The following is a 55,848-nucleotide window of genomic DNA, read 5'->3' as shown; positions in this document are numbered from 1 at the left end:
AAAAGGCGGCCCGGATGCCTGATTATCAGGTATCCGGGGAGGATTAAGGGGGTATTTGGGTAAAATTAGGCGCAATTAGGGGCGAAAACAGCCGAAAAACCTGTGTTTAGGTTTTGGCTGTTGGGGGTGAAGGGGAAGAGGGGAATTTTGCAAAGGTCTCAAATGGGCATTTGACCTGACTTCTGAGAACTCGTGCGCCGACGGATGGCAGTCGAACAGCAACGGGCGCGGAACGTGTTCGCACCACGGCGGCATTTCCCATGCCAACGACAAAATGGGAACCGTCAAAGGTGCGACAGCGAACGTCGGCCTGCGATATTCGTTCTAAGAACGACAAAGACCGCCTGAAAACGTTTTCAGGCGGTCTTTTACATGTGTGCAGTCAATCGTCGGCAGCGGTGACAAGTATATCCGTTTGAGGGTTAGAGCCGACGGCAGACACTCCATATCGGGCTTCGTAGGCTTCCACGGTCAAAAAATGAACCGGCACATCCGTAAAGTAGCCCAAGAGGCAGCGGCTTATGTCAGCATCCAGCTTCAACCTCAAACCGTCCAGCAGTCGTGCCGTGTCGTATTTTTCCAAAGGATTATCCAACGGATGCCACACAATAAAAATATGGAACCGGCAGACTTGCAAATCAGGCAGTCCCTCCAGCATCTGCCTCGAGTTCACCTCCCTCAGGATGAAATCCGTATCGCGGATTTTATCCCTCAACTCGTTCTTTATCTCCTCTTCCGCCCCCAGCCTGTCCTCCACCCTGTTGCGTTCCGAACGGGAAAGGACAGTCAAATTGAGGGTTTCAAGGGTAGTTCCACAACGTCTGTGTTGCGCGGCCAAATCGGAAAACTCAACCAATAACAGCGTATCTTTATACGGTTGGAGGTAGTCGCAGCTTTTCGGCGTGCCTCCGTTGCGGTCAAGTATCCTCAATGCAGACTTTATCCCGTGCTGCCCGTCCAACTTATAACCCTCAGAGGTGAGAACGACCGGGCATTCAGGGATTTCATGCTGCATCAACTCTTTAAATTCGACGATATTCCGCATTACGGCAACCTGTCCTGAAGCACCTTGAGGTACGGTTCGCCCAGCACTTTTTTGGCTTCCCTGATACCCTGCAAAACGGTTTTGTCGTGCAGGGTTTCACCTTCGGTCGACAGCCTGTTGATACTGACCATCTCCCCTACCCCGCCGTCCGAACCCTCTACAACGGCCTCCAAACGGTGCAACATGTCCAAACTGTGCGTCGCAATCACGACATTGACCCCTGCCCGACCCAAATCCAGCAATACGTCCAACATCGCGTGCTGCCAAGTGGTGTGCAGGTTCATTTCCGGTTCGTCGATAAACAGGAAGCTGCCCTTGTTCAACACATTGCGCCGCAACAGCAGGGCTATCATCCCCATATTGGAAATACCTGACGAAGCCATGTTCAACGGAACAGGAGTACGGCCTTCCTCTTGGTAAACAATTTCGCCGTTCGGCGTAATTGCCAGATTCCCCTTAATCAGCGACTCAACCTTTTCCGCGATTCGTTCGAGGTCTTCCGGCACACCGGGCAGGTTGGCTTCCAAAAGCTCGTCCAAATCGTAGAAATACTTGGGTACGGGATTAACCGCACCCCTCCGCAGCATATTCATCCGCGATATGCGGGAATCGCGCAGGACATTCCTCATCTTGTAATAGACGGGGGACTCCAAGTACACCACGTTCTTCAAACTATGCAACTCGTTCAGCAGGCTGTGGCTGACCTTGAATCTGATGCCACCATCCGTACCCACCTGAATTTCGGCCGTATCGTCATCCATCCCGAACCTCGCAGGCGCGTTGGGGTTCTGCAGCAGGCGTGGCAGGTCGGCCACTTGGAAGTTTTCCGAGAACGCCTTCTTCAATCCGTTTTCTAAAGAGTATGTATAGACGGAGAGCCAGTCGTCCAAACTGTCTGCAAATTCGCCCAACCTCGTCTGTAATTTCAAAAATAAAGGTCCGATGGCCTTCATCTTCGTCCCCTTCCCCGCCTGCAGTTGGCTTCCGAGACGGGCGACATCATCCTCCAGATTTTCCACATCGGGAACGAACGACTTCAACAGGTCGCCGGACTTCAGGAGTGCCAAGAAGTCCAGCCTGCCCGCTATTTCATGCTTCAACCCCTCCAACTTAGACACGAAATCCTCCAACAGCATCTCGTCCTGTGCGGAACGTCGGGGGATGCCGTCCCAAATCAGTGAGACCAACCTCTCCAGACTGTTGAGGCTGTTTATCAGATAGGCGGACACAACGTCTTGATTCAGCGTGTGCAGGATGCTGTACAGCCCTCTGGTAATAAAACTCTTGCCGCTGGAATTGCATCCGGTAATGACCGTAAAGGGGCGGATAACGAGCGAGGCGTGGGAGATTTTACCAAAATTCCTAATGTTTACATTTAAATCCATTATAATCAGTACTTTGTAAAAGTAGGAGTAGTATTTTACAGGATTTATCAATAAAAATAAACCCGTCGTAACAGGATTACGACTCTGCAACTGAAGATGCCTAGATTTATATTGTCTCAGTTTAATAAGCATAGGATGTTCAGTTCAAAACGCCGCCAGCAGTAGGGCAATCCCTACTGCAAAATTGCTTGAGCAGGTTAGAAATGACCCGGTGATACCCGTCCAATGGGGTAAAAATCAAGCAGGAATGGTAGCAGACGGTTCGCTTGGCGTAGAGGTAAGCGACGAATGTGAAGCAACCTGGCTAACCGCAAGAGATGAAGCAGTCATCTACGCTGAAACCCTGCTGGATTTAGGCTTGCATAAGCAAATCGCCAACCGACTTCTTGAACCGTTTATGTGGGCGGAAGTCGTCGTTACGGCAACGGAGTGGGACAACTTTTTTAAATTACGTTTGGCACATGACAGCCAGCCTGAGACCTTTGCAAAATTCCCCCCCCCCCAAAAAATCCCCTAAATGTCTTGGGTGGAAATTTAGGGGATTTTTGGGGGGGATTTTGCAAAGGTCTCAGCCTGCACCATTCAAGGCTACCTGAAAATTCATTTCTAAAATAAAAGCTCATTGGTTCAATGCCGCCAATCTCGCCCGAACTTTTGCAGCCGCATCTACCGTGCTGTTACCAACGATAACGTTTTGCTTGTCGTCGAAATACTGCACGGCAGGGAGGTCGCGCAGGAAGCCGTCAATATCCTGTACTGTCAGGAAACGGCCGTGCATATCCCAGCCGACATTGAGGGCGCGTCCTTTGACGGCAGCCATGCGGTCGTGCAGATGGCCGTAGAGGTGGTATAGGCCGTGGTGGATGCCGTCCCATTCATATAAGGGATAGTGGCACAAAATCGCGGTATTGCTGATTTCGGGCAGTTTGAGCCGCAGGTAATGGCTTGTGGATGAGAGTAACGGATTGCCGTCGGCTTTGCGCGTGTCGAGGAAATGTGCTTCGTTTTGCCTAATCAGGTAGTCGTGGTTGCCGTAGATCAAATGGTGTTGCCCGTTAAGCCGTTGCAGCACGGCTTCGATGTGTGCGGGCTTTTTGGCAAAGCAGACATCGCCGAGGTTGTACACAGTGTCTTGCGGGGTAACGACGCGGTTCCAGCAGTCGATCAGGTATTCGTTCAGCTCGTCGGCGTTATCGCTTTGTAGGCGGAATTGCGGGCAGTATCGGGCGATGTTGGGATTGGAGAAGTGCCAGTCGGCGGTGAAATAGGTTTGAGGCATGGGATACTCGGTTTCTGGTCATCTGACAATGAAAAATAAGGTGCAGGCTGCTTTAGAGGCCGTCTGAAACGGGGTTGGGGCGATAAAAAGCAGCCTGCACTTTTTTGCCCACCTATCTGCCGGTCAATACCAACCGTTGGCAGAAGGCTTCCCAATCGGCAAGGGGCACAACGCGTGTGCCGTCTGCCAACGGATGTACATCGGAAGCGCAGGCGGTGTGCCAATAGGTGTAAAACGGTAGTTTGGCAATGTCGGCTTCCGATATGGCAGGGGCATTATCCTGTTCTGGCGTATGCACAATCGGCAGGCCGAAATAGCTGTATTGGCCGTCTTCCGCTTGATTGCCTGTGTGGCCGGTTTGGCAGCGGTGTTTACCGGTACGGATAAACAGACGGCAGAATGCGTGCCAATCGTGCAGAAACACGGCGGCTTGCCCGTCTATCAGGCTTTGGGCGGAACCGATACTGCTGTCCCGCCAAAACAGGTAGAACGGCAATTCGGCGATGTGGCGCTCCATGACGACCGGACAATCGCCCCGTCCTGCCGGCCGCATCACCGGAACGCCGAAACAGGCGGTTTCAGGTAAAGCATGTGCAGGCTGCATGAAGGCGTTTTGCAGGATAACGGCCGCTTCGGCAGGTTCGATACCCAAACTGTCTATGGCAGGCTGTAAGGTTGCAGGCAGGTCGCAAAAGCAGCCTGCACCTTCCGGCAGGCAATACACCGAGTTGTGCGTATGGGCCAGCGGTGCCGCCCATCGGGTAACGGGCGAAGTGCGGATTCGGCTGCCTGCGGCAAAGCGTCCCGCCCCGTCTTGGGCGACCGTGCCGTACACCACAGCATACTCGGACTTACCGGGCGTGTGGTAGCGCGTGAAGGTCCAACCAGCCAGTACGCAAGTGGATATCGTACAGTCGTAGACATGTGTTGATTGGATGATATGAGCGGGGGTGTTTGGCATGGTTCATTCCTGAAATGGCGAGGGTTAGACAACCACAGTCATTGCGGGGTATGCAGATTGCCTGAAATTTCGCGTTACACTTCAATCGCGCTCCTGTTCCGATAATCAGTTTGGACAATTATTTTTTTGGAATACCTTTGGGATTAATGATCATGCAGCAGTCTTAAATTTTTGCATACATGGCCGCGTGCTTGTCTCCTGCAAGACGTGGGCGAAGCTGAGCGAATCCATATTGTTAACAAAATAAAGATTTAGTGGAGACTGCTGCAAGCTGCGGTGCGGGCTTGAGCGGAAAGTAGTTCAGTATAATAGTGTTTGACGCGCCATTAAACTGCTGTATCTCTCTGCCCGGAAGAAGTAGATGCTGATGAAAACTGTCTTCTACTCTACCCATCAAGAAGTTTAATAGGTGTGAAGAGATTGTCTGAAAATTGATTTTCAGACAATCTTTTGTAGAGACTACTATAGTAAAAATAATTTACCTTACATCCTATAAATTACCTACGTTGGCGGTTAACAGCAATAAGAGGCTTATTTAAAGTAACTTGGGTCATACCATGCATATATGCATTATATTGCCATACAATAAATTGTTGCTTGTATCGTTCATTGATTTCTTCCAATCGTTGTACCTGAGCCTTTAAATTATTTACTTGTTTTTGCAGATAATCCATTGTTACATTTGGTTCTGGATTAGCCTTTACCTTTTCTTTAATTTTTTGTTTTTGTTTGCTAAATGCCTCTTGTATATCTGGATAATTAGCTAGTGATTGTCTCTCAATGCTTTTAACATTCAATAATTCTGAAACTTTAGAACAAAGTAAATCCCATGTTAGTTTATCTTCCCAAGTCTTAATCATCATGATGATATCTTCTAAATTTTCTTCTGTAACAAGAATTTTTGGCATACTATAACTCCATTAGTCTATATAACTCATCGTCTAATTTAGCTGTTTCTGGTTTTTGAATATCTATATCCATTCCTTTTTCTTGTAAAGCTAATTTAACTGGAGAAGGGTCATACTCATCAGGCATTCGTAATAACGATCCATTTGGGATTTCACTATTTTCTAAGAATTTAATTTTAGTTTTTATATGTGTTAATCTCCACCATAGGTTACTTATCCAACGATCTGCTCCAAAAACACCTATTCTATGGTGTTCTTTCGCTTTACTTAATTGCTCTGTTAGTTGAATCTCGCGCTGTTTTAAAATTCCTAAAGAAGACTCTAAACCCTTAATACAAACAAGCTCTTTACATGTTTCACAATCACCGTGACGAGAACATGGAGACATCGCATAATCGTGTTCGCAAATACCTATTTCTGTTACGGTTGCTATTCCGATTCTATCTTTTCCTAAGTCTTCATAGGTAACAGGAAGATTTAAATAAATTTTATCTAATATTGAAATATCCTCCGGAATGAGTAAATCTCGAGCCGACTCGCTTTTTTCTTCTTCTGTTCTGTGATCATAAGCTTTGTTATCTGCAACTCTAGCTCTTCCTGCCCAGTTAGCTAAAGTTAACTCATCCATTCCACCTCGTTCAGCTTTTGTGCTTAACCAATGTCTTGCATTGTGTGATGGCAATCTTATAAATTTTCCTTTGGATGTGCCTATACAATGCTTTTCCCATAATGATGTTTTAGGGCGAGTTTCAGAATAGCAAAATCTATCATTAATTTGATTCACTGTTGGTAACACAAAAGAAAAACTTTTAGGGGAAAAATCATCATGAAATTCATTTTCTCTGAATAATAACAAAGCCTCAGAAACCTTCACGCTTTTATGTTTATCAACATAAGGCCAATTATTAAATTTTGATGTGTATTTCTTATACAAAAATTTCCCTAGTATCTCATAAGTTATAATTCCATCGTTTTCACTTATTAAATTTTTAAACCATTTAGTATTACAACTATTTTTGGAATCAATATCTAACACTTCAGCAATTTCACTTTTAGTCAAATGCTTTTGGTATAAAGAATGGGATGGTGCAAGCTCTTTATTGGATAACATCAATATATTAGGATTTTCTTCTGCAAATTTAGCAACCTCTCTAGCCAAAGAGCTTATATTCGTTAAACGTTTAACCGCTTCAACAACAATATCTTGCATACAGCTAGGAACCCATTTTAATCCCTCTTTACCATTTTTTGCTGGTATCCATCGGATCCCTAATTGCTTATTTCCTAAGCTATCTTCTTCCCATTCTAAGCAATTAACAGATAAAGACATCAACTCAGAACAACGAGATGGAGCGACCATAAGTAGAGCCATAACAGCTGTATAATATTCAGTTTCTTTGTCTAAATTGGGGGCATCATGAAAGAGTTTAGCAACCAGCATCATTTCTTCATCAGTTGGCATTTTACTTGAACGGTATTCTTTTCCTTTTTCATCCAGTAATATAGTCAAATCTCTAGGGCGTTTATAGGGATTTTCCCATAAAGGTAGTCGAGATGTAATTTGATTTTCTCTGCAAAAATCAAATAATTTTTGAATTTGATAACCTAATTTATTGACTGATTTCGTACCTTTTTTATATTTTTTTGATACGATATTTTCTACTTCATGAATAACTAAATAATCAAGCTGAAGTATGTCAGCCCTTCCTTTAATATTATAGAGAGCCATTTCAACTATACGTAAAGATTCAATATGTCTGGCTAAATTACGAATGGGATTTAGAGAATAAGTATAACGAATATAGGCTTTGGCAAATTCAATGAATGGTGCAGCTAATGGCTCATATTTATAAGCTGTAGACTTAATTCTTTCTGTGGAAAAACGAACCTGAACTGGATAAATGCTGAATGTTGTTTTCCATTGGTTGTTTTCCCAGCAATCATTTCCAAAGATAGTAAGCTGATTTTTACTGAAATTAATAAATTTCTCTAAATTAGATTTAGGATTATTATCTTTTGGAGAGAAAATTAGATTGTTCATAATCAGTGACTTACCATAGTTCTTTTCATATCATTGCAAGCTTGAACAACATATTCAACAGCTAAAATAATACGATCTTTGGATGATGTATAATCTATACTTTTAGTTTGTTTTAAACGTTCTTCCTTTTCTTCATACAACTTATTTAAGATTTGCTGATGAGGGTCATCAATGAGTGGCCTAAACTTAGGACATAAATAACAAGTTTCATAGCCAGTTATACAAAAATCATTTGTTCCACAAGCACCTATCGTATCTATTCCGTTATTGGTTATTAAAGATGTTGGATCGTACCCTCTCTCACTTTCATTTAAGTTAGAAATAATTTTACCTGTAAAGGCTTGAGCGAGTTTTCCCATTTCAGCACCCATAACGCGATCAATATATTGCACTGTATCTGCTGTATTTTCAGTATAGACTTTCACATTTTGTGTATCTGAGTGATCTAGTAGTTCTGCTATAATCGCTGCACCAACTCCTTTTCTCCCTAGGTTAGTCCCCCTTGTATGACGAAAACGTCTTGCTGTTACATGAATAATCTCACCTGTTCGTTCTGAAATTGCTTTTTGGTGAATACAGAATTTTCGTAATGCGTATAGCTCCAACGAAGAAGCAGAATAATGAAAAATATCTTTGTTTAATAATGAAAGATCAAAATTCCTATTTTTGATATTCTTCTTTAAACAATTCCAATCAATAAACATTGGTAATTTCATTTTATAACCAGAAATAAAGGTTTCATCAACCAAACTAAGCAATTTCTTATATTGGTATTCTATAAAGTTTAGGAGAATTAAATATAACTCCTCTGTGATAGCAAGTTTTTTAAACGTTTCTCTAAATAATCCTCCTCTTTTTTTTTGCACTAGGAATATGTAGAAAATAATTCCATGTTCCTTGAGAGATTTCCTTTCTTAGGTCTTCAAATTTTAAATGACGTATTTGAATCGGTCTTCTAGCTGTAGCTTGAAGTAAGTGAATATATGCATATGTTTCAAATGAAATAAGATCTTCTCTCCAAAGTCTAGCTAGTTCAGCCATTAAAGCTAAAATTTCATTTTCGGTAAATGCTCCTGTATAAGGGCATCTCATTAATACCGATTTACCTTTATCATTTCCACTCAAAGTAAAACTTTCTAGCAACGACACAACAGATTTGTCAACTCCATAATAGCCATACTCATGCCATGACAGTAAAAAACCCTTTAATGCTCCTAAATGCCACTCACGTTCTTTACCTAAAGTAGCTTTCCAATTTATTATCACAAATTTATCAATAATATTTGAGTTAGTAGTCATTACAAATTCTTGGAATCGACGATGCATATTAAAAGTATGGTAGCTAGAATATTTTTCAGCATAAATAGCAAGTGTTTTTTTAAATCCTTCTAGTGTTTTATGATCTATATCTAATACAGATTGAGAGAAATTAATTGTAATATCTTTACTTATATGCCAAGAGTTTTCATTTTCATCAAATGCATACCCATCTCTTGACTGTCTAAAACGTTTATTCTGATTCATAATTATCAACCTTTTTTTGAAAGTCAATCTGAAGATCTAATAATATTTTGTTAGCTTTTTCTCTTATATAACGTTGATTATAAATATTTCCTGATTTCTCGGATGTATGTCCCATAAGATGTTGTCTCATCTTTGCTTCTTTTTCGGGAGAAATAAAATCTTTATGAGAAGAATCATGATTTATATTTTGATTATTTTTATCCACCTTTCGTGAAAAATCTAAGTTCCATTCATGACGAAAAATATGTGGATGAATAATCGAAAATTTAGAATCTATCTTTTTCATCGTTGATACAATAACATTATCAAAAGAACTGGTACTAATTGGGTTTCCTTGCGTTTTTCCTTTTCGATGGGTTACAAATAAATATGGATGTTTATTAGCGTTAGGAATCTTAGAGCGATAGTTCATAATATAGTCATTGATAAGTTGAGCTATATTTTGTGAAATAGGAAGTCGCCTTTCTTTCGTTTTACTTACAGCTTGCTTCTTCCTTGTGTCAAATTTATCATCATGCGTTCGTCTAATTGTAATTGAGGATTTGGCTGTTCCTATATCAATAAATGGGATTTGAATTGATAATAGCTCTCCTCTTCTAATCCCTAATTCCTTTAATAAGATAAACATCAAATGGTTTCTTTTTCTAATTCCAATATCTTGAAATGGATTATTAGGATTAGAAAAGTTCGCAATAGACATAAACTCATCTAACAATCCATCAGGTAGCTCACTTTCTGGTTTGATAGATAATGTTTTATGATTTTTAGGTCTTGACTCTTTAATTAACGTAATTAGTTTCGTCAATTTTGCGATATATTTGTTAGATACATTAATTACTTTAGATAGAAATAATATGTATTCTGAAAGCGTTGTTAGTCTATTATATTGATGACTAAGAGATACGGAAGAATAAATATCAATAAATTGAGTCCTACCTTTCATTGACACACTTTTTTTGTATTGATTACATTCTTTTGCTTTTTTATATTTATTCTCATATGTCGAATAAGGGATTCTAATTGGCTTTCTGTTAAGAGTGTTTTGTTATGAATTAGATCGCTAATAACAAGATTATTCTGTTTTTCCCAATTCATTATCCACTGTATAGTTCCCAGCTTATTCCTAATTGTGTTTACTGCGGATTGATTACGTAGTTCTACAGTTACCCATAAGGTAGAATAAAAATCAGGGATATCTGTTTTCTCATTAACCAATAGAGGGAAACGCCCTCCATTTGAAAAAAGGATTGTTATTAGTTTATACATAACACTTAATTTACAAGTTAAATATATATAAATACTACAAAAAATAAGCTTTCCATGTCAAATAAATGTAAAAAAAGAGAACCCCTTTAAAATAAGGGGTTCTCTATATTTATAGAGATTTTATTTTACAGTTTTAAATTATATGTAACTCAGAACGGGATGTCGTCGTCAATGTCCTCGACCGAGGCGGCGGCCGGCACGGGTTGGCGGCGCGGCGCGGCTGGTGCTTCTTGAGGATGGGACGGCGCGTCGGGGGCAGGCTGCCGGCTTTGCTGCGCGGGGCGTTGGTAAGCCTCCTGACTCTGACCGTAACCTTCCTCGTAAGGCGCGCCGCCGCTGTTTTCATTGCGCCCGCCCAACATTTTCATTTCGTTGGCGACAATATCGTAAGCGGTGCGTTCGATGCCGTCTTTGCCTTGGTATTTGCGGCTTTGGATTCTGCCTTCCAGATAAACCAGCCCGCCTTTTTTGAGGTATTGCCCGGCAATTTCCGCCAGTTTGCGGTACATCGTGATGTTGTGCCACTCGGTGCGCTCCACACGTTGGCCGTTGCGGTCGTTCCAAGTTTCGCTGGTGGCGACGCTGAAATTACACACCGCCTCGCCGTTGGGCATATAGCGCACTTCGGGATCTCGTCCGAGTCGGCCGATAAGGATGACTTTGTTCAATGACATTTTTTAAACTCCTGTGATGATTTTTTCAGCGGCAGCCTGATCGAAACCCTTCTGCAACACTTTAAGATAGACGGTCTGCCCGTCGAAACTGAAACCGATGTCTTCCACGCCTTCGAGTTGCAACAGGGCGCGTTGCAATCCGTCCCGATTGCCCTGCCACACGCCGCCGACAGGGTAACTGAGGTTTTTGACGGGCTTGGGTGCGGGCGATAAAACGGCAATCACCAGCCACAGCAGCATCAATATGCTGCAAAAGGCAAACACGCCGGAAAAGCCGTATTTTTGAAACAGCAAGCCGCCTGCCGCGCCGCCGGCAAACAGTCCGAGCGACTGCATCGTGTTGTACACGCCCATCGCCGTACCCTTCAGGTCGGACGGCGCGATTTTGGAAACCATAGACGGCAGGCTGGCTTCCAACACATTAAAACCGATAAAGTAAACAACCAGATAAGCGGTAATCAGCCAAATCGAGTGCATACCGGACAGCAAACCGAGCTGCGCCGCCGCGATGCAGACGATGCCCAAAACAAAAACCTGCTTGAGCTTGTTGCGCGTCTCGCCGACGATAATCAGCGGAACCATCACCACCAAGCCCGTAATGGTCGAGGGCAGATATACTTTCCAATGCTGGATTTTTTCCAAACCGAGCCGGGTCATCGCGAAAGGCAGCGCGGTAAACAATGCCATTTGCGCGGCATGCAGGGCAAAAATACCGAAATCAAGGTTAAGCAGTTGACGGTTTTTCAAAACTTCGCCTATACGTGCAGGCTGGGCCTGTGTATCTTCGTGCAGCTTAGAAACCTCCGGGTCGGGAGTCATAAACGCCACCACGCCGATACTGGCAACGGTCAGAATGCCGGTCAGCATAAACAGTCCGCGAACGCCCACCGCGTCGGCAATCATCGGCGCAACCACCAGGCTGACCGAAAACGTCAGACCGATACTCAAACCGATCATCGCCATCGCGCGGGTACGCACGCCGTCGCGCGTCAAGTCGGCAAGCAGCGCGGTAACCGCCGCACTGACCGCTCCCGCCCCCTGTATGGCACGGGCGGCAACCAGCATAGGCAGCGTATCGGCGGCGGCGGCAAGAAAGCTGCCGGCGGCAAACACAATCAGCCCGACATAAATGGTTTTCTTGCGTCCGAACTTGTCGGAAGCGATGCCCAAAGGCAGTTGCAGCAATGCCTGCGTCAGCCCGTAAATGCCCATTGCCAGCCCGACCAGCGTTTTATTGTCTTCCGCACCGGGCAGCGAGGCGGCATATATTGCCAAAACGGGCAACACGAGGAACATACCGAGCATACGCAGCGCGTACACGCCGGAAAGCGTCGTACTGGCGCGCCATTCGTGCGGAAACATTTGGATGCGGTTGTCTCTTGCCATAAATAATTTTTCAGACGGCATCAACAGTTGCAATGCCGTCTGAACTTCCAGTGAACAGATTTTCGGATTATACAGGATTCGCCGTATTTCGGTTGCGGAGCGGGTTCAAAATCAACGCCACTGCCAGCGGTTGCGCCACGCGCCCAAAACGGCGTTCGGATATTTATTGCTGCCCAAGCTGCCGTTAAAGCGGGCAAGTGCACGGACGATGTTGCCTTTTTCAAGGTTCTGGTAATGGCGCAGAATCGTGCAGCCGTAACGCAGGTTGGTGCGGATATCGAACAGGTTGTGCGCCGGTTTGCCGATGTAGTTTTTCCAAAACGGCATAACCTGCATCAGGCCGCGTGCACCGACTCCGCTGATTGCATACTGGCGGAACGCGCTTTCCACCTCAATCAGCCCCAACACAATCTGCGTATCCAAACCGGCACGGCTGCTTTCATACTGGATATTGACCAGCAGCCTGCGCCGCTCCTCCTCATCGGGGACAAACCTTGCCAAACGTGCCGACATGGCGGACAACCAACGTTCGCCCTCTTTCGGATTGTCGAACACCAACCTCGGCGGATTGACGCTGCCGACAGAACTCCTCATCACGGAAGCCACATCGTCGGCAAGCGTTTCCTCACGTTGCGCGCCGGCGTGCGCCAGAGGACTGAACAGCAGCGCGCCGGCGGCACACAGCAGGCGGCGGCGTTGCAGATTGACGGGTAGGGTATCGGTCGGTTTTTTCATAGGGAACGGGTGCGCGTCCGGATGTTTCAGACGGCATTAAATATTCAAACAGACATGATTGCTTTCAACGCGAAAAACCGCGCACAAAATCCAAGCACGGCATATCGCCCTGCCCTTTTCAGGCAAATCTCGATTTTACCGCTCTCAAGAACACTTGTCCAAACAGGCACAGGCAACACCGTCCGGGCATTTCCCGTTTTCACCGGCTATCTGTCGTCCGGATGGTGCAGCAGCACCATCAGCGCATCACGCTTTTCGGGTGGCAGCAGGCGGAAATATTTCAACAGCAGGGCTTCTTGCGGCGAAGCCGCACCTTCCGTGCCGGAGAGCCTGCCGTGGCGCAGCCATTCCGCGCTGGTATCCAGCCATTTTGCCAGCGTCTCGATTTTGTCCGGAGTCGGAATCGACCTGCCGACCAGCCAATGGTGAAACGCCTGCGTACTGACAGGCTGATTGGGATGGCGCAGATTGAAGCGGTTGGCGAGACTGGCATTGGACAGCTCGTCCAAACCCGCGAGGCGTATTGCTGTTTTCAAACGTTCGCTGAAATCGGTTTTATCTTGTTCGGTATGCATAATGGCGGATTATGAATAGCCGACTGTTACCTTCTTTAAACAGAATAATTGATAGTATTAACAATTTAGTTGCCAGTAAAAGTGAATATGGGCATAATGGGAAGCGGTTTACACAACCATAAACTTATTTACTTTAATTTCTGAAATTTTGGAGATTTATGATGACTTTGAACAAAGTTTTCGCATTGAGCATGATTGCCTTGAGCCTGGCAGCTTGTAAAACCACTAGAACTTACAACAATTATTACTACAACGACGCAAGCACCCAGGCGGCAGCAGGCGGCAACTCTGCAACGCAACCATCCGGCAACAGCAGCAACACAGCGACACAGCCGTCCAACAACGGCGGCAACTCTGCAACGCAACCGTCCGCTGCCAACGACAATCCTCCTCCCTCCACTCTGACAAACGACACACCTAATTTTTCAGTCAGCGTCAGTGGATTGAGAAGTGAGGCTGAAGCAGATGTGCGTAAGTTGGCTAGGGAATATGGTGTGAATAGTGCAACTGTTTTGACTTACCAAGTCAGCACTCTGGGCCAAAATGCCAATGGCGGCTCTCTTGATTTGTCTAAAGTACCTTTGAAACAGCTGACCCACAATGCACATACAGAATCTGCACAGGTACGTGCAGATGGTGAAACTTATACACTAACCCGCAAGGGCGAGTCCCATATCTACCGTCAGAATTATTCTCTGATTGCTGGCGTTAAACCGACTTCCTACTCGATTCAAGGGCCCGGAGTGAATCGAACTGAGACTATCCGTGATGAAGATTATCTGACCATCAAAGGTACGCCGACTGAAACCTTGCCCGCAGCCGGTAAAGCGACTTATTCCGGTGCTGCATTTGACGGACAAAATCAAGGCGTATTGAGCTACTCCGTCAATTTCAACGAAAGAACGGGTGAAGGCAACATTACCGGCTTGGGTGAAAAAGTCGTCTTGAACAAGGGCAACATAACCCATATCGATCATAATAACGAAATTGATGGAAGCCGCCTTCAAGGCTACGGTATTAAAGGTTCTTCTAATAAAGGTGATTACGAACTCGGCTTCTTCGGTGCCAATGCCGAAGAAATCGTCGGTACGGTTAATAACGGCGAAATCGGCTTTGCCGGTTCCCGTTAATCCCGCCTGATACAAATGCCGTCTGAAACCGGAAACGGTCTTTCAGACGGCATTTCGACCATTTGACTGCGCGGTTTGCCCGTCCGGTCCCTTGCCCTGAAACTGTTTGACTTATGAAAAAATTTGCTTTGCTTCTTTTGTCCGTGCCGACGGCGGCCGTTGCCGAAACGCCCGTTTTGCCCATACCCGTGTCGAAGCAGGTGTTCGTGGACGGCAAGTTCGACGATAGGATAGTGCCTGCCGAAAGGCTTGAAAGGACTGACGAAACGGAAATTCCGGTTCTGCCGCTTTCTTCCCATGCTTCATCTTTTGACGAACAGATCGACAATGCCTTCCGCCTGTTGCAGCGTGCCGCGCCGAAGCGGGATGCCGCGCCTGTTGTTGCGCCTGTCAGCAAGGCGGAAGAGACCGAAATCAAGCCTGTGGCGACGCATAAGAAGTTTTCCAACGAGGCGGCTTTCGGTACGGGTGCGTCCGTGCCGTCTGAAACCCTTGCAGCCGGAGAAGCCGTTTCAGACGGCAATGCCTCTCTTGCGGGTTTGGAAGAGCAGATCAACCGCGCCGTCGTCGCCCGAGATTGGGACACGCTGCAAACGCTGCTGGAAAGCTATCGCGCCCTGCCGGATTTCAATCCGGTTCTGCACGATTACGCGCTGGGCGGTTTGCGCCGCAGCCAGTTGCGCCATGACGAGGCGGTGGCTTTGTATCGCGGCATTTTGGCGCAACAGCCCGATTTGGCGTATCCGCGTTTCGATTTGGGTGTAATGCTGTTTGAAAACAGGCAGTACCGTGAGGCGAAGGCGGAATTGGAGCGGGCGAAACCTGATTTGCAGCCGCCGATGCAGCAGCTTGCCGACCGCTATCTTGCCGCCATAGACAAGGCTCAAGGCTGGAAGCCCGATGTGTCGCTGCAATACGAGCAAACGGACAATGTAAACAACGCTTCGTCCGAAAAAACGATTGAATTTGCAGGAAAAAGCTGGACTAAAACCGCCGACAGCCTGCCGCAAAAGGCACACGGTTTGCGCTACGGCTTGGGCGTGTCGCGCGAAATCAATGCGGGCGGGCATCATTTCCTCTACGGCGGCATCAGCGGCGGCGGCGTGCATTATTGGGATAACAAAGATTTCAGCGAACAGAGCCTGCGCCTGTCGTTCGGCTATAAAAACCGTTCGGTAACGCGCTCATTCGGCATCGTGCCGTTTATCGAGCAAAACCTCTTAGGCGGCAGCCGATACAATTTCGTCGGCGGCTTCAATGCCGATTTCTCCCAACGCTTGAGCGAACGCTGGCGGTTGACGCTGAACGTGGGCAATATGTGGAAGCATTATCAGGAAGACCGCACCGCCGCCCGATACGACAGCCATATGCCTCTGGCGGGCGCGACGCTGATGTATTCCGCGCCGAAAGACTGGCTGCTTTACGGCGGTGCGGACTGGTCGCACGACATGACGAAAGAGGCGGAACAGGCTTCCGTCCGCAAGGGTTTGCGTGTCGGCGCGGTCAAAACGTTCGACGGCGGCTTGGGTCTGCGGGCAAACCTGCGCTATACCCACAGGACTTTTGATGCACCCGGGACCATTGTGTACCGCTTCCCGCGCAAAGACCACGAATATCAGGCAAACCTGTCGTTGTGGCACGACAAAATCTCTTGGAAGGGCTTTACGCCGCAACTCAATTTCCGCTATCTGAAAATCGACAGCAATATGAAAAGTTTTTACACACGCAAAAACACGCAGATTTTCATGAGCGTGGAAAAGGATTTCAAATAAGCGCAAAAATGCCGTCTGAACGTTTTTCAGACGGCATTTTTTGCTGTCGGAAACATACCGTCGGCAACATCTGTGAGCAGAATCAAAAACAGCCGCATCATTTATTGTCAACGCCTGCACCGTCAGAGTAACATTGCGTTTTTCCCCCGCCGGTATCCGCCATGACCACCACCCCCGCAAACGTCCTTGCCTCCGTCGATTTGGGTTCCAACAGTTTCCGCCTCCAGATTTGCGAAAACAACAACGGACAGTTGAAAGTCATCGATTCGTTCAAACAGATGGTGCGCTTCGCCGCCGGACTGGACGAACAGAAAAACCTGAGTGCCGCTTCCCAAGAACAGGCTTTGGACTGTCTGGCAAAATTCGGCGAACGTCTGCGCGGCTTCCGCCCCGAACAGGTACGCGCCGTGGCGACCAATACATTCCGCGTCGCCAAAAACATCGCGGGCTTCCTGCCCCGTGCCGAAGCGGCATTAGGTTTCCCCATCGAAATCATCGCCGGGCGCGAAGAGGCGCGGCTGATTTATACCGGCGTGATCCACACCCTCCCCCCCGGCGGCGGCAAAATGCTGGTTATCGACATCGGGGGCGGTTCAACAGAATTTGTCATCGGTTCGACGCTGAATCCCGACATTACCGAAAGCCTGCCCTTGGGCTGCGTAACCTACAGCCTGCGCTTCTTCCAAAACAAAATTACCGCCAAAGACTTCCAAGCCGCCATTTCCGCCGCCCGCAACGAAATCCAGCGCATCAGCAAAAATATGAGGCGCGAAGGTTGGGATTTCGCCGTCGGCACATCGGGTTCGGCAAAATCCATCCGTGATGTGCTTGCCGCCGAAATGCCCCAAGAGGCGGACATTACCTACAAAGGAATGCGCGCCCTCACCGAACGCATCATCGAAGCCGGTTCGGTCAAAAAAGCCAAATTTGAAAACCTGAAACCGGAACGCATCGAAGTTTTTGCCGGCGGACTTGCCGTGATGATGGCGGCGTTTGAGGAAATGAAACTCGACAGGATGACCGTAACCGAAGCCGCCCTGCGCGACGGCGTGTTTTACGATTTGATCGGGCGCGGTTTAAACGAAGATATGCGCGGACAAACGGTTGCCGAATTCCAACACCGCTACCACGTCAGCCTCAATCAGGCGAAACGCACCGCCGAGACCGCGCAAACCTTTATGGACAGCCTCTGCCACGCCAAAAATGTTACGGTTCAAGAACTTGCCTTGTGGCAACAGTATCTCGGACGCGCCGCCGCGCTGCACGAAATCGGTTTGGACATCGCCCACACCGGCTATCACAAGCATTCTGCCTACATCCTCGAAAACGCCGATATGCCGGGCTTTTCACGCAAGGAACAGACCATACTCGCCCAACTGGTCATCGGTCATCGCGGCGATATGAAAAAAATGGGCGGCATTATCGGCACCAACGAAATGTTGTGGTATGCCGTTTTGTCCCTGCGCCTTGCCGCACTGTTCTGCCGTTCGCGCCAAGATCTGTCTTTCCCGAAAAATATGCAGTTGCGCACGGATACGGAAAGCCACGGCTTCATCCTGCGTATTGACAAGGAATGGCTGGAACGCCACCCCCTGATTGCCGACGCATTGGAATATGAAAGCGTCCAATGGCAAAAAGTCAATATGCCGTTTAAAGTTGAAGCCGTCTGAACCTTGCGGGGCAAATGCCGTCTGAACCCTGTTCAGACGGCATTTGCCTGTCCGCGACACCCAAAAAAACCGACTGCCTTGTATCTATGACGGCAGACGGGTCGATTTGCAACTCCAAGCAAAAACCTGCTTAATAAAGCAAAAGAACTATATGACCAAACAAGAAAGGATAGATGATGGGTTACCATATTAGGATAATAAATACCAGCAAAAAAATTTCAGACGAAAATAAAATATTAAAAAACAAGGAGAACTTGTCAATATTTTTAAGAGAAAAATTTAATTATCATGAAGGTTGCAACGAGATGGGTGAAGTATATTTTTATGACCCAAACGATGAGGAAAGCATTCTTTTTTATGATGGGGAAGAATTGCTTGCAATTACCACAAGCAATGATCTACTATCATCAATGATAAAAATTGCAAGGTCGTTTAAGGATGGTTCCAGAGTTGTTGGTGATGAAAATGAGACTTACAAGGATATAAATAATGCATATCTACATGAGGATGATTATGAGCAGACGCAACAAAAAGAAGATAACTACATTAAAAAAATTAAGGACGCCATTATTCCAATAATAGTTCCTATTTTACTTGGGATAATTGCATTAATATTAAAAATATTAAAAATTAATTAATCTTAAAGCAAAGCCGACGACCGCACCCGCGCCCTGCAGGGTCTAGCCGCCGGCGCCCAAGCCTACCAACTGGTCGATGGCGTCGGCAAAGTGGCCGATTATGCGCGGCAAATTCGGCCGACCCGAATAAGAACAAGCAAGTCTTTTCATAACCCGCGTACATGGTGCAGACTCCCGTCAAAGCAGAGCAGGACTTAAGGCATAGATAAAGCGGCAACCGGACGGCTGCCGCTTTTTTGTAAAGATGAGCGGTACCGATTCACTCATTCTTACATCAGAATCACAATACATATGGAGCACCTAAATCCCCTATTTCTGCCAACAATTCCCCGACCGTCTCCATCAGGACAAAAAACTTGTTGCAGCCACTTTCCTGAAAGGGCTTGGAAAACTCAAATGCATTATGGGATTTTTGAATACCTCAATAATGGCGGCGGCGGAAATAAAACATCCCCTCACTGTCGATTTCCAGCACATAGCGTCCGTTCTGTACGGCGGCATAGCCGCTTTTGCCTACCTGATAGGGTTGCAGGGCGGCATGCGAGACCAGGTAATCCGTCAGTTTGCCGCCGTCTTCGGCGATATTGCCCACCAGTTTGGCAAACAAGGTATGGCACACGCCGTTTTCCACCCAGCCCGAAGGCGCGCCCTTTCCGTCGGTTTCCATACATTTGCCGACGACGGCTTCCAAGTCGTTGGGATGCTTTCCGGTCAGCCGGACGACGTTTTGTTCCGGCAAGCCTTTAATCGGATAGCTGATTTGTTTTTTGCCGTCGTCGGTTTTGCCTTCGCTGCTTTGTCCCAAAGCCAAACCGGCAATCGCCGTATTGTCGATGTATTTGACTTTGAAAACCGGTTTCGGCGCGCTTTGTACCGCATTTTGCGGCTGTTCCGCCGTATTTTCGGATTTGCCGCAGGCGGCAAGCAGCAGGCAGCCGCCCAATATGGCAAAAGGTATTTTCAGCATTCCACACTCCTGATGGTTTCAAAATGCCGTCTGAAACACGGACAATGGATGTTCAGACGGCATGGGTTTATTTCAAAGGACGGATACCGACCGCATCGCGTACCTTATTCAAAAGTTCGCTCGCTTCTTTGCGCGCTTTGGCCGCACCTGCCTGCAGGATGTCTTCGATTTGCGAAGGATTGGCGGTCAGCTCGTTGTAGCGTTCGCGCGGTTCTGCCAGCTCGGCGTTGATTTTCGCCGCCAAAAGTTTTTTCGCCTCGCCCCAAGCCAGGCCGTCGGCAAGCATTTTCGTAAATTCCGCCGTTTCAGACGGCGTGGAAAAGGCCTTGTAGATTTCAAACAAAGGGCTTTCGTCAGGCTGTTTCGACTCGCCCGGCTCTTTCATGTTGGTGATGATTTTGTTGACCGATTTTTGGGTTTTCTTGTCGTTTTCCCAAAGCGGGATGGTGTTGCCGTAAGATTTGGACATTTTACGCCCATCCAAACCGACCAAGAGTTCAACGTTTTCGTCGATTTTCACTTCGGGCAGGGTGAAGAGTTCTTGGAAACGGTGGTTGAAGCGGCCGGCGATGTCGCGCGCCATTTCGACGTGTTGGATTTGGTCGCGTCCGACGGGAACTTCGTTGGCGTTGAACATCAAAATGTCGGCAGTCATCAGAATCGGATAACTGAACAAACCCATTTCCACACCAAAATCGGGGTCTTCCTGCCCGTTTTCCGCATTTGCCTGCACGGCGGCTTTGTAGGCATGTGCGCGGTTCATCAAACCCTTGGCGGTGATGCAGGTCAGAATCCAGTTCAATTCCATCACTTCGGGAATGTCGCTTTGGCGGTAGAAGGTGGTGCGCTCGGGGTCGAGTCCGCAGGCAAGCCAAGTGGCGGCAACGGCTTGGGTGGATTGGTGAATCATCTCCGGCTCGTGGCATTTGATGATGCCGTGGTAATCGGCGAGGAAGAGGAAGGATTCGGTATCGGGGTTTTGCGCCGCGCGGACGGCGGGGCGGATCGCGCCGACGTAGTTGCCCAAATGCGGGATGCCGGTAGTGGTTACGCCGGTCAGAACTCGTTTTTTGCTCATAAAAATGTCCTTACGGCATCAATGCCGTCTGAAAGGGAAAAAGATGCGCCGATTATACCCGATTCACAATATTTGTTCAGACGGCATCGGACGCTCCCCTATTGGAAGGATTAAGTTATACACACGAATCAAAAAATTTATTTCAATTATATTTAATAAGATACGTAATTAAACCTGAAAAGTTAAAATCTGACGCTTGAGTTATCCACAATTATGCACATATAGGCTTCGACAGCGGACATTTTAAAAAGGAAACAAAAATGCGATACGACAAATTAACCGCCAAATTCCAACAAGCCCTTGCAGAAGCTCAGAGTTTGGCGTTGGCTGCGGACAGCAGCTATCTGGAAGCGGGCTTTGTGTTAAAAGCCCTGCTTGACGACCAAAACAGCGGTGCTGCCGCGTTGCTGGCGCATTCGGGCGTGAACGTGCCACAAGTGAAACAGCGTTTGCAGCAGCATTTGAACAGCCTGCCGAAAGTGTCCGGCCAGGGTGGCGACATTCTGCCCAGCCGCGAATTGCAGGCGGTGTTGAACCTGATGGACAAAGCGGCAACCAAACGCGGTGATGCCTATATCGCCAGCGAACTTTTCCTGCTTGCCTTGGTACAACAGAACGATGCGACCGGCAAAATTCTGAAAGAAGCCGGCGCGACCGAACAAAACATCAATGCCGCGATTGACGCGGTACGAGGAGGACAAAACGTGAACGATGCCAATGCCGAAGACCAACGCGATGCGCTGAAAAAATACACGCTCGACCTGACCCAGCGCGCCCGCGACGGCAAACTCGACCCCGTTATCGGCCGCGATGACGAAATCCGCCGCGCGATTCAGGTATTGCAACGCCGCACCAAAAACAACCCTGTGCTGATTGGTGAGCCGGGTGTGGGTAAAACCGCCATCGTCGAAGGCTTGGCACAACGTATTGTTAACGGCGAAGTACCTGAATCCCTGCGTAACAAACGCCTTTTGGTTCTGGACTTGGCGGCTTTGATTGCCGGCGCGAAATACCGCGGCGAATTTGAAGAACGTTTGAAAGGCGTGTTGAACGACTTAGCGAAAGATGACGGCAACACCTTGATTTTCATCGACGAAATTCATACTTTGGTCGGCGCGGGCAAAACCGACGGCGCGATGGACGCGGGCAATATGTTGAAACCGGCTTTGGCGCGCGGCGAATTGCACTGCATCGGCGCGACCACCTTGGACGAATACCGTCAATACATCGAAAAAGACGCAGCACTCGAACGCCGCTTCCAAAAAGTATTGGTCGGAGAACCCAGCGTGGAAGATACCATCGCTATTTTGCGCGGTTTGCAAGAGCGTTATGAAATCCACCACGGCATCGACATCACCGACCCCGCCATCGTTGCCGCAGCAGAGTTGAGCGACCGCTACATCACCGACCGCTTCCTGCCCGATAAAGCGATTGATTTGATTGACGAAGCCGCCAGCCGTGTCAAGATGGAAAAAGAAACTAAGCCGGAAGCGATGGACAAAATCGACCGCCGTTTGATTCAATTACGGATGGAAAAGGCACACGTTGAAAAAGAAAAAGACGATGCCAGCAAAAAACGTTTGGAGCTGATAGACGAAGAAATCGACGGTCTGGAAAAAGAATACGCCGATTTGGAAGAAATCAGGAAAGCCGAAAAAGCGATTTCAGACGGTGTCGCCAATATTAAGAAACAAATTGACGAAGTCAAAATTAAAATCGAACAGGCAAAACGGCAAGGCGATTTAGCACTGGCTTCAAAATTGATGTATGAAGATTTGGAACATTTGGAAAAACAGCGTGCAGCCGCCGAACGGGAAGATACGGACAGCACAAAACCGGCAAACAGACTCTTGCGTAATAATGTCGGCGCGGAGGAAATCGCAGAAGTGGTTTCCCGTATGACTGGCATTCCCGTATCCAAAATGATGGAAGGCGAACGCGATAAATTGTTGAAAATGGAAGAAGTATTGCACCGCCGTGTGGTTGGTCAAGACGAAGCCGTGCGTGCTGTATCCGACGCCATACGCCGCAGCCGCTCCGGCCTTGCCGACCCGAACAAACCTTACGGCAGCTTCCTATTCTTGGGCCCGACCGGCGTGGGTAAAACCGAGTTGTGCAAAGCTTTGGCAGGCTTCCTGTTTGACAGCGAAGACCACCTCATCCGCATCGACATGTCCGAATACATGGAAAAACACGCCGTTGCCCGCTTAATCGGCGCGCCTCCGGGCTATGTCGGCTACGAAGAAGGCGGCTACCTGACCGAACAAGTCCGTCGCAAACCGTACAGCGTGATTCTTTTGGACGAAGTGGAAAAAGCCCATCCCGACGTATTCAACATCCTGCTGCAAGTATTGGATGACGGCCGTTTGACCGACGGGCAAGGTCGCACCGTGGACTTCAAAAACACTGTTATCGTCATGACTTCCAATATCGGCAGCCAGCACATCCAACAAATGGGCACGCAGGACTACGAAGCAGTGAAAGAAGTTGTGATGGAGGATGTGAAAGAACATTTCCGTCCTGAAATGATCAACCGCATCGACGAAGTGGTCGTGTTCCACGGTTTGGATCAGGCAAACATCCGCAGCATTGCGAAAATCCAGCTCAAAGGTTTGGAAAAACGTTTGGAAAAACAAAACCTGCGCCTGACTGTTTCCGATGCCGCACTGGACATCATCGCCAAAGCCGGTTTCGACCCGATTTACGGCGCACGTCCGCTCAAACGCGCCATCCAGTCGGAAATCGAAAACCCGCTGGCCAAAGCCCTGCTTGCCGGAAACTATGCGCCCGAAAGCGAAATCAGGGTGGAAGCCGACGGCGACAGACTGAAATTTGCCTGATTCGTTCCTGCTGTTGAAAATGCCGTCTGAAACGGGAATCTCCGTTTCAGACGGCATTTTTTATCAGAATCCTACTGATGGTAGGTTTGCAGGAATCTTGCCAGCCTGCCCATCGCCTCTTCAATCTGATGGACGTAAGGCAGCGTAACAATGCGGAAATGGTCGGGCTTGATCCAATTAAACCCCGTTCCCTGTACCAGCAAGACTTTTTCGCGCACCAGCAAATCGTAAACGAATTTCATGTCATCGTGGATACGGTACATTTCGGTATCGATTTTCGGGAACATATACATCGCACCCATCGGTTTAACGCAGGACACACCGGGTATCTGGTTGACCAATTCCCACGCCCTGTTGCGCTGTTCCAAAAGCCGTCCGCCCGGCAAAATGAATTCGTTAATGCTCTGATAACCGCCCAATGCCGTCTGAATCGCATGCTGCATCGGCGTATTGGCACACAGGCGCATGGACGAGAGCATATCCAAACCCTCAATGTAACCTTTTGCGTGATGTTTCGGCCCGTTGAGTACCATCCAGCCTTGGCGGAATCCGGCGACGCGGTAGGCTTTGGACAAACCGTTGAACGTTACCGTCAAAAGGTCGGGGGCAAGCGCGGCGATGTGGTGGTGAACCGCGCCGTCATAAAGGATTTTGTCGTAAATCTCGTCGGCGAAAATAATCAAACCGTGCTTGCGCGCCAACTCGGCGATTTCCAGCAGGATTTCCCTGCTGTACACCGCGCCTGTCGGGTTATTGGGGTTGATGACGACGAGGGCTTTGGTTTTGGGCGTAATTTTGGCTTCCATATCGGCAAGGTTGGGGAACCAGCCGTTTTCTTCGTCGCACAGATAATGGCGCACCATACCGCCCGCAAGCGTTGCCGCCGCCGTCCACAAAGGGTAGTCGGGCGCGGGAATCAGGATTTCGTCGCCGTCGTTGAGCAACGCCTGCATAGACATCGTAATCAGCTCGGACACGCCGTTGCCGATATAGACATCGTTTACCGTAATATCGCGCAAACCTTTGGTCTGATAGTAGTGAACGATGGCTTTGCGGGCGGAATACAGCCCTTTGGAATCGCAATAGCCTTGCGAAGTCGGCAGGTTGCGGATGACATCGACCAAGATTTCATCAGGGGCTTCAAAGCCGAACGGCGCAGGGTTGCCGATATTGAGCTTGAGGATTTTGTTGCCCTCCTCTTCCAACTGAAGGGCTTTTTTGTGAACCGGCCCGCGTATGTCGTAACAGACGTGGTCGAGCTTTGCAGACTTGGGAAACTTATCCATAATGTGTTCCGTAAATTTTGGGCAATGGGTGGGAATGTACTCTTTTTCACGCGGAATTTAAAGCATCAGGGCAGGGTTTTTCAGGCTTTTCACCTGCCCTCTTTGCGCCGTTCGCTGACACTTTTCCCGCCTATGCCCCAGTTATCGGTATCCACTTCGTCAATCACGACAACCGTTGTTTCTGGATTTTTACCCAACACGCGTGCCAGCAATTCGGTTACGCCGCCGATCAGTTCCGCTTTTTGCGCGGCAGTCGGTGCTTCCTTGCCGCCGGTTACTTTAATATTGACATAAGGCATGATATTTCTCCGTTTTGAAATATTGCCATCTTATCAAACAAGTTGCCCCCGCCCAAACGTCCGCTTCATTTTCTGAAAAATTCAAATCGATATAGTGGATTAACAAAAATCAGGACAAGGCGACGAAGCCGCAGACAGTACAGATAGTACGGAACCGATTCACTTGGTGCTTCAGCACCTTAGAGAATCGTTCTCTTTGAGCTGAGGCGAGGCAACGCCGTACTGGTTTTTGTTAATCCACTATACAAAAAGGCAGTTTTCAGACGGCAAATCCGTCTTCACACGATATTTATTTTGTTATAGCATAACAAAATCTTTAACCCGCACGATACAAAGGCTGCACCATGAAGAAAACATTGGCACTGCTCGCCGTTTCCGCCCTGTTTGCCGCATCCGCCCACGCCCACCGCGTCTGGGTCGAAACCGCCCACACGCACGGCGGCGAATACCTTGAAGCCTACTTGGGCTACGGCGAATTTCCCGAACTCGAACCCATCGCCAAAGACCGCCTGCACATTTTCAGCAAACCGATGCAGATGGTTACCGAAAAAGGCAAGGAAAACATGATTCAACGCGGCACATACAACTACCAATACCGAAGCAGCCGCCCCGTCAAAGACGGCAGCTACCTCGTTACCGCCGAATATCAGCCTACTTTCTGGTCAAAAAACAGCGCAGGATGGAAACAGGCGAGTATCAAAGAAATGCCTGACGCAAGCTATTGCGAACAAACCCGTATGTTCGGCAAAAACATCGTCAACGTCGGACACGAAAGCTCGGACACCGCCATCATCACCAAACCGGTCAGACAAAACTTGGAAATCGTCCCGCTGGACAATCCCGCCAACATTCACGTAGGCGAACGCTTCAAAGTCCGCGTTCTGTTCCGTGGCGAACCGCTGCCCAATGCCACCGTTACCGCCACATTTGACGGCTTCGACACCAGCGACCGCAGCAAAACGCACAAAACCGAAGCCCAAGCCTTTTCCGACACCACCGACGGCAAAGGCGAAGTGGACATCATCCCCTTGCGCCAAGGCTTTTGGAAAGCCAGTGTCGAACACAAAGCCGACTTCCCCGATCAAAGCGTGTGCCAAAAACAGGCGAACTACTCGACTTTAACCTTCCAAATCGGCCATTCTCACCATTAATCTCGCCCGCACAAAAATGCCGTCTGAAGGCTTCAGACGGCATCCTTTGTTCAAACATCAATACCAACCGCGCAGCTTCATCGCTTTTTCAACACGGCGGATACTCATCATGTAAGACGCGGTTCGCAAATCGACATCATACTCTTGCGCCAGATTCCAAATATCGCGGAACGCGCGGCGCAGGACGACGGTTTCTTTTTCCTGAACTTCGTCAAACTCCCAATAATAGCCTTGCAGGTTTTGCACCCACTCGAAATAGGAAACGACCACGCCGCCGCAGTTCGCCAGAATATCGGGCACGACCAATACGCCGTTTTGACGCAGGATAACGTCGGCTTCTGGCGTAGTCGGGCCGTTCGCGCCTTCAACCACGATTTTCGCGCGGACTTTGCCGGCGTTTTCGGAAGTCAGTTGGTTTTCCAGCGCGCAAGGGGCGAGTACGTCCACATCCAAAGCCAAAAGTTCGGCGTTGGTAATTTCTTTGCCGTAGCCGGCTTCGTTGGTGATGAAGCCTTTTTCTTGGAACTCTTTAAACAGGGCTTCCATATCCAAACCGTTTTCGTTGTAGATGGCAACATCGACAGTAGAAACCGCAACGACTTTCGCGCCGGCTTGATGCGCGTAATAACCTGTGTGGTAACCGACATTACCGAAGCCTTGAATGGCGTAGGTTGCGCCTTTCACGTCTTTGCCCAGTTTTTCCAAGGCTTGGACGGCGGCGAGGTTCACGCCGTAACCCGTGGCTTCGGTACGCGCCAAAGAGCCGCCGAACTCGACCGGTTTGCCAGTAAATACGCCCGGTGCGGAATGTTTCACCACGTTTTCATAAGCATCCACCATCCAAGACATAATTTTGCCGTTGGTGTTCACATCGGGGGCGGGAATATCGATTTTTTCGCCGATCAGCGGGGCAATCGCTTCGGCATAAGCGCGTGCGATGCGTTCCAGTTCCGCCTCGGAATAATCGCGCGGATCCAAGGTAACGCCGCCTTTGCCGCCGCCGTAAGGAATGCCCGCAACGCAGCATTTGATGGTCATCCAAATCGACAGGGCTTTGACTTCGTCCAGATTCACACCGGGATGAAAGCGCACGCCGCCTTTATAGGGACCGACGGCGTTGTTGTGTTGCGAACGGTAGCCCGTGAAGGTTTTGACCGTGCCGTCGTCGAGTTTGACGGGGAAATTGACTTCCAACACGCGGGTCGGACTCTTCAGGATTTCATAAACGGCCGGATCGGTTTTCAGCCGGTCGCAGGCGGTTTTGACCTGTTTGCGCGCGATTTCAAACGGATTGAGGGTTTCTTTTGCAACGGCATCAGACATTTTGCTTCCTTTTCACAAAAAGATTTTCAGGGGCGTGCATTTCGCTCATTACTATAACCAATTTCCCGACAAAATGTAATAGCGTGTAGTCGACATAAGCCCGATTTGATTAATCTATATATGATTTTATTTTTCAAGCCGCACGGAATCAGCCCGGACTCCGCCTGAAAAGCAGCCTCCTCGTCCGAAAAATAAATGTCCAATTAAATAAAGATATAGGCATCCTTTTATTTTTTAAAAATTTAATTGGAACATTGCCGGGATTTCAAACCCTTGCCCGATTCCGCCCCGAAATCCGAAAACACCGCCTGCAAAACCTGTTGCGATTGTTAACAATCCATACATTAGAAGCCCTGTGCAAACGATGTTAAAATAAACCCTTTCAACCCGACAGGAAACCGGATTATGAATGCAGCCATCGAACACGTCCAAGCCGTCGCCTTCGATTTGGACGGCACACTGTGCGATTCCGTCCCCGACCTTGCCGCCGCCGCAGAAGCGATGTTGGAACAACTCGGTATGAAACCGCTGCCCGCCAAAGTGGTCGAAAGCTATGTGGGCGACGGCATCGGCAAACTGGTTCACCGCGTCCTCACCAACGACCGCGACCGCGAAGCCGATTCCGAACTGTGGGAAAAAGGTTTCGTGTCCTATATGAAATACTACCGCGACCATTTGAGCGTCTTTACCCGCCCCTATCCCGAAACCGAAGCCGGGCTGGCATTGCTCAAATCTTTGGGCATCCCACTCGCCGTCGTTACCAACAAAAACGAAATCCTTGCCGTTGAACTGTTGAAACAGCTCGGACTTGCCGACTACTTCAGCCTGATACTCGGCGGCGACAGCCTGCCCGAGAAAAAACCCAGCCCGCTGCCGCTGCGGCACGCCGCCGAAGTTTTGGGTATCGATGCCGCCAATATGCTTATGGTCGGCGACTCGCGCAACGACATCATCGCCGCCAAAGCCGCCGGCTGCCTGAGCGTCGGCGTTACCTTCGGTTACGGCGATATGACGCTGCTCTCGCAAGACGATGCGACCCGTCCCGACTGGATTATCGGCTCGCTGCCCGAAATTTACGAAAACCTGCAACCGCAGAAAAATAAAGACGAAGAATAAAACAATCTGTTCAGACGGCATCGGAATCCGTTTCCCATGCCGTCTGAATCTTTCCGTGCCGAAACCGCCGCCATGAAACCGCAAAAATCCCTACGCGCCCGCGCGATGGACATCCTCTCGCGCCAAGAAGTCAGCCGCATCGGTCTGAAACGCAAACTTGCACCGCACGCCGAAAGCAAAGAGGAGCTGGAAAACGTGTTAAACGAATTTGTCGAACGCAACTGGCAGTCGGATTTGCGTTACGCCGAAGCCTATATCCGCAGCAAAAGCCGCAAACACGGTTCATTGAGGCTGAAACAGGCTCTGGCGCAACAGGGCATAGATGAAGAAACCAGCCGCAACCTGCTTCCCGACCGCTCAAGCGAAAAACAGTCCGCCATAGCCGTGTTGCGTAAAAAATTCAAACACCCCGCCGCCGACCTCAAAGAAAAACAAAAACAGGCGCGCTTCCTCGCCTATCGCGGATTCGATGCCGATGCCGTTCAGACGGCATTGAAACACGCTTGGGACGAAAATTGGGAAGACGGCTGCTGACCTTCCTTCTTGAATCTTTTTGCACGGCAGCGTAACCTTACGCCCGTTTCCAACTTTTCCGATTGAGAACAAAATGTCCGGACAACCCGAAAAACACCACACCTCCCCCATCGAAGATGAACGCAAAAACCCGGTTTACCGTATGGGACGGGCGGTTGCCGGATTCATGCTCGCCGTTTGGGCGGGTGTGCTGGCACTCGTGTTTTTCTTGGTTTTCCGTTTTTGGCTTTCCTGAACAAAATGCCGTCTGAAGGCTTCAGACGGCATCGGCGGTCCATTTCGGCAGGCTATCCCGCCATAGCTTTTTTTAGCTTGAATTCCACTTCCCCATTCCCTAAAATTTTCCCGCACCCATTTCAAAACACCCTTTCTTAAAACAGGTACACTATGACACAACAACGCCAACTGCCTTCCCACGAACTCATCATGTCCGAACTGATGATGCCGGACACCGCCAATTTCAGCGGCAACGTACACGGCGGCGAACTCCTGCTCCTGCTCGACCAAGTCGCCTATTCCTGCGCCAGCCGTTACAGCGGCAATTATTGCGTTACCCTGTCGGTTGACAAAGTCCTGTTTAAAGAACCCATCCACATCGGCGATTTGGTTACCTTTTACGCCGCTGTCAACTACACGGGACGCACCTCGATGGAAATCGGCATCCGTGTCGAAGCACAAAACATCCGCACCGGCGAAATCCGCCATACCAACAGCTGCTACTTCACGATGGTTGCGGTCAAAGACGGCAAACCCGTCCCCGTCCCCCCGCTGGAAATCCTGACCGACCGCCAACGCTGCCGCTACGAAAAAGCCAAAAAACGCAGAGAAATCAGCCTGCAAGCCTCTGGAGACGTGTCCTGCGGCTGCTGACGGCGACCTATGCCGTCTGAAATACCGGACAAGCATTGTTCCGACATTCGGCGTAATGGTTTGATTGATTGAAGCAAAACCGCCCGATTCCGACCCATCCGTTTTTCAACGACATTTTGAAACACAGCCGTGAAACCAAGCGGCTGTGTTTTCATATTCCCTTGATGCAGCCCTAATCAGTCGGACAAAATGCCTTTTATCCGATAAAACCGCCCTCCGAACGGAAATAAGCGGCTTTTCCATTGCAAACGGATGAAATCAAGCAAATACCCAAACACAGTCAAACAAATTTATACGCCCCGTCCCTTCGGAATGATTTGAAAACACAGCCGCCAAAACAAAATGCCGTCTGAAGACCTTTCAGACGGCATTTTTAACCTGATTGCAAACGGAAAGTCAGAACGCGATATAGCTGTTCGGGTTAACCGGTTTGCCGTTTTGCCGTACCTCGAAATGAAGCTGCGTTCTGGAAGCATCGGTATTGCCCATCAAAGCAACCTGCTGACCGCGTTTGACCTGCTGCCCCTCGCCGACCAGCAATTTTTGGTTGTGCCCGTACGCGGTCAAGAAAGAGGAATTGTGCTGGATGATGACCAAGTTTCCGTATCCCCTCAAACCGGAACCGGCATAAACCACTTTGCCGTCAGCCGCCGCCAAAACGGGTTGTCCGGCATTACCGGCAATATCGACACCCTTGTTGTTGCCGCCGAAATCGGCAACCACTTTACCTTGGGTCGGACGCTGCCAAACAATGCCGCCGACCGAACGCGTGCCGGAAGGCGAAGCGGCAGGAGATTGCGGGACGGGCGCGGGGGCGGGAACCGCTTTATTTTCCACAGCGGGCGCGGCTGGTTGCGGCGCGGACTGCACGGACGGTTGCGCGGCGGGTTTCACAGGGGTTTGTACGGCAACCGGTACGGCAGGCCTGCTTTCTACGGCTGCGGTTTTCGGTGCGGCATATCCTGCCGGTTTGACTTTAACAATCTGACCGATGCTCAACGTATTGTCGGTCATGCCGTTCCACGCACGGAAATCGTCTTGAGAGATATGGTAGCGTTTGGAAATGTTGTACACCGTGTCGCCGCGCACAATAGTATGCGTCGCCGCGTTGATGTCGACAGGCGCATAAGAGGGAACATATGTACCCGAAACGGCAGGTGCAGACGGCGGAACATAAGCAGGAGGCATATAAACCGGCGCAGTTTGCACGGGCGGCACATACGGCGCATCGTTGGCGGCAGGAGCGGCATTGTACGGCGTTGCGCCATAAGGATTGTAAACCGATGCAGACGGTGCGTCCTGCATACCTGAATTGCCTGCAATGACAGGAGCAGGCTGTTGGGTGGCGCAACCGCCCAACAGAGCGGCAACGGCGGTACAAGCTGCCAAAAGTGTCGTTTGTTTCAACATAAGATAACCTTTATGTTCCGATATATAGCCTGAATGCGGTATATCATAATAAAAATGCGCGTTCTTCTCAAGCGCAAAGCCCGACGGTATTTGATAAAACGGTCAGTCCGTATGCCAAAAGGCCGCCGTTTCCGCCATGTCCGGATAGGCGGTCAGGTCGATTTGCAGCGGCGTTACGGTAATGAAACCTGCGCCGCATTCACCGAAATCCGTCCCCTCTTCCCGATCGGAAACTTCACCGACCGGCCCTATCCAATAAATCTGTTCGCCGCGCGGATTGCGGGACGGGACGATGTTCTGCTCGTGATGCCGTCTGCCCAAACGGGTAATCTTGATTCCCCTGACATCTTCCGGTGCGACAGCAGGAATGTTGACATTCCACAAGACAGGCGCGGACGGCGGTTTTTTAAAAAAATGCGCCAACACCTTCCATACCGCCCGCTCTGCGGTCTGCCAATAGCGTCCGGAACTGTCGTTCAAAGAAAACGCCACAGCAGGCATACCCATCAGATAGGCTTCGGTTGCCGCCGCAACCGTCCCCGAATAAAGCGTATCGTCCCCCATATTCGCCCCTCTGTTGATGCCTGAAAACACGACATCGGGCTTAAAATCGGGCAGGGCAAACTGACCGACATGGATGCAGTCGGTCGGCGTGCCGTTGACATAGTAGAACCCGTTTTGCGCCTGTTTCAACTGCAAAGGGCGGTCGAGCGTCAGCGAATTGCTGACTCCGCTCCTGTCGCGTTCGGGCGCGACCACCCTGACGTTGGCAAATTCCGACGCAACCCGCGCTAAAACGGCAATGCCTTCGGAGAGGTAGCCGTCGTCGTTGGAAATCAAAACGTTCATTTCCTATCCTGAATGCTTATTCTTCGGGCAATTTGGTGATTTTGACCCGCTCGATACGCTGCCCTTCTTTTTCGACCACTTCAAACCGCCAACCGTGAAAATCGGCAAAATCGCCGACATCGGGGATGGTTTGCAATTCTTCCATAATCAGCCCGGCAACCGTATGGAAATCGGTATCTTCCTCCTGCTGCGGCAGGTTGAGTTGGGATGCCAGCTCCACATATTCCAACGCGCCTTCCACCGTCAGGCTTTCATCGGGATTCCCCTGAACGGCGGGCTCTTCTTCGCGCTCGAATTCTTCGGGAAAATCGCCGGCAATGGCTTCCAACAGGTCTTTCATCGTCACCATACCCAACACCGCGCCGAACTCGTCCACAACGAGGGCGTAATCCGCGCTGCTTTGGCGGAAGAGTTCGAGCGCACCCAAGGCGGTCGTGCCGTCGGGCAGGACGAGCGGCTGGCGCAATGCCGTCTGAATATCGAGACCGCCTGTTTCCAGCAGTTGGGAAAGCAGGTCTTTTTTGTTGATGTAGCCCAAAGGTTCGTCCACGCCCGCCTTTCCGACAACGAGCAGGCGACTGTAAGGCGTGTTTTGCAGTTGGGCATACTGTTCTTCACGGCTTTGGGAAATATCCAGCCGTTCGATGTCGCGGCGTGGGATCATCACCCCCATAATCGGGCGTTCGGCAAGCGTCAGCACACTGCGTATCATCGATTTTTCGTTTTCTTCAAAATGCGCGTCGTCTCCGGGTTCGCCGCCCGCGTCGGCAAGCACGCTTTCGCGTATGCCCATCATGCCCAAGACGTTTTCGGCGGTGCGCTTGCGCCACGAGCTGCCGATATAGTCGTTTTTGCGGCTATTGCGCTGCGAAATCTGGTTAAACAGTTCGATTAAAATCGAGAAGCCGATGGCGGCGTAGAGATAGCCTTTAGGAATGTGGAAATGGAAGGCTTCGGCAATCAGGCTGAAACCGATCATCAACAAAAAACCAAGGCAGAGCATCACGACGGTGGGATGCCTGTCCACAAATTCGGTCAAGAGTTTGCTGGCGGAAATCATGACCGCCATCGCGACGACGACCGCGCCCATCGCCACGACGATGTGATCGACCATCGCCACGGCGGTGATGACCGAATCGATGGAAAACACGGCATCCAGTATCAGGATTTGCGCAACCACGCCCCAAAACGGCGCGTGTTTTTTTTGGTTGTCGGCAACGGCAAACCGGTTGTGCCCTTCGAGGCGTTCGTGCAGTTCGGTAGTGGCTTTGTAAAGCAGGAAAATACCGCCAGCGAGCATAATCATGTCCTTGCCGGAAACGGCGAGGCCGCCGATTTGGAACAGCGGCTCGGTCAGCGTGATGATGTGCGCCATAAAAGCAAGCATAATGATGCGGATGACGACTGCCAGCCCCAGCCCGGTAATCCGTGCGCGGTCGCGCCGTGCGGGCTGGACCTTGTTTGCCAAAATCGCCACAAAGACAAGGTTGTCTATCCCCAATACGACTTCCAACACCAAAAGCGTGGCAAAACCTATCCAGGTATGCGGTTCTGCCAACCAACTGAAATCCATGATTTTCGTGTTCCTCGACGGTACGGCGGCAAGGCCGCCGTTGTGTTTGCAATGTCCGGCATATTAGGGATGCCGTCTGAACGCCGGTTTCAGACGGCATCGGGTTCAGTCGGCGATAAAGCCGTCTATCGGCGCGTAGCCCCGGGCATTTCCCTGCGCGTCCAGCACCACAATCCAATCTTTCTGCCTGCTGCCGGTAAAGGGCAGGAAATACCAGTCTTTATCTTCGGAAATATCTGCCTGCTTCAAAATATCGGCAACGGCGATTTTTCTCGCATCTGCCAATTTTTTCAGCGGCTTCATCGCCTTACGGATTTTCTCCGCCTCTTGGCGGGAATACGGCAGCCACCGGTCGGGACGCATACTCGGCTCGATACCTTTCAGGGACAAATCCAGCGTCTTGTTCTTCTCATCCGCATCCTCAGGTTCTTTCAATGCAATGCGGCGGATGCCGAACCACGACAGGCTTTGCAGTCCTTCCGGCGCCTTGTGCAAATCTTCAACCGCCACTTCGGCGGCGGTTACAATATTAATCCTGTCTTTTTCAAACGCCTCTATCACGGGGCGCGCCAAAGAAACGCTGTGCAGACCGTATGCCAATGCGGCAAGCTGAATCGCGCCGGTCAGGGAAAAATCCACGATCCGCGCCCTGCTTGTCTTTTTCGGACTGGACAATATCAGCGTCAGCAGCGGGCCGCACACGATGTCCACCGCCACCACCAGCTTATAAAGCGACAGCCCTCCCGTCAGCTCGGCATAAGGATAAGGATACCAAACCTTAAAAACCAGCAATGCCGCCAGTCCTGCAACCGATAGGCTGATTAAGAGGTGCCAGCCTGCATTTTTCAAGGCAAAACGCCATCTCGGGACTGTTTTTCCGTTTTCCATCATATCTTGTTCAAATCAAAAATAACCGTAAAAACAGGGCGCATTGTACAACAGATAAAGACTGCTTAAAATGCGGCACCGTCTGAAAACCTGCCGTTCAGACGGCATCCGTCACCCAATATCAATACACAAATATTTCAATTCTAGATATTCGTCCGCACCGTATTTGCTGCCTTCACGTCCCAAACCGCTGCGTTTCACGCCGCCAAACGGTGCCACTTCATTACTGATTAAACCCGTATTGATGCCGACCATGCCGTATTCCAAGGCTTCGCCGACGCGCCATTGGCGGGCGGTATTGGAGGTGAAGAGGTAGGCGGCCAAACCGTATTCCGTATCGTTGGCGGCTGCGATGACTTCGGCTTCGGTTTCAAAACGGAACACCGGACACAAAGGCCCGAAGGTTTCCTCGCGCGCTACCGCCATTTGCGCCGTTACGCCGCTTAAAACAGTCGGTTCGAAAAACGTTCCGCCCAACGCGCTGCGTTTGCCGCCGGTCAGGCAGCTTGCGCCTTTAGCAAGCGCGTCGGCGATATGCTGCTCGACTTTTTCCACTGCTTTTTCCTCAATCAGCGGCCCTTGGTTTACGCCATCCTCCAAGCCGTTGCCCAATTTGAGCTCGGCTACTTTTTCACTCAATTTGCGGCAAAATGCGTCGTAAATGCCGGATTGAGCGTACACGCGGTTGGTGCAGACGCAGGTCTGGCCGCTGTTGCGGAACTTGCTGGCGAGCGCGCCTTCGACGGCTTTGTCCAAATCGGCATCGTCAAACACAATAAACGGCGCGTTGCCGCCCAGTTCCAAACTGAGTTTTTTAATGTCTGCCGCACTATCGGCAAAAATTTTCGCGCCGACTTCGGTTGAGCCGGTAAAGCTGATTTTGCGCACAGTCGGGTTCGTAGCAAATTCATGGCTAATTTCCGAAGCACTGCCGCTGACAACAGGCAACAAATCCTGCGGTACGCCCGCTTCGTAAGCTAGTACAGCCAATGCATACGCGCTTAAAGGCGTGAGCGATGCAGGTTTGACTATCATCGCGCAGCCCACCGCCAAAGCAGGCGCGGCCTTGCGCGCAATCATCGCAGACGGGAAGTTCCACGGCGTAATTGCAGCAGTAACGCCGACAGGCTGTTTCAACACGACCAGTTTTTGCGACGCTTTCACACTCGTCAGCACATCGCCGTCAATCCGCCGCACCTCTTCGGCAAACCAGCGCACAAACGAAGCCGCATAATCGATTTCACCACGCGCCTCGGTCAGGCTTTTACCCTGCTCCATCGTCATCAGTCGCGCCAGTAATTCTTTGTTTTCTTGAACTAAAAAATACCAACGCCACAACACATCGGCGCGTTCCAAAGCGGTTTTCGCCGCCCATAATTTTTGCGCTGCTTCCGCCTTTTGAATCAGGTTTTTCAGCTTGTCCGAATCCGTCTTGCGGACATACGCCAAAATTTCGCCCGTTGCCGGATTGCCGACCCCGATGCCGTCTGAAATCGGGGAAAGGGAAATATCGGGATGCTTGATTAATTGGGAATATTCGTTCATTTCGTGTCCTCCGATATGCGGAATAACCGCTTTCAAATGCCGTCAATCTCGCGGACATTATCATCTTCATATTCCAAAACTGCAAACCCTTCCGATGCCGTCTGAAGCATCCGATCGTGCAGCGCAACATCCGGGCGGTGTCTGAATATGGCGTGGGTGCAATCCCTGTCGTTTAAGAAAAATACTTTTTATATAGTGGATTAAATTTAAATCAGGACAAGGCGACGAAGCCGCAGACAGTACAAATAGTACGGCAAGGCGAGGCAACGCCGTACTGGTTTAAATTTAATCCGCTATACAATGGTAATCTTTAGAAAGAAAAGTAATGCAACCCTTTGACGGGGTGCAATATATAAGGAGCAAAGATTGCAGTTGCAACGTGTGGTAGAGTATGGCAAAAATCGAAACATTACAGTCAAAATTACGGAGATCAAATAATGATTTTTAAACAGGATCAAAATTATTGGGCAGTTTTTTATGCTAATGAAGAAGCTCTGATTGTTCAAACATGTTCAGGTTTGGGGTTAACGGCAATAGACCACCTATATCCCCCCCATATCCTGCCATTGGATACCGACAATGAAACTTTAGGCACGACGGTCTTGCAAGCGTTGGCAAACAGCAGGACTTTCGTTTATGACAGTCCAGAAGACCAAGATTTTTTTGATACCGAAAAATTTCGGCAACGCTATGAGGATTGGGTTGCCAACCTATGCGGGAACTTGGGCTATAAAACCAGACGCGCCCTATTTAAAAACATGATGAGCGTGGATATTTGGCTGCACAACGGCTGCCTGAAAATCAGCCCGAGCCGCCATGTCAAGCCGGAAGCCTGGGATGCCATTGATACAGACAATGTAATTTTATCATTGGATAACAGCCCTGAAGAAATCGGAACAGGTTTAAAGTTGGCATTGAGCCGCTGCCGATAGAATAAACCCGGAACAAAACGAAAAATAATCCGCCACGCCCGAAAACCGCCGGAACCAGCCGACAGCCAAAACAAATCCGACATAAAAAACCGCCCGAGAAATCCGGACGGCGGTTCAAACAGGCTGCCCCGTTTAACGGGCGCGGCAGGAAGTTTCGACCGAATTGCCGTAGGCATCGGTAAAGCCGAAAAAGGCTTCGCCGCCTTTCTGATGCCACTCGGTTCCGCTTCCGAACAAACCGTGTTCGGCGGTATAGCGTTCGCCGGATGCGGCAACGTCGGAAGAAAGGACGGCACGCCTACCGTCCAGCCGCAACGCGATTTTGCCGCCGTCCAAATGGCGGACGCGCACAGACAAACCGTTCTCGCAGGAAAACGCCCGAACACCGGCCGGACCGGCTTGGTTTTGAACGGGCGGCATATGCCCGCGTCCGCCGTCATCATATGCCTCCGGCACAGCACAGGCCGCCAGAGACAAAACCGGTACGGTCAGCGCGAAAAACCTGATATTCATAAAAGCTCCCCAATAAAAATAAGATATGAAACAACCGCCCTGATTCCAAGCTGCGGCAACGCCATACTATAAACGGACGCGCAAACACACAAGCCCGATAACCGGAATTTACCCGCGATTAACCGACAATCCGGATTACGCGCCCCTTTCCCGTATTCCGACACCGCCTTTTGCCTGACGATGCCGTCTGAACCTCCCTGCCCGTCCGGAGGAATGTAAATTTTTTCCAAATTCCAAGTAAAAACCGCTATCAGTGTGCTAATTTGCGTTAAAATCCTATTCGGCGTTTAACGTTTTGTGCGCGCGCATCCCTGCACTGTTTGATGCGGGCATAAGGCACAAATCCCGACAAGCGCACTGTTTCATACTTCGTCAATCATTCAGACTCCGGTTTGTGCCCGTGTCGGCAGGCGGTCGGCCGTTTCCTGCCGTTCAGGCATATTCCGACAGTGTGAGATAAGGATTTATTCGATGTTTCAACACACAGGATGACACATAAAGCACCGCCCTATGTGTCGTCCTGATTTGGAAGGGGTTACGCCCCTTCCAAATAAAGTCTAGTTCTACCGCCCTAAGGGGCGGGGTTTCAACCAAAAAGGAAATACGATGAAATCACTCAAAACCTTCCTCATTTGGGGCATAGTGGTACTGGTCGGCTTAGCATCCTTTACCACTTTGGCTCTCAGCCGAGGCGAACAGGTCAGCGCGGTATGGATGGTTACCGCCGCCATATCCGTTTACTGCATCGCCTATCGTTTTTACAGCCTCTACATCGCCAACCGCGTGATGCGGCTCGACCCTAACCGCCTGACTCCGGCAGAACGCCACAACGACGGCTTGGACTACGTTCCGACGCACAAAGGCGTATTGTTCGGACACCACTTTGCCGCGATTGCGGGCGCGGGCCCTTTGGTCGGTCCGGTTTTAGCAGCGCAAATGGGTTACCTGCCCGGTACTTTGTGGATTATCTTCGGCGTGGTATTTGCCGGTGCGGTACAGGATATGATGGTCTTGTTCGTCTCTATGCGCCGCGACGGTAAGTCTTTGGGCGATATTGTGAAACAGGAACTCGGCACTGTCCCCGGCGTGATTGCCTCCATCGGTATTTTGATGATTATGGTCATCATTATGGCTGTGTTGGCGTTGATTGTCGTAAAAGCATTGGTTCACAGCCCTTGGGGTACGTTTACCATTGCAGCAACTATGCCGATTGCGCTGTTTATGGGTATTTACACGCGTTATATCCGTCCGGGCAAAATCGGCGAGATTTCCATCGTCGGCTTTATTTTGCTGATGTTGGCGGTGGTTTACGGCGAAGATGTGGCGAAAAGTTCCTTTGGGCATTGGTTCGACCTTGACGGCATCCAGCTCACTTGGGCGATTATGATTTACGGCTTTGTCGCCTCCGTATTGCCCGTATGGTTACTGCTCACTCCGCGCGACTATCTCTCCACCTTCCTGAAAATCGGTACGATTGCGGCTTTGGCTTTGGGCATCGTCATCGTCAATCCCGCTTTGCAAATGCCTGCGGTTACCCACTTTATCGACGGTTCCGGCCCGGTATTCTCAGGCGCATTGTTCCCGTTCTTGTTCATTACCATTGCCTGCGGTGCGGTTTCGGGCTTCCACGCGCTGATTTCCTCCGGCACCACGCCGAAAATGCTGGAAAACGAAACCCACGTCCGTATGATCGGTTACGGCGGTATGTTGATGGAAAGTTTCGTGGCGATTATGGCACTTGCCGCCGCCGCTTCGCTCGATCCCGGCGTGTACTTCGCGATGAACAGCCCCGCCGCCCTGATCGGTACGGATGCCAACACCGCCGCCGAAGTGATTACCACCAAACTGAACTTCCCTGTCGATGCCGCAACCCTGTTGCACACCGCTAAGGAAGTGGGCGAAAACACCATCCTTTCCCGTGCAGGCGGTGCACCTACCCTCGCAGTCGGTATGGCGCACATTATGAGCCGCCTGATTCCGGGCGAGGCGATGATGGCGTTTTGGTATCACTTCGCCCTGTTGTTTGAAGCCTTGTTCATCCTGACCGCCGTCGATGCCGGTACGCGCGTCGCACGTTTTATGATTCAAGACTTGGGCAGCATCTTCTACAAACCTTTCGGCAACACCGACTCCATCCCCGCCAACCTGATTGCGACCTTCTTCGCCGTGGCATTGTGGGGCTACTTCCTCTACACCGGCGTAACCGACCCGCTGGGCGGCATCAACTCGCTCTGGCCGTTGTTCGGCATCGCCAACCAAATGCTGGCGGGTGTGGCCTTAATTATGTGCGCCGTTGTACTGATTAAGATGAAACGCGACCGTTATGTCTGGGTGGCGCTCGTTCCCGCCGTCGGCGTACTGTTCGTAACCTGCTACGCCGGCCTGCAAAAACTGTTCCACAGCGACCCGCGCGTCAGCTTCCTTGCCCACGCAGGCAAATACAGCGACGCATTGGCTAAAAACGAAGTCCTCGCACCGGCCAAAGACATCGGCGAAATGGCGCAAATCATCTTCAACGACAAGATTAATGCCGGTCTGACCGCATTGTTCCTCTTAGTCGTCGTCATCGTTGCCATCTACGGCGTGCGTACCGCCCTCAAAGCACGCAAAGTCGGCTGGCCGACCGCCAAAGAAATCCCGGCGGTGTACCGCGACGGCAAACAGCCGGAGGCACAAAGTGAAGCATAAGCTCGCGTCTTGGTGGAAAACCATCAAGCTGACGGCAAACTTGATGGCAGGCGTGCCCGATTATGAAAACTACGTTGCACAGCAGCGCAAACATAATCCCAACGCCCCCGTAATGACCAAGCTGCAATTTCAAGACTATTGCCGCAAACGCCGCTGCGGCGCAAACGGCGGACGCTGCTGTTAAGCCTGCTTGAAACAAATGCCGTCTGAACGCCGCTTCAGACGGCATTTTATGCTGAAACCCCGCCCCGCAAGCCAAACGGCTGCCATATCGGACAGGTTCGTCCGTCGGCAAACCATGTTTTCTCCGCACAAAAATAACCATACGGCACAGTCAGTGTGTTGCCCCTTTCCGCCCCTCTGTTGCCGCCGCCCCGAAAGGCGGATTTGCAACCCTTAATGAAATGCCGGTAAACAAACCATGAAAAACCTCATCGCCTTCAACAAACCCTATGGCGTTATCTGCCAATTTTCACCGCACGAAAAACACAAAAGCCTCAAAGACTTCATCGATCTGCCCAGCTTCTACCCCGCCGGACGGCTCGACACCGACAGCGAAGGGCTGCTTCTGCTGACCGACGACGGCAGACTTCAGGCAAAAATTACCGACCCCAAATTCAAACAGCCCAAAACCTACTGGGCGCAACTGGAAGGCTCGCCCGACGAAAGCCGTTTGGATATTCTGCGAAAAGGTGTGGACTTGGGCGATTTCACTGCCCGCCCCGCCCTCGTCCGCGTTTTAAATCCCGGCGAAGCCGAGTGTTTGTGGGAGCGCGTTCCGCCGATACGCGTCCGCAAAACCGTTCCCGATTTTTGGATTGAAATTACCATTTCCGAGGGCAAAAACCGCCAAGTCCGGCGAATGACCGCCAAAGCCGGATACCCCTGCCTGCGACTGGTCAGGGTAGCCAGCGGCAGACTGAAACTGTTTGATTTGGATTTAAAACCCGGGGAATGGGCATACGCCCCGTTCAGACCATAAAGCCGCACTGCCCTGCCATTATCCTTTTGCCCCTGCCACTTACCGCTTAACGCTTAAAACAATTAGTAAAGCAAGGGCTTATTCTAATTATATAAGACGGCCTCAAATTTTTACCGATTGAAACATCTTTAATCACGATGAGCTACAAATTTTAAAGGCAGAAAGGGTTTTCTCCGTCCGGCGGAACAAAAATATGCCGTCCGAACGTTCGGGCGGCAGACAAAACGGCACTGCCCGATAAAGGCAGTGCCGTTGTCCGTTTCAAACCGTAAAACATCAACCCAAATCAAAGGCTTTATGCAATACCCTGGTCGCCAGTTCCATGTATTTTTCATCAATCAATACGGAAACTTTGATTTCGGAGGTTGAAATCATTTGGATGTTGATGCCCTCTTCGGCGAGCGTGCGGAAGATTTTGGCGGCTACGCCGACGTGCGAACGCATACCCAAACCGACTGCGGAGACTTTGCACACGATGTCGTCGCCGTCGATGGAAGCCGCGCCGATGCTGTCTTGGCGTTCGGACAGGATTTCCAAAGTCTGTTTGTAATCGCCGCGCGGTACGGTAAAAGAAAAATCGGTCGTGCCTTCGCTGCCGACATTTTGGATAATCATATCGACTTCGATGTTGGCATCGGCGACCGCGCCCAAAATCTGATAGGCGACACCGGGTTTGTCGGGTACGCCGCGCACGTTGATGCGGGCTTGGTTTTTATCGAATGCGATACCGGTTACGGCGGCTTTTTCCATATTGTCGTCCTCTTCAAATGTGATTAAAGTGCCGTTGCCGCCGTCTTGCAGGCTGCTCAGTACGCGCAGGCGCACTTTGTATTTTCCGGCAAATTCTACTGAACGGATTTGCAAAACTTTCGAGCCGAGGCTTGCCAGCTCAATCATTTCTTCAAACGTTACCGTATCCATACGGCGCGCCTCGGGTACGACGCGGGGGTCGGTGGTATAAACGCCGTCCACGTCGGTATAGATTTGGCACTCGTCGGCTTTGAGCGCGGCGGCGAGCGCGACGGCGGAAGTGTCCGAACCGCCGCGTCCGAGCGTGGAAATATCGCCTTCGCTGCTGATGCCTTGGAAGCCGGCAACGATGACGACTTTGCCATCGGCGAGGTCGGCGCGCATTTTTTCATCGTCGATGCTTTCGATGCGGGCTTTGGTGTGGGCGGTATCGGTTTTGAGGGCGACCTGCCAGCCTGTGTAGCTTTTGGCATCCACGCCGATATTTTTCAACGCCATTGCCAAAAGGCCGATGGTTACTTGTTCGCCGGTGGAGAGGACAACGTCCAACTCACGCGGATCGGGGTGCTCCTGCATTTCGTGCGCCAACGCGACCAGGCGGTTGGTTTCGCCGCTCATCGCGGACACGACAACAACGATATCGTGTCCTTCGGCGCGGGCTTTGGCGACACGTTTGGCCACGTTTTTAATGCGTTCGGGCGAGCCTACCGATGTGCCGCCGTATTTGTGTACGATTAACGCCATATTTCGTGCTTTCTTGTGTGGGATTGGTCGGGCAGCATAGTTTGCTGGAAAAGCGGCTATTATTACTATTTTTTACATGAAGTTCAAGAACGGACTGCGCTTTCCCGCCTGCCGTTTGATAGCGGTCAGCAAAAAACCTGTTCTTTCAGATTTTTGACAAAATGCCGTCTGAACGGTTTTCAGACGGCATCCGGACGACAATCAGGCGGCGGACAACGCATTTTGCTGATAACGCAGCAGTTCGCCTATGCCTTTTTGCGCCAGTGCAACCAGTTTGCCCAACTCGTCCAAACTGAACGGTGCGCCTTCCGCCGTCCCCTGTATTTCGATGATTTTGCCCGAAGCGGTCATGACGATGTTCACATCACTGTCGCAGCCGGAGTCTTCGGGATAATCCAAATCCAAAAGCGGCACGCCGTTCACTACGCCTGCTGATACGGCGGCAACGGCTTCACGGATGGGGTTTTCACTCAATATGCCGTCTGAAACCAGTTTGCCGACGGCGATTTGCAACGCGACAAACGCACCGGTAATCGAAGCCGTGCGCGTGCCGCCGTCTGCCTGAATCACGTCGCAGTCAATCAAAATTTGGCGTTCGCCGAGTTTTTCCATATCCACAACCGCGCGCAGCGAACGCCCGATCAAACGTTGGATTTCTTGTGTGCGTCCCGACTGTTTGCCCGCCGAAGCTTCGCGGCGCATCCGCGAAGCGGTGGACGCAGGCAGCATCCCGTATTCTGCCGTTACCCAGCCTTGGTTTTTACCGCGCAAAAACGGTGGGACGTTTTCGTCTATGGAGGCTGTGCAGATGACTTTGGTGTTGCCGCATTCAATAAGGCACGAACCGTCCGTATGCGGCAGGAAATGAGGGGTGATTTTGATATCGCGCAGGCTGTCGGCGGCGCGTGAGGTGCGGATGTAATCAGGCATACTGCCCTCCCGTTAAAAACAGATAAATTAAAAAGCCTTAAATATGAAAAATCACATTTAAGGCCTTCAAACTGAAAATTTCTACACCTCTTCGGCTTTGCTGCGGATAATCAAAAGCGGCAGATGGCTTTGGCGCATGACGGTTTCGGCGAAACTGCCCATCAAAAGGTGCATCAGCCCGGTGCGCCCGTGCGTGCCCAACACCAGCAGGTCGGCACCGTTTTCATCGGCATAATCGACCAAATCCTGCGCCATTTCGCGCGCGCCCTTATTGGCAACCAGCAGGTGTTTGACGGTATTTTCCACACCCAGTTCCCGGGCGGTGCGCTCGGCGGCATCCAAAACCTCGTTGCCTTGCGCGACGGCGGCGGCTTCGTAGCTTTCGTGTTGCAGGAATTCGGGGGCAAGCGCCATATATTCGGCAGGATTGGCAACGTGTACCAAAGTCAGACGCGCACCGTTGACCCCGGCAAGCTCGGCGGCGTGTTTCAGGGCATTGATGGACGTTTCACTGCCGTCAACGGCAACAACCAGATGTTTGTACATATCATATTCTCCTTTTGCACCGCCTCGCGGTGCCGTCTTGTCGGATGGGCGCAGGGACAGTTTGCGCCGTTTCATTATAGACCCGCCGTCGGGCTTTATACAACAGCCGAACAGCCTGACTGCTTTCCAGTATAATATGCCGCTTTCGTGCAGTCAGGCATTTTTTGCCGGCTTTCGTTCACTTTTTTGATTTGACGCAATCTTGCAGGATTCGACCATGTCCGACAACGCTTTGACCTCTTCACGACGCTTCGGCGGCATCGCCAGACTCTACGGAGACTCTGCCTTGGCGCACTTTTCACAGGCACACGTCTGCGTGGTCGGCGTGGGCGGAGTCGGCTCTTGGGCGGTCGAGGCTTTGGCGCGGACGGGCATCGGACGTTTGACTTTGATTGATTTGGACAATGTTGCCGAATCGAATGTCAACCGCCAGCTGCACGCCCTGACCGGCGACTTCGGCAAGGCGAAAGTTACCGCCTTGCGCGAACGCATTACACAAATCAATCCGCAATGCGAAGTATTTGAAATTGAAGATTTCGTTACCGAAGACAATTTGCCGGAATACTTCGGAAAAGGTTTTGATTTCGTCATCGACGCGATTGACCAAGTCCGCGTCAAAGCGGCAATGGCGGCTTATTTTGTAGAAAACCGACAGCCTTTCATCGTCAGCGGCGGAGCGGGCGGGCAGAAAAATCCCGCCCTGATCCAAACCGCCGATTTAAGCCGCGTAACCCACGACCCGCTGCTTGCCAACCTGCGCTACACACTGCGTAAACGCTACGGGTTCAGCCGCGATACGAAAGCAAAAATGCGCGTACCTTGCGTGTTCTCAACCGAAAACATCACGCCGCCGCAATCGGGCGCGGCATGTTCTGCCGATGCCGCGCCACAGGGGTTGTCGTGCGCGGGCTACGGTGCAAGCATGCTCGTTACCGCTTCGTTCGGGCTATATTGCGCACAGGCGGCGGTGGAACACATCGCAGGCAAAAAATAAGCAATGCCGTCTGAAACAGGATTCAGACGGCATTTGAACAAACTATGGTTATGATTTAGGACAACAAAGGATACGGATAAAAAATAACATAAAATAATATACCAAGTATCGGAGAGCTATTTAATGGAATTCGTTAATAATTTAGTTATTTTTTCATTTTTATTACTAATGCTTATTCCGATATTTCTTGTAGTATATGGTATATACCATAAGATACGTTATCGCAAAATATGTATCCTAAGAACAAGTTTTACATTATTAGTGGTGATACTTTGCAGTATGTATTACATATATTGCCGTTATCTTGACCAACAAAAAGTAGCTTATTATTGCATAGATGAACAATGTATTTCTATTGTTCATCTATATAAAGATTATGGTATAAACTCTCCCACATATGCGAGAATTTACGCAGGAAAAATATTGTTTAGATTTCAAGTAATAGCTAAAAATTACGCTGAATTACTTATGGAAGATGATATATCAATTAGTAAAAAAATTTTGGGGAATAAATTTATCATTTATGGGTCGCTACCTGTAATATACGGTAATGTAGATAATATTGAAGTAAAAGAAGCTACTGGTTATATAGATAGAGCCAGTACTGATTATATTGTCTCAAGAAACTTAAAATTCAGACATTTATATTAATTAAGAGGTTTTAGCAAGAGTGCCGTCAAAATATAGGGCGCATCATCGAATTCGCGAAAGACAAACGCTACGATGAACGTTTCAAGGATTTGAAAAAAAGAATCCATAGGCTATCTGAACCGGCATCCCGGTTTGGTGGCCGACTACCTGAAGGCGGCAATCAAGCTGTCGGTTCAGAAAAACCAACATCGGCACGCCTAAAACCGTATTCGCAATCTACTCCTTTTCAAAACATTTGCATTTAAAAGCCGTTATAATGCCGTCTGAACATCTGCCCGACCACATTATGCGTGAATGCCGGCAGATTGTTTTCTTTTGTAAACTTATATTAAAATCCACTTACCGATTCACGCCATGCCGCCCATCCCTGCCCCATCCGCACCATCTGAGCACACTGTCGCATGGGTATTCGGCCAACCCGTTACCGATTTGCCCCAGGATTTGTTTATCCCGCCCGACGCGCTGAAAGTCGTATTGGGCAGTTTTCAAGGCCCTTTGGATCTGCTGCTCTACCTTATCCGCAAACAGAATATCGACGTACTGGATATTCCGATGGTGAAGATTACCGAACAGTATCTGCACTATATTGCCCAAATGGAAGCCTATCAGTTTGATTTGGCGGCAGAATATCTTTTGATGGCGGCAATGCTGATTGAAATCAAATCGCGCCTGCTGCTGCCGCGTACCGAAGCCGTCGAAGACGAAGAAGCCGACCCGCGTGCCGAGTTGGTGCGCCGCCTGCTTGCCTACGAGCAAATGAAGCTGGCGGCGCAGGGTTTGGACGTGCTGCCCCGAGCCGGACGGGATTTCGCGTGGGCTTACCTGCCGCTGGAAATTGCAGTCGAGACGAAGCTGCCCGAGGTTTACATCGCCGATTTGACGCAGGCATGGTTGGGGATTTTATCGCGGGCAAAACACACACGCAGCCACGAAGTAATCAAAGAAACCATCTCCGTCCGAGCGCAAATGACGGCAATCCTGCGCCGTTTGAACGAACACAGGATATGCAGGTTTCACGACCTGTTCAATCCCGAACAGAGCGCGGCTTACGTGGTCGTCAACTTCATCGCACTGTTGGAGCTTGCCAAAGAAGGATTGGTCGGAATCGTGCAGGAAGACGGTTTCGGAGAAATCCGAATCAGCCTCAATCATGAAGGGGCGCATTCAGACGGCACGACCGGGACAGAAACACCGGATTGACCTATTTAAAAAGGAACATGATGACAAGCAAACAAAACCAAGCCTCATTATGGGCGGTCGGACTGATGCTGTTTGCCCTGTTTTTCGGTGCGGGCAACCTGATTTATCCCGCCTATCTCGGTCAGCAGGCAGGCGAAAACTGGCTGATTTCCATGCCTGGCTTCCTATTGACCGGCGCAGGCCTGCCGCTATTGGGCGTAATCGCCATCGGCTACTCGGGTTCCCGTGATGTCGAAGCACTCGCCTCGCGTGTCGCCCCCTGGTACGGCATAGCGTTTGCCGCCTCCCTCTACCTTGCCATCGGCCCGCTGTTCGCCCTGCCCCGGACGGCGACGGTTTCCTTTGAAATCGGCGTTTTACCGCTGATCGGCAACCTTCCCCCGAATATGGCTCAGGCAGTATTCAGCCTGCTTTTTTTCGGCCTGGCCTACTGGCTTTCGATGTCTCCGGGCAAATTGGTTGACCGCATCGGAAAAATCCTGACGCCCGCACTCCTGCTGACCATCGCCGTATTGGTCGGTTATGCCGCACTCAACCCCATCGGCGCACCGCTTGCCGCACAAGGCGATTTTGCCGGCCGCCCGATGATTAAAGGCATTTTGGAAGGCTACGGCACGATGGACGCCCTCGCCTCGCTCGTATTTGCCATTATCATTATCGACGCTGTCCGCGCCATGGGTGTCGACAACCGTTCGGACCTGCTGAAAACCACCGCCATATCAGGCCTGATGGCTGCAGGCTGCCTTGCTGCGGTTTACCTGCTGATAGGCTATATGGGGGCGACCAGTGTGGCGGGAATCGGTTTGCAGGAAAACGGCGCGCTGGTATTGTCGAAATCGGCACAATACTATTTCGGACTGGGCGGCAACCTGCTGCTGGGCGTTATCGTACTGCTGGCCTGCCTGACCACGGCGGTCGGCCTGGTTACTTCGTGTGCCGAATACTTCAACCGCCTCTGTCCGGGTATTTCCTATAAAACCTTCGTCATCATCAATACGCTGGTTTCCATCGTCTTGGCAAACAAGGGGCTGTCCGCCATCCTTCAGATTTCCGTCCCCATGCTCATGCTGCTTTATCCGCTGACCATCGTACTCATCCTGCTGACCCTGACCGACAGGCTGTTCGGCAGCAGCCGCATCGTCTATTTCTGCACCATGATGCCCGCACTGGCGGTCGGCCTGCTCGATGCCTACAAAACCGCCTTCGGTTTCAGCGAAACGGCAGCAAAAGCCATCGACAAAGCCCTTCCCCTATACAGCATAGGACTGGGTTGGATTATTCCCTCTTTAACCTGCTTTGCCTTAGGCTGCCTGCTCAATGCGGCCGTAAGGAAAAAACCCTGAAACCATGCCGTCTGAAAGACCTTCAGACGGCATTTTCGGCACACGGGGCGGGCGCGATGTGTTCTAATACGCCCCAAGCCGCCAACAGAAATCTGGAGACACGCCATATGACCGGCATCATACATTCGCTGCTCGACACCGACCTCTACAAATTCACTATGCTGCAAGTAGTCCTGCACCAGTTTCCGCAGACGCACAGCCTTTACGAATTCCGCTGCCGCAACGCCTCGACCGTCTATCCGCTTGCCGACATCAGGGAAGACTTGGAAGCCGAACTCGACGCACTCTGCCGCCTGCGCTTCACCCACGACGAACTCGGCTATCTGCGCTCCCTGCGCTTCATCAAAAGCGACTTTGTCGATTATCTCGAACTCTTCCAGCTCCAACGCCGCTTCGTACAAGTCAGCCCCGATGCCGAAGGCCGTCTGAACATCCGCATCGAAGGCCCGATGATACAGGCGATGTTTTTTGAAATCTTCATCCTCGCCATTGTCAACGAACTTTACTTCCGCCGCCTCGAAACCCCCGCTGTTATCGAAGAAGGCGAACGCCGGCTTCAAGCCAAAGCCGCGCGTCTGAAAGAAATAGCCGCCACACAGAATCCGGACGATCCGCCCTTCCTGATTTCCGACTTCGGCACACGCCGCCGCTACAACCTCCCATGGCAGGAACACGTCATACGCACCCTGCTTGAAGCCGCCCCCGGCATCGTACGCGGCACCAGCAACGTTTACCTCGCCAAAAAACTCGGCATCACGCCCATCGGCACCATGGCGCACGAATTCCTCCAAGCCTTCCAAGCCCTCGATGTGCGCCTGCGGAATTTCCAAAAGGCCGCGCTCGAAAGCTGGGTGCACGAATACCGGGGCGATTTGGGCGTTGCCCTGACCGACGTTGTCGGTATGGATGCCTTCCTGCGCGATTTCGACCTCTATTTTGCCAAACTCTTCGACGGGCTGCGCCACGACAGCGGCGACCCTTACGTTTGGGGCGACAAAGCCTACGCCCACTATCAAAAGCTCAAAATCGACAGCCGCACCAAAATGCTGACCTTCTCCGACGGGCTGGACATCGAACGCTCTTGGGCATTGCACCAATATTTCAAAGGTCGCTTCAAAACCGGCTTCGGCATCGGCACCAACCTCACCAACGATATGGGGCATACGCCCTTGAACATCGTCTTGAAACTGGTCGAATGCAACGGGCAGTCCGTCGCCAAGCTGTCCGACTCTCCGGGCAAAACCATGACCAACAACAGCACCTTCCTCGCCTACCTGCGCCAAGTGTTCGGCGTACCCGAGCCAGGAACGCCGTAAACCGGCAGAAAAAGCGCACAATTCCTGTTTCCGCCGCATAAAATCTTTTAAAATACCGCCTGATTTGAATTTAACCGAGAGACCGAACTTCATGAACCTACACCAAACCGTCGAACACGAAGCCGCCGCCGCCTTTGCCGCCGCAGGCATCGCCGACAGCCCCGTTGTCTTGCAGCCAACCAAAAATGCCGAACACGGCGATTTCCAAATCAACGGCGTGATGGGTGCGGCGAAAAAAGCCAAACAAAATCCGCGCGAATTGGCGCAAAAAGTGGCCGAAACATTGGCGGGCAACGCCGTGATTGAAAGCGCAGAAGTCGCCGGCCCCGGCTTTATCAACCTGCGCCTGCGTCCTGAATTCCTCGCCCAAAACATTCAGACGACCTTGAGCGACGCGCGTTTCGGCATAGCAAAAACCGACAAACCGCAAACCGTCGTTATCGACTATTCTTCGCCTAATCTGGCGAAGGAAATGCACGTCGGCCACTTGCGTTCCAGCATCATCGGCGACAGCATTTCGCGCGTGTTGGCATTTATGGGCAACACCGTCATCCGCCAAAACCACGTCGGCGACTGGGGTACGCAGTTCGGTATGTTGGTCGCTTATTTGGTCGAGCAGCAGAAAGACAATGCCGCGTTCGAGCTGGCGGACTTGGAGCAGTTTTACCGCGCCGCCAAAGTGCGCTTTGACGAAGATCCCGCCTTTGCCGACACCGCGCGCGAATACGTTGTGAAGCTGCAAGGCGGCGATGAAACCGTATTGGCATTGTGGAAACAGTTTGTCGATATTTCGCTCTCGCACGCCCAAGCCGTTTACGACACGCTGGGTTTGAAGCTGCGCCCTGAAGACGTGGCGGGCGAATCGAAATACAACGACGATTTGCAGCCCGTAGTCGATGATTTGGTTCAAAAAGGTCTGGCGGTCGAAGACGACGGCGCGAAAGTCGTGTTCTTGGACGAGTTTAAAAACAAAGAAGGCGAACCCGCTGCGTTTATCGTGCAAAAACAAGGCGGCGGCTTCCTTTATGCTTCCACCGATTTGGCGTGCCTGCGCTACCGCATAGGCCGTCTGAAAGCCGACCGCCTGCTGTACGTCGTCGACCACCGCCAAGCCCTGCACTTCGAGCAACTCTTTACCACTTCCCGCAAAGCAGGCTATCTGCCGGAAAACGTCGGCGCGGCATTTGTCGGTTTCGGCACGATGATGGGCAAAGACGGCAAACCATTCAAAACGCGCAGCGGCGACACCGTGAAACTGGTCGATTTGCTGACCGAAGCCGTCGAGCGCGCCACCGCTTTGGTGAAAGAAAAAAATCCCGAATTGGGCGCAGACGAAGCTGCGAAAATCGGCAAAACCGTCGGCATCGGCGCGGTCAAATACGCCGATTTGAGCAAAAACCGCACCAGCGATTATGTGTTCGACTGGGACGCCATGCTCTCGTTTGAAGGCAATACTGCTCCTTACCTGCAATACGCCTACACCCGCGTGCAAAGCGTATTCCGCAAAGCCGGCGAATGGGACGCAACCGCGCCAACCGTTTTGACCGAACCTTTGGAAAAACAACTGGCCGCCGAGCTGCTGAAATTTGAAGACGTACTGCAAAGCGTGGCAGATACTGCGTATCCGCACTACCTCGCTGCCTACCTCTATCAAATCGCTACCTTGTTCAGCCGCTTCTACGAAGCCTGCCCGATTTTGAAATCAGAAGGCGCAAGCCGCAACAGCCGCCTGCAACTGGCAAAACTCACCGGCGACACGCTGAAACAAGGCTTGGATTTGCTGGGCATCGATGTGTTGGACGTAATGTAAAACCGCACCGCCCGATTGCGGACAACAGCCCCGCAATCAACCGGCGGATCATCCTCATCCGAATCTGAAAAAAGCGGCGCGATACACCGTATCCGCCGCCCTTCCCAAAATGCGAAACAGACAAACGCCAAGCAAGCAAGCAAGCAAGCAAGCAAGCAAAAAATTATAACCCCCTTCCTGCCGACGCACGCACTTTCCGCGCGGCGCATTCCCCTTTTCCCGCCACTCAAACCCGCCTTTTCTTCAGGCAGGGTTTCAGCCCGCCCCCTTTCCCTGTTTTCCTTTCCCCAACACGCGCGCGCCCCCTGCCGCACCGTGCCGCATTTTCGCGCCCGGACGGCATCGGTCTGTCATTCGATTCTCTGTTTTAAATACCCCTGTTTCAGAAAGAAATGCAGATGTTTCAACACACAGGACGACATATAAAGCACCGCCCTATGTGTTGCCCTGATTTGGAAGGGGTTGCGCCTCCCAAATAAAGTCTGATCCTGCCGCCCCGAAGGACAGATGTCCGAGTGGCGAAGTTTCAACCGAAAAGGAAATACGATGAATATTCACGCCCTGCTCTCCAAACAATGGACGCTACCGCCATTCCTGCCGAAACGGCTGCTGCTGTCCCTGCTGATACTGCTGGCCCCCAATGCGGTGTTTTGGGTTTTGGCACTGCTGACCGCCACCGCCCGCCCGATTGTCAATTTGGACTACCTTCCCGCCGCGCTGCTGATCGCCCTGCCTTGGCGTTTCGTCAAAATTGCCGGCGTATTGGCGTTTTGGCTGGCGGTTTTGTTTGACGGGCTGATGATGGTGATCCAGCTTTTCCCTTTTATGGACCTCATCGGTGCCATCAACCTCGTCCCCTTCATCCTGACCGCCCCCGCCCCTTATCAGATAATGACCGGGCTGTTGCTGCTGTATATGCTGGCAATGCCGTTTGTGTTGCAGAAAGCCGCCGCCAAAACCGACTTCCGACACATTGCCGCCTGTGCCGCCGTTGTGGCGGCAGCCGGCTATTTCACCGGCCATTTGAGTTACTACGACCGGGGGCGGATGGCCAATATCTTCGGCGCAAACAACTTCTATTACGCCAAAAGTCAGGCGATGCTCTACACCGTCAGCCAGAATGCCGACTTTATTACCGCCGGCCTGGTCGATCCCGTCTTCCTCCCCTTGGGCAATCAGCAGCGTGCCGCCACGCATCTGAACGAGCCGAAATCTCAAAAAATCCTCTTTATCGTCGCCGAATCTTGGGGGCTGCCGGCCAATCCCGAACTTCAAAACGCCACTTTTGCCAAACTGCTGGCGCAAAAAGACCGTTTTTCGGTTTGGGAAAGCGGCAGTTTTCCCTTTATCGGCGCGATGGTCGAAGGCGAAATGCGCGAACTGTGCGCCTACGGCGGTTTGCGCGGATTTGCACTGCGCCGCGCGCCCGACGAAAAATTTGCCCGCTGCCTCCCCAACCGTTTGAAACAAGAAGGTTACGCCACCTTTGCGATGCACGGCGCGGGCAGTTCGCTTTACGACCGCTTCAGCTGGTATCCGAGGGCGGGCTTTCAAGAAATCAAAACCGCCGAAAACCTGATCGGTAAAAAAACCTGCGCCATTTTCAGCGGCGTGTGCGACAGCGAGCTGTTCGGCGAAGTGTCGACATTTTTCAAAAAACACGACAAGGGACTGTTTTACTGGATGACGCTGACCAGCCACGCCGACTATCCCGAATCCGACATTTTCAACCACAGGCTCAAATGCACCGAATACGGCCTGCCCGCCGAAACCGACCTCTGCCGCAATTTCAGCCTGCACACCCAATTTTTTGACCAACTGGCGGATTTAATCCGACGGCCCGAAATGAAAGGCGTGGAAGTCATCATCGTCGGCGACCATCCGCCGCCCGTCGGCAACCTCAATGAAACCTTCCGCTACCTCAAACAGGGGCACGTCGCCTGGCTGCACTTCAAAATCAAATAACAACAATGCCGTCTGAACGCACCAACAGCCTTCAGACGGCATTTTGCAGACAGACCGACCCCCTCAAGCCCACTTTTTTCATCATCTCCGATAAATTGTTTTGTAAGAATCCAAAATCACGGGAAGTTATCAAAAAAAACAGAAACCATCCGCCGTCATTCCCGCGAAAGCGGGAATCCAAAGCCACGGGAATTTATCGGAAAAACTGAAACTTCTCCGCCGTCATTCCCGCGAAAACGGGAATCCGGAAACCCAAAGCCACGGGAATTTATCGGAAATAACTGAAACGCCGCCGCCGTCATCCCCGCGAAAGCGAGAATCCGGAAACCCAAAGCCACAGGAATTTATCGGAAATAACTGAAACGCCGCCGCCGTCGTTCCCGCGCAGGCGGGAATCTAGGTCTGTCAGTGCGGAAACTTATCGGATAAAACGGTTTCTTCAGATTTTACGTTCTGGATTCCCACTTTCGTGGGAATGACGGGATGTAGGTTCATAGGAATGACGTAGTGCAGGTTTCCGTATGGATGGATTCGTCATTCCCGCGAAAGCGGGAATCCGGAACCGGAAACCGCAGAAATTTATCGGAAAAACCGAAACTCAAAAACAACGGAAACCGAACGGACAGGATTCCCGCCTGCGCGGGAATGACGGCTCATACATCACCCAAAAAAATTGAAACCAAACAGATGGGATTCCCTCTTGCGTGAGGCTGACAGATGCCGTCTGAAAGACTTTCAGACGGCATAGGGCGTTTTCTCTTTGAATTTATAGTGGATTAACAAAAATCAGGACAAGGCGACGAAGCCGCAGACAGTACAGATAGTACGGAACCGATTCACTTGGTGCTTCAGCACCTTAGAGAATCGTTCTCTTTGAGCTAAGGCGAGGCAACACCGTACTGGTTTTTGTTAATCCACTATAAATTTGCTACAAAAAAGCTGCCCCAAATGAATACCCGGGCAGCTTTTTGTTGATATGGCTCCAATCAGCGGTGTTGCGGATTGTAACGTTTTTCCAAACGCAGGAATATCCAACCCAAGAAAGTCGTCATCAGAAGATAAATCAGGGCGACGGCATAAAGCGGTTCTTCATAAACCGAGTACCGGCCCGTAATCGTTTTCTGAACATAGGACAACTCCGGCACGGCAATGACCGACAGCAGCGAGCTGTCTTTCAAGAGCGTGATGAACTCGCTTGCCAAAGGCGGCAGCATACGGCGCAATGCCTGCGGCAGGATCACATAGCGCATCGCCTGCGGATAAGTCATACCCAAAGAACGCGCCGCCTCCATCTGCCCTTTGTCTATAGACTGGATGCCCGCGCGGAAAATCTCACAGATATACGCCCCCGAGTTGGCGATCAGTGCCAAAGAACCGGCAATCAGCGGCCCATATCCCCGACGCAGCTCGACTGCCGCCTTGCCGCTGACCAAAATGCCGTCTGAAGAATTGACGAAAAACAGAAACCACACATACGCCCAAATCACAATCTGCACAAACAGCGGCGTGCCGCGGAACAAGGTAACGTACAACAGGGAAAACTTACGCAGCACCCATGCCAGAGCACGCATCGGCGCACCGGCTTTTTCCAAGTGAATTAGGCGTGCCAATGCCAAAAGCAACCCCAATACCGAACCGCCCGAGGTCGCCACGACCGTCAGCCCCAGTGTCGTCAGTGCGCCGTAAAGGAACATCCAGCGGTATTCGTAAATAATGTCAAAACGAAAATCCATATAGTGTCCGTATCAAAAACCGGCGGAATTGCC

The 55,848-nt window shown here is 50.7% G+C and carries 51 protein-coding genes and 3 pseudogenes (1 of these 54 cut by a window edge); 25 read left to right on the top strand and 29 right to left on the bottom strand.

Features of this window, described 5'->3' with window-relative positions; genetic code table 11:
* Positions 1-175: 175 nt before the first annotated feature.
* A complete protein-coding gene (locus tag Q3O06_RS11235) occupies positions 176-328 on the top strand; it encodes a DUF3761 domain-containing protein (protein ID WP_500793334.1) in 153 nt (50 codons plus the stop codon).
* Positions 329-382: 54 nt separating this feature from the next.
* Here Q3O06_RS11235 and Q3O06_RS10700 read toward each other — a convergent pair whose 3' ends face one another.
* Both Q3O06_RS10700 and Q3O06_RS10695 read right to left on the bottom strand, forming a co-directional pair.
* Entirely contained in the window at positions 383-1,045 is a 663-nt protein-coding gene (locus Q3O06_RS10700) for a hypothetical protein (protein ID WP_301818833.1), read from the bottom strand.
* Positions 1,045-2,430, bottom strand: a complete 1,386-nt coding sequence (locus tag Q3O06_RS10695) for an AAA family ATPase (RefSeq protein WP_301818832.1) — start codon at positions 2,428-2,430, stop codon at positions 1,045-1,047. The genes Q3O06_RS10700 and Q3O06_RS10695 overlap by 1 nt, the downstream gene beginning before the upstream one ends.
* Before the next feature lie 211 nt (positions 2,431-2,641).
* On the opposite strand from Q3O06_RS10695, the gene Q3O06_RS10690 reads away from it, so the two are divergent.
* Complete coding sequence (locus Q3O06_RS10690; RefSeq protein WP_301818831.1) at positions 2,642-2,947, top strand: hypothetical protein; 306 nt, start codon at positions 2,642-2,644, stop codon at positions 2,945-2,947.
* A gap of 102 nt (positions 2,948-3,049) precedes the next feature.
* Here the strand turns inward: Q3O06_RS10690 and Q3O06_RS10685 are convergent, their stop codons facing one another.
* The 11 genes from Q3O06_RS10685 to Q3O06_RS10635 all read right to left on the bottom strand — a co-directional run bounded on the left by Q3O06_RS10685 (position 3,050) and on the right by Q3O06_RS10635 (position 13,779).
* Positions 3,050-3,709, bottom strand: coding sequence for a phosphoesterase (locus Q3O06_RS10685; RefSeq protein ID WP_301818829.1), 660 nt, complete (start codon positions 3,707-3,709; stop codon positions 3,050-3,052).
* 112 nt (positions 3,710-3,821) lie between these two features.
* Entirely contained in the window at positions 3,822-4,670 is an 849-nt protein-coding gene (locus Q3O06_RS10680) for a hypothetical protein (RefSeq protein ID WP_301818828.1), read from the bottom strand.
* Between the two features lie 497 nt (positions 4,671-5,167).
* Positions 5,168-5,578, bottom strand: coding sequence for a hypothetical protein (locus Q3O06_RS10675; protein ID WP_301818827.1), 411 nt, complete (start codon positions 5,576-5,578; stop codon positions 5,168-5,170).
* Position 5,579: 1 nt separating this feature from the next.
* Positions 5,580-7,619, bottom strand: a complete 2,040-nt coding sequence (locus Q3O06_RS10670) for an integrase (protein ID WP_301818825.1) — start codon at positions 7,617-7,619, stop codon at positions 5,580-5,582.
* Between the two features lie 2 nt (positions 7,620-7,621).
* Entirely contained in the window at positions 7,622-8,485 is an 864-nt protein-coding gene (locus Q3O06_RS10665; protein ID WP_301818824.1) for a tyrosine-type recombinase/integrase, read from the bottom strand.
* The gene (locus Q3O06_RS10660; protein ID WP_301818823.1) at positions 8,457-9,143 is read right to left on the bottom strand and encodes an integrase; all 687 of its coding nucleotides are present in this window, start codon (positions 9,141-9,143) and stop codon (positions 8,457-8,459) included. Before Q3O06_RS10660 ends, Q3O06_RS10665 begins: the two co-directional genes overlap by 29 nt.
* Positions 9,130-10,086 (bottom strand): site-specific integrase, encoded by a 957-nt coding sequence (locus Q3O06_RS10655; protein WP_301818822.1) that lies wholly within the window; start codon positions 10,084-10,086, stop codon positions 9,130-9,132. The genes Q3O06_RS10660 and Q3O06_RS10655 overlap by 14 nt, the downstream gene beginning before the upstream one ends.
* Before the next feature lie 472 nt (positions 10,087-10,558).
* The gene (locus Q3O06_RS10650) at positions 10,559-11,083 is read right to left on the bottom strand and encodes a single-stranded DNA-binding protein (RefSeq protein ID WP_301818821.1); all 525 of its coding nucleotides are present in this window, start codon (positions 11,081-11,083) and stop codon (positions 10,559-10,561) included.
* Positions 11,084-11,086: 3 nt separating this feature from the next.
* A complete protein-coding gene (locus Q3O06_RS10645; RefSeq protein WP_301818848.1) occupies positions 11,087-12,469 on the bottom strand; it encodes an MFS transporter in 1,383 nt (460 codons plus the stop codon).
* A gap of 111 nt (positions 12,470-12,580) precedes the next feature.
* On the bottom strand, positions 12,581-13,204 hold the full coding sequence (locus Q3O06_RS10640; protein ID WP_301818820.1) for a lytic transglycosylase domain-containing protein: 624 nt from the start codon (positions 13,202-13,204) through the stop codon (positions 12,581-12,583).
* 206 nt (positions 13,205-13,410) lie between these two features.
* Complete coding sequence (locus tag Q3O06_RS10635; RefSeq protein ID WP_301668172.1) at positions 13,411-13,779, bottom strand: transcriptional regulator; 369 nt, start codon at positions 13,777-13,779, stop codon at positions 13,411-13,413.
* Between the two features lie 158 nt (positions 13,780-13,937).
* On the opposite strand from Q3O06_RS10635, the gene Q3O06_RS10630 reads away from it, so the two are divergent.
* The 4 genes from Q3O06_RS10630 to Q3O06_RS10615 all read left to right on the top strand — a co-directional run bounded on the left by Q3O06_RS10630 (position 13,938) and on the right by Q3O06_RS10615 (position 18,989).
* Positions 13,938-14,909 (top strand): factor H binding protein domain-containing protein, encoded by a 972-nt coding sequence (locus Q3O06_RS10630; protein WP_301818817.1) that lies wholly within the window; start codon positions 13,938-13,940, stop codon positions 14,907-14,909.
* Positions 14,910-15,022: 113 nt separating this feature from the next.
* Positions 15,023-16,681, top strand: a complete 1,659-nt coding sequence (locus Q3O06_RS10625) for a surface lipoprotein assembly modifier (protein WP_301818815.1) — start codon at positions 15,023-15,025, stop codon at positions 16,679-16,681.
* A gap of 161 nt (positions 16,682-16,842) precedes the next feature.
* Entirely contained in the window at positions 16,843-18,351 is a 1,509-nt protein-coding gene (locus Q3O06_RS10620) for a Ppx/GppA phosphatase family protein (protein ID WP_301818814.1), read from the top strand.
* A gap of 173 nt (positions 18,352-18,524) precedes the next feature.
* Complete coding sequence (locus Q3O06_RS10615) at positions 18,525-18,989, top strand: hypothetical protein (protein WP_003774468.1); 465 nt, start codon at positions 18,525-18,527, stop codon at positions 18,987-18,989.
* 421 nt (positions 18,990-19,410) lie between these two features.
* Here the strand turns inward: Q3O06_RS10615 and Q3O06_RS10610 are convergent, their stop codons facing one another.
* Complete coding sequence (locus Q3O06_RS10610; RefSeq protein WP_301818812.1) at positions 19,411-19,956, bottom strand: hypothetical protein; 546 nt, start codon at positions 19,954-19,956, stop codon at positions 19,411-19,413.
* Positions 19,957-20,023: 67 nt separating this feature from the next.
* Positions 20,024-21,034 (bottom strand): tryptophan--tRNA ligase, encoded by a 1,011-nt coding sequence (gene trpS / locus Q3O06_RS10605; RefSeq protein ID WP_301818811.1) that lies wholly within the window; start codon positions 21,032-21,034, stop codon positions 20,024-20,026.
* A gap of 260 nt (positions 21,035-21,294) precedes the next feature.
* Here trpS and clpB point away from each other — a divergent pair, with 260 nt between their 5' ends.
* Positions 21,295-23,874, top strand: a complete 2,580-nt coding sequence (gene clpB / locus Q3O06_RS10600; protein WP_301818809.1) for an ATP-dependent chaperone ClpB — start codon at positions 21,295-21,297, stop codon at positions 23,872-23,874.
* Between the two features lie 71 nt (positions 23,875-23,945).
* Here the strand turns inward: clpB and Q3O06_RS10595 are convergent, their stop codons facing one another.
* Positions 23,946-25,160, bottom strand: a complete 1,215-nt coding sequence (locus Q3O06_RS10595; protein WP_301818807.1) for a pyridoxal phosphate-dependent aminotransferase — start codon at positions 25,158-25,160, stop codon at positions 23,946-23,948.
* Positions 25,161-25,249: 89 nt separating this feature from the next.
* Entirely contained in the window at positions 25,250-25,459 is a 210-nt protein-coding gene (locus Q3O06_RS10590; RefSeq protein ID WP_002212949.1) for a tautomerase family protein, read from the bottom strand.
* 344 nt (positions 25,460-25,803) lie between these two features.
* Between Q3O06_RS10590 and Q3O06_RS10585 the strand changes: the two genes are divergently transcribed.
* The gene (locus Q3O06_RS10585; protein ID WP_301818805.1) at positions 25,804-26,610 is read left to right on the top strand and encodes a DUF4198 domain-containing protein; all 807 of its coding nucleotides are present in this window, start codon (positions 25,804-25,806) and stop codon (positions 26,608-26,610) included.
* A 57-nt stretch (positions 26,611-26,667) separates the two neighbouring features.
* Here Q3O06_RS10585 and Q3O06_RS10580 read toward each other — a convergent pair whose 3' ends face one another.
* Positions 26,668-27,933 carry a Glu/Leu/Phe/Val family dehydrogenase gene (locus tag Q3O06_RS10580; RefSeq protein WP_301818804.1) on the bottom strand — a complete coding sequence of 422 codons (1,266 nt, stop codon included), beginning with the start codon at positions 27,931-27,933 and terminating at the stop codon, positions 26,668-26,670.
* Positions 27,934-28,338: 405 nt separating this feature from the next.
* Between Q3O06_RS10580 and Q3O06_RS10575 the strand changes: the two genes are divergently transcribed.
* The 4 genes from Q3O06_RS10575 (at position 28,339) to Q3O06_RS10560 (ending at position 30,453) form a co-directional block, all read left to right on the top strand.
* The gene (locus Q3O06_RS10575) at positions 28,339-29,049 is read left to right on the top strand and encodes a phosphoglycolate phosphatase (protein WP_118792260.1); all 711 of its coding nucleotides are present in this window, start codon (positions 28,339-28,341) and stop codon (positions 29,047-29,049) included.
* 72 nt (positions 29,050-29,121) lie between these two features.
* On the top strand, positions 29,122-29,583 hold the full coding sequence (gene recX / locus Q3O06_RS10570; protein ID WP_118792358.1) for a recombination regulator RecX: 462 nt from the start codon (positions 29,122-29,124) through the stop codon (positions 29,581-29,583).
* Between the two features lie 73 nt (positions 29,584-29,656).
* On the top strand, positions 29,657-29,818 hold the full coding sequence (locus Q3O06_RS10565; RefSeq protein WP_025456733.1) for a hypothetical protein: 162 nt from the start codon (positions 29,657-29,659) through the stop codon (positions 29,816-29,818).
* 152 nt (positions 29,819-29,970) lie between these two features.
* Entirely contained in the window at positions 29,971-30,453 is a 483-nt protein-coding gene (locus Q3O06_RS10560) for an acyl-CoA thioesterase (protein WP_003688183.1), read from the top strand.
* Positions 30,454-30,849: 396 nt separating this feature from the next.
* On the opposite strand, the gene Q3O06_RS10555 is transcribed toward Q3O06_RS10560, so the two are convergent.
* The 5 genes from Q3O06_RS10555 to Q3O06_RS10535 form a co-directional block, all read right to left on the bottom strand.
* Entirely contained in the window at positions 30,850-31,863 is a 1,014-nt protein-coding gene (locus Q3O06_RS10555) for a peptidoglycan DD-metalloendopeptidase family protein (protein ID WP_301818800.1), read from the bottom strand.
* 102 nt (positions 31,864-31,965) lie between these two features.
* Positions 31,966-32,712: a 5'/3'-nucleotidase SurE gene (gene surE / locus Q3O06_RS10550; RefSeq protein ID WP_301818798.1), complete on the bottom strand. Its 747-nt coding sequence runs from the start codon at positions 32,710-32,712 to the stop codon at positions 31,966-31,968.
* 16 nt (positions 32,713-32,728) lie between these two features.
* Positions 32,729-34,285: a TerC family protein gene (locus Q3O06_RS10545; RefSeq protein ID WP_301818797.1), complete on the bottom strand. Its 1,557-nt coding sequence runs from the start codon at positions 34,283-34,285 to the stop codon at positions 32,729-32,731.
* A 105-nt stretch (positions 34,286-34,390) separates the two neighbouring features.
* Complete coding sequence (locus Q3O06_RS10540) at positions 34,391-35,176, bottom strand: fimb protein (RefSeq protein ID WP_301818796.1); 786 nt, start codon at positions 35,174-35,176, stop codon at positions 34,391-34,393.
* Between the two features lie 108 nt (positions 35,177-35,284).
* Positions 35,285-36,718 (bottom strand): NAD-dependent succinate-semialdehyde dehydrogenase, encoded by a 1,434-nt coding sequence (locus tag Q3O06_RS10535; RefSeq protein WP_301818794.1) that lies wholly within the window; start codon positions 36,716-36,718, stop codon positions 35,285-35,287.
* A gap of 191 nt (positions 36,719-36,909) precedes the next feature.
* Here Q3O06_RS10535 and Q3O06_RS10530 point away from each other — a divergent pair.
* Together Q3O06_RS10530 and Q3O06_RS10525 are read left to right on the top strand one after the other, a co-directional pair.
* Positions 36,910-37,017: pseudogene (locus tag Q3O06_RS10530) on the top strand (IS5/IS1182 family transposase); the annotation flags it as partial.
* A 138-nt stretch (positions 37,018-37,155) separates the two neighbouring features.
* Entirely contained in the window at positions 37,156-37,650 is a 495-nt protein-coding gene (locus Q3O06_RS10525) for a contact-dependent growth inhibition system immunity protein (protein ID WP_301818793.1), read from the top strand.
* Between the two features lie 132 nt (positions 37,651-37,782).
* Here Q3O06_RS10525 and Q3O06_RS10520 read toward each other — a convergent pair whose 3' ends face one another.
* Positions 37,783-38,163 carry an MliC family protein gene (locus Q3O06_RS10520; RefSeq protein WP_118792266.1) on the bottom strand — a complete coding sequence of 127 codons (381 nt, stop codon included), beginning with the start codon at positions 38,161-38,163 and terminating at the stop codon, positions 37,783-37,785.
* 606 nt (positions 38,164-38,769) lie between these two features.
* Between Q3O06_RS10520 and Q3O06_RS10515 the strand changes: the two genes are divergently transcribed.
* The 3 genes from Q3O06_RS10515 (at position 38,770) to Q3O06_RS10505 (ending at position 41,833) form a co-directional block, all read left to right on the top strand.
* Positions 38,770-40,851 carry a carbon starvation CstA family protein gene (locus Q3O06_RS10515; RefSeq protein ID WP_301818792.1) on the top strand — a complete coding sequence of 694 codons (2,082 nt, stop codon included), beginning with the start codon at positions 38,770-38,772 and terminating at the stop codon, positions 40,849-40,851.
* The gene (locus tag Q3O06_RS10510; protein ID WP_002212918.1) at positions 40,841-41,035 is read left to right on the top strand and encodes a YbdD/YjiX family protein; all 195 of its coding nucleotides are present in this window, start codon (positions 40,841-40,843) and stop codon (positions 41,033-41,035) included. Before Q3O06_RS10515 ends, Q3O06_RS10510 begins: the two co-directional genes overlap by 11 nt.
* A 237-nt stretch (positions 41,036-41,272) precedes the next feature.
* Complete coding sequence (locus Q3O06_RS10505; protein WP_118792269.1) at positions 41,273-41,833, top strand: rRNA large subunit pseudouridine synthase E; 561 nt, start codon at positions 41,273-41,275, stop codon at positions 41,831-41,833.
* Between the two features lie 276 nt (positions 41,834-42,109).
* On the opposite strand, the gene Q3O06_RS10500 is transcribed toward Q3O06_RS10505, so the two are convergent.
* From Q3O06_RS10500 to Q3O06_RS10490, 3 genes are all read right to left on the bottom strand, one after another.
* Positions 42,110-43,327: an aspartate kinase gene (locus tag Q3O06_RS10500; protein ID WP_301818791.1), complete on the bottom strand. Its 1,218-nt coding sequence runs from the start codon at positions 43,325-43,327 to the stop codon at positions 42,110-42,112.
* A 201-nt stretch (positions 43,328-43,528) separates the two neighbouring features.
* Complete coding sequence (rph, locus tag Q3O06_RS10495) at positions 43,529-44,257, bottom strand: ribonuclease PH (protein ID WP_301818790.1); 729 nt, start codon at positions 44,255-44,257, stop codon at positions 43,529-43,531.
* A gap of 81 nt (positions 44,258-44,338) precedes the next feature.
* The gene (locus tag Q3O06_RS10490; RefSeq protein WP_101132176.1) at positions 44,339-44,803 is read right to left on the bottom strand and encodes a universal stress protein; all 465 of its coding nucleotides are present in this window, start codon (positions 44,801-44,803) and stop codon (positions 44,339-44,341) included.
* Positions 44,804-45,020: 217 nt separating this feature from the next.
* On the opposite strand from Q3O06_RS10490, the gene Q3O06_RS10485 reads away from it, so the two are divergent.
* From Q3O06_RS10485 to Q3O06_RS10455, 8 genes and pseudogenes are all read left to right on the top strand, one after another.
* Positions 45,021-45,797, top strand: a complete 777-nt coding sequence (locus tag Q3O06_RS10485; protein WP_301818789.1) for a tRNA threonylcarbamoyladenosine dehydratase — start codon at positions 45,021-45,023, stop codon at positions 45,795-45,797.
* A 123-nt stretch (positions 45,798-45,920) separates the two neighbouring features.
* Positions 45,921-46,448 carry a hypothetical protein gene (locus Q3O06_RS10480; protein WP_301818788.1) on the top strand — a complete coding sequence of 176 codons (528 nt, stop codon included), beginning with the start codon at positions 45,921-45,923 and terminating at the stop codon, positions 46,446-46,448.
* 17 nt (positions 46,449-46,465) lie between these two features.
* A pseudogene (locus Q3O06_RS11230) lies at positions 46,466-46,604 on the top strand (VENN motif pre-toxin domain-containing protein); the annotation flags it as partial.
* 198 nt (positions 46,605-46,802) lie between these two features.
* Positions 46,803-47,648 (top strand): segregation and condensation protein A, encoded by an 846-nt coding sequence (locus tag Q3O06_RS10475; RefSeq protein ID WP_301818786.1) that lies wholly within the window; start codon positions 46,803-46,805, stop codon positions 47,646-47,648.
* Positions 47,649-47,665: 17 nt separating this feature from the next.
* Positions 47,666-48,991, top strand: a complete 1,326-nt coding sequence (brnQ, locus tag Q3O06_RS10470; RefSeq protein ID WP_301818785.1) for a branched-chain amino acid transport system II carrier protein — start codon at positions 47,666-47,668, stop codon at positions 48,989-48,991.
* Between the two features lie 107 nt (positions 48,992-49,098).
* The gene (gene pncB / locus Q3O06_RS10465) at positions 49,099-50,307 is read left to right on the top strand and encodes a nicotinate phosphoribosyltransferase (RefSeq protein WP_301818847.1); all 1,209 of its coding nucleotides are present in this window, start codon (positions 49,099-49,101) and stop codon (positions 50,305-50,307) included.
* A gap of 91 nt (positions 50,308-50,398) precedes the next feature.
* Positions 50,399-52,117, top strand: coding sequence for an arginine--tRNA ligase (argS, locus tag Q3O06_RS10460; RefSeq protein ID WP_301818784.1), 1,719 nt, complete (start codon positions 50,399-50,401; stop codon positions 52,115-52,117).
* A 546-nt stretch (positions 52,118-52,663) separates the two neighbouring features.
* A complete protein-coding gene (locus Q3O06_RS10455) occupies positions 52,664-54,082 on the top strand; it encodes a sulfatase-like hydrolase/transferase (RefSeq protein ID WP_301818781.1) in 1,419 nt (472 codons plus the stop codon).
* Positions 54,083-55,068: 986 nt separating this feature from the next.
* On the opposite strand, the gene Q3O06_RS10450 is transcribed toward Q3O06_RS10455, so the two are convergent.
* Together Q3O06_RS10450 and Q3O06_RS10445 are read right to left on the bottom strand one after the other, a co-directional pair.
* A complete protein-coding gene (locus Q3O06_RS10450) occupies positions 55,069-55,815 on the bottom strand; it encodes an amino acid ABC transporter permease (RefSeq protein ID WP_301818780.1) in 747 nt (248 codons plus the stop codon).
* A pseudogene (locus Q3O06_RS10445) lies at positions 55,799-55,848 on the bottom strand (hypothetical protein); it runs 130 nt beyond the window's last position. The gene Q3O06_RS10450 and the pseudogene Q3O06_RS10445 overlap by 17 nt, the downstream one beginning before the upstream one ends.

This window comes from Neisseria maigaei (genome assembly GCF_958267405.1).
In the GTDB taxonomy this organism is placed as follows: domain Bacteria; phylum Pseudomonadota; class Gammaproteobacteria; order Burkholderiales; family Neisseriaceae; genus Neisseria; species Neisseria bergeri.
This window is presented reverse-complemented; position numbering and strand designations above follow the sequence as displayed.

Bases quoted from the DNA above. Each gene is read 5' to 3' on its own strand.
- Q3O06_RS10700 (WP_301818833.1), bottom strand. From the start codon at position 1,045: ATGCGGAATATCGTCGAATTTAAAGAGTTGATGCAGCATGAAATCCCT.
- Q3O06_RS10695 (WP_301818832.1), bottom strand. From the start codon at position 2,430: ATGGATTTAAATGTAAACATTAGGAATTTTGGTAAAATCTCCCACGCC.
- Q3O06_RS10685 (WP_301818829.1), bottom strand. From the start codon at position 3,709: ATGCCTCAAACCTATTTCACCGCCGACTGGCACTTCTCCAATCCCAAC.
- Q3O06_RS10680 (WP_301818828.1), bottom strand. From the start codon at position 4,670: ATGCCAAACACCCCCGCTCATATCATCCAATCAACACATGTCTACGAC.
- Q3O06_RS10675 (WP_301818827.1), bottom strand. From the start codon at position 5,578: ATGCCAAAAATTCTTGTTACAGAAGAAAATTTAGAAGATATCATCATG.
- Q3O06_RS10670 (WP_301818825.1), bottom strand. From the start codon at position 7,619: ATGAACAATCTAATTTTCTCTCCAAAAGATAATAATCCTAAATCTAAT.
- Q3O06_RS10660 (WP_301818823.1), bottom strand. From the start codon at position 9,143: ATGAATCAGAATAAACGTTTTAGACAGTCAAGAGATGGGTATGCATTT.
- Q3O06_RS10655 (WP_301818822.1), bottom strand. From the start codon at position 10,086: ATGAAAGGTAGGACTCAATTTATTGATATTTATTCTTCCGTATCTCTT.
- Q3O06_RS10650 (WP_301818821.1), bottom strand. From the start codon at position 11,083: ATGTCATTGAACAAAGTCATCCTTATCGGCCGACTCGGACGAGATCCC.
- Q3O06_RS10645 (WP_301818848.1), bottom strand. From the start codon at position 12,469: ATGGCAAGAGACAACCGCATCCAAATGTTTCCGCACGAATGGCGCGCC.
- Q3O06_RS10640 (WP_301818820.1), bottom strand. From the start codon at position 13,204: ATGAAAAAACCGACCGATACCCTACCCGTCAATCTGCAACGCCGCCGC.
- Q3O06_RS10635 (WP_301668172.1), bottom strand. From the start codon at position 13,779: ATGCATACCGAACAAGATAAAACCGATTTCAGCGAACGTTTGAAAACA.
- Q3O06_RS10630 (WP_301818817.1), top strand. From the start codon at position 13,938: ATGATGACTTTGAACAAAGTTTTCGCATTGAGCATGATTGCCTTGAGC.
- Q3O06_RS10625 (WP_301818815.1), top strand. From the start codon at position 15,023: ATGAAAAAATTTGCTTTGCTTCTTTTGTCCGTGCCGACGGCGGCCGTT.
- Q3O06_RS10620 (WP_301818814.1), top strand. From the start codon at position 16,843: ATGACCACCACCCCCGCAAACGTCCTTGCCTCCGTCGATTTGGGTTCC.
- Q3O06_RS10615 (WP_003774468.1), top strand. From the start codon at position 18,525: ATGATGGGTTACCATATTAGGATAATAAATACCAGCAAAAAAATTTCA.
- Q3O06_RS10610 (WP_301818812.1), bottom strand. From the start codon at position 19,956: ATGCTGAAAATACCTTTTGCCATATTGGGCGGCTGCCTGCTGCTTGCC.
- trpS (WP_301818811.1), bottom strand. From the start codon at position 21,034: ATGAGCAAAAAACGAGTTCTGACCGGCGTAACCACTACCGGCATCCCG.
- clpB (WP_301818809.1), top strand. From the start codon at position 21,295: ATGCGATACGACAAATTAACCGCCAAATTCCAACAAGCCCTTGCAGAA.
- Q3O06_RS10595 (WP_301818807.1), bottom strand. From the start codon at position 25,160: ATGGATAAGTTTCCCAAGTCTGCAAAGCTCGACCACGTCTGTTACGAC.
- Q3O06_RS10590 (WP_002212949.1), bottom strand. From the start codon at position 25,459: ATGCCTTATGTCAATATTAAAGTAACCGGCGGCAAGGAAGCACCGACT.
- Q3O06_RS10585 (WP_301818805.1), top strand. From the start codon at position 25,804: ATGAAGAAAACATTGGCACTGCTCGCCGTTTCCGCCCTGTTTGCCGCA.
- Q3O06_RS10580 (WP_301818804.1), bottom strand. From the start codon at position 27,933: ATGTCTGATGCCGTTGCAAAAGAAACCCTCAATCCGTTTGAAATCGCG.
- Q3O06_RS10575 (WP_118792260.1), top strand. From the start codon at position 28,339: ATGAATGCAGCCATCGAACACGTCCAAGCCGTCGCCTTCGATTTGGAC.
- recX (WP_118792358.1), top strand. From the start codon at position 29,122: ATGAAACCGCAAAAATCCCTACGCGCCCGCGCGATGGACATCCTCTCG.
- Q3O06_RS10565 (WP_025456733.1), top strand. From the start codon at position 29,657: ATGTCCGGACAACCCGAAAAACACCACACCTCCCCCATCGAAGATGAA.
- Q3O06_RS10560 (WP_003688183.1), top strand. From the start codon at position 29,971: ATGACACAACAACGCCAACTGCCTTCCCACGAACTCATCATGTCCGAA.
- Q3O06_RS10555 (WP_301818800.1), bottom strand. From the start codon at position 31,863: ATGTTGAAACAAACGACACTTTTGGCAGCTTGTACCGCCGTTGCCGCT.
- surE (WP_301818798.1), bottom strand. From the start codon at position 32,712: ATGAACGTTTTGATTTCCAACGACGACGGCTACCTCTCCGAAGGCATT.
- Q3O06_RS10545 (WP_301818797.1), bottom strand. From the start codon at position 34,285: ATGGATTTCAGTTGGTTGGCAGAACCGCATACCTGGATAGGTTTTGCC.
- Q3O06_RS10540 (WP_301818796.1), bottom strand. From the start codon at position 35,176: ATGATGGAAAACGGAAAAACAGTCCCGAGATGGCGTTTTGCCTTGAAA.
- Q3O06_RS10535 (WP_301818794.1), bottom strand. From the start codon at position 36,718: ATGAACGAATATTCCCAATTAATCAAGCATCCCGATATTTCCCTTTCC.
- Q3O06_RS10525 (WP_301818793.1), top strand. From the start codon at position 37,156: ATGATTTTTAAACAGGATCAAAATTATTGGGCAGTTTTTTATGCTAAT.
- Q3O06_RS10520 (WP_118792266.1), bottom strand. From the start codon at position 38,163: ATGAATATCAGGTTTTTCGCGCTGACCGTACCGGTTTTGTCTCTGGCG.
- Q3O06_RS10515 (WP_301818792.1), top strand. From the start codon at position 38,770: ATGAAATCACTCAAAACCTTCCTCATTTGGGGCATAGTGGTACTGGTC.
- Q3O06_RS10505 (WP_118792269.1), top strand. From the start codon at position 41,273: ATGAAAAACCTCATCGCCTTCAACAAACCCTATGGCGTTATCTGCCAA.
- Q3O06_RS10500 (WP_301818791.1), bottom strand. From the start codon at position 43,327: ATGGCGTTAATCGTACACAAATACGGCGGCACATCGGTAGGCTCGCCC.
- rph (WP_301818790.1), bottom strand. From the start codon at position 44,257: ATGCCTGATTACATCCGCACCTCACGCGCCGCCGACAGCCTGCGCGAT.
- Q3O06_RS10490 (WP_101132176.1), bottom strand. From the start codon at position 44,803: ATGTACAAACATCTGGTTGTTGCCGTTGACGGCAGTGAAACGTCCATC.
- Q3O06_RS10485 (WP_301818789.1), top strand. From the start codon at position 45,021: ATGTCCGACAACGCTTTGACCTCTTCACGACGCTTCGGCGGCATCGCC.
- Q3O06_RS10480 (WP_301818788.1), top strand. From the start codon at position 45,921: ATGGAATTCGTTAATAATTTAGTTATTTTTTCATTTTTATTACTAATG.
- Q3O06_RS10475 (WP_301818786.1), top strand. From the start codon at position 46,803: ATGCCGCCCATCCCTGCCCCATCCGCACCATCTGAGCACACTGTCGCA.
- brnQ (WP_301818785.1), top strand. From the start codon at position 47,666: ATGATGACAAGCAAACAAAACCAAGCCTCATTATGGGCGGTCGGACTG.
- pncB (WP_301818847.1), top strand. From the start codon at position 49,099: ATGACCGGCATCATACATTCGCTGCTCGACACCGACCTCTACAAATTC.
- argS (WP_301818784.1), top strand. From the start codon at position 50,399: ATGAACCTACACCAAACCGTCGAACACGAAGCCGCCGCCGCCTTTGCC.
- Q3O06_RS10455 (WP_301818781.1), top strand. From the start codon at position 52,664: ATGAATATTCACGCCCTGCTCTCCAAACAATGGACGCTACCGCCATTC.
- Q3O06_RS10450 (WP_301818780.1), bottom strand. From the start codon at position 55,815: ATGGATTTTCGTTTTGACATTATTTACGAATACCGCTGGATGTTCCTT.